Source organism: Mesorhizobium sp. WSM4935 (genome assembly GCF_029625735.1).
Taxonomy (GTDB): domain Bacteria; phylum Pseudomonadota; class Alphaproteobacteria; order Rhizobiales; family Rhizobiaceae; genus Mesorhizobium.
In genome coordinates this window covers 226751-284421 of record NZ_JARTVR010000004.1, presented here as the reverse complement: position 1 = coordinate 284421, position 57671 = coordinate 226751, and the positions used below count along the sequence as shown (strand labels likewise).

At 63.9% G+C, this 57671-nt stretch carries 51 protein-coding genes and 1 tRNA gene (2 of these 52 running past the window's edge); 22 read left to right on the top strand and 30 right to left on the bottom strand.

Annotated features, from left to right (window positions below; genetic code table 11):
* Positions 1-330 carry the beginning of a metallophosphoesterase family protein gene (locus tag P9273_RS12990; protein WP_278049276.1) on the bottom strand. It extends 603 nt beyond the left edge of the window, so 330 of the gene's 933 nt are visible here — the first part of the coding sequence; its start codon is at positions 328-330; its stop codon lies off the left edge, out of view.
* 170 nt (positions 331-500) lie between these two features.
* Here P9273_RS12990 and P9273_RS12985 point away from each other — a divergent pair, with 170 nt between their 5' ends.
* Entirely contained in the window at positions 501-1004 is a 504-nt protein-coding gene (locus P9273_RS12985; protein WP_278049275.1) for an NUDIX domain-containing protein, read from the top strand.
* Here the strand turns inward: P9273_RS12985 and P9273_RS12980 are convergent, their stop codons facing one another.
* Entirely contained in the window at positions 1005-1991 is a 987-nt protein-coding gene (locus tag P9273_RS12980) for a glutathione S-transferase family protein (protein ID WP_278049274.1), read from the bottom strand. It abuts the gene before it with no gap.
* A gap of 312 nt (positions 1992-2303) precedes the next feature.
* Between P9273_RS12980 and P9273_RS12975 the strand changes: the two genes are divergently transcribed.
* The 6 genes from P9273_RS12975 to P9273_RS12950 all read left to right on the top strand — a co-directional run bounded on the left by P9273_RS12975 (position 2304) and on the right by P9273_RS12950 (position 7044).
* Positions 2304-2909: a GNAT family N-acetyltransferase gene (locus tag P9273_RS12975; RefSeq protein ID WP_278049273.1), complete on the top strand. Its 606-nt coding sequence runs from the start codon at positions 2304-2306 to the stop codon at positions 2907-2909.
* Positions 2910-2935: 26 nt separating this feature from the next.
* Positions 2936-3697 (top strand): 3-hydroxyacyl-CoA dehydrogenase, encoded by a 762-nt coding sequence (locus tag P9273_RS12970; RefSeq protein ID WP_278049272.1) that lies wholly within the window; start codon positions 2936-2938, stop codon positions 3695-3697.
* Between the two features lie 5 nt (positions 3698-3702).
* A complete protein-coding gene (locus tag P9273_RS12965) occupies positions 3703-4890 on the top strand; it encodes a CaiB/BaiF CoA transferase family protein (RefSeq protein WP_278049271.1) in 1188 nt (395 codons plus the stop codon).
* 36 nt (positions 4891-4926) lie between these two features.
* The gene (locus P9273_RS12960; protein ID WP_278049270.1) at positions 4927-5697 is read left to right on the top strand and encodes a HugZ family pyridoxamine 5'-phosphate oxidase; all 771 of its coding nucleotides are present in this window, start codon (positions 4927-4929) and stop codon (positions 5695-5697) included.
* A gap of 158 nt (positions 5698-5855) precedes the next feature.
* A complete protein-coding gene (locus P9273_RS12955; protein ID WP_278049269.1) occupies positions 5856-6194 on the top strand; it encodes an ArsR/SmtB family transcription factor in 339 nt (112 codons plus the stop codon).
* A gap of 52 nt (positions 6195-6246) precedes the next feature.
* Positions 6247-7044 carry a TrmH family RNA methyltransferase gene (locus P9273_RS12950; RefSeq protein ID WP_278049268.1) on the top strand — a complete coding sequence of 266 codons (798 nt, stop codon included), beginning with the start codon at positions 6247-6249 and terminating at the stop codon, positions 7042-7044.
* A 39-nt stretch (positions 7045-7083) separates the two neighbouring features.
* Here P9273_RS12950 and P9273_RS12945 read toward each other — a convergent pair whose 3' ends face one another.
* Positions 7084-8226 (bottom strand): hypothetical protein, encoded by a 1143-nt coding sequence (locus P9273_RS12945; protein ID WP_278049267.1) that lies wholly within the window; start codon positions 8224-8226, stop codon positions 7084-7086.
* A 130-nt stretch (positions 8227-8356) separates the two neighbouring features.
* On the bottom strand, positions 8357-8893 hold the full coding sequence (locus P9273_RS12940; protein WP_278049521.1) for a DUF1134 domain-containing protein: 537 nt from the start codon (positions 8891-8893) through the stop codon (positions 8357-8359).
* Between the two features lie 384 nt (positions 8894-9277).
* On the opposite strand from P9273_RS12940, the gene chpT reads away from it, so the two are divergent.
* Complete coding sequence (chpT, locus tag P9273_RS12935) at positions 9278-9907, top strand: histidine phosphotransferase ChpT (protein WP_278049266.1); 630 nt, start codon at positions 9278-9280, stop codon at positions 9905-9907.
* A gap of 222 nt (positions 9908-10129) precedes the next feature.
* Positions 10130-10498 (top strand): response regulator, encoded by a 369-nt coding sequence (locus tag P9273_RS12930; RefSeq protein ID WP_040997008.1) that lies wholly within the window; start codon positions 10130-10132, stop codon positions 10496-10498.
* 67 nt (positions 10499-10565) lie between these two features.
* Here the strand turns inward: P9273_RS12930 and ctrA are convergent, their stop codons facing one another.
* The gene (gene ctrA, locus P9273_RS12925) at positions 10566-11261 is read right to left on the bottom strand and encodes a response regulator transcription factor CtrA (protein ID WP_006203583.1); all 696 of its coding nucleotides are present in this window, start codon (positions 11259-11261) and stop codon (positions 10566-10568) included.
* Positions 11262-11708: 447 nt separating this feature from the next.
* Here ctrA and P9273_RS12920 point away from each other — a divergent pair, with 447 nt between their 5' ends.
* On the top strand, positions 11709-12086 hold the full coding sequence (locus P9273_RS12920; protein WP_040997010.1) for a flagellar export protein FliJ: 378 nt from the start codon (positions 11709-11711) through the stop codon (positions 12084-12086).
* A gap of 110 nt (positions 12087-12196) precedes the next feature.
* On the top strand, positions 12197-12430 hold the full coding sequence (locus P9273_RS12915; RefSeq protein WP_278049262.1) for a zinc-binding dehydrogenase: 234 nt from the start codon (positions 12197-12199) through the stop codon (positions 12428-12430).
* A 62-nt stretch (positions 12431-12492) separates the two neighbouring features.
* On the opposite strand, the gene sciP is transcribed toward P9273_RS12915, so the two are convergent.
* Positions 12493-12768 carry a CtrA inhibitor SciP gene (gene sciP / locus P9273_RS12910; protein WP_006203587.1) on the bottom strand — a complete coding sequence of 92 codons (276 nt, stop codon included), beginning with the start codon at positions 12766-12768 and terminating at the stop codon, positions 12493-12495.
* Between the two features lie 254 nt (positions 12769-13022).
* Between sciP and mnmA the strand changes: the two genes are divergently transcribed.
* The gene (gene mnmA, locus P9273_RS12905) at positions 13023-14213 is read left to right on the top strand and encodes a tRNA 2-thiouridine(34) synthase MnmA (protein WP_278049253.1); all 1191 of its coding nucleotides are present in this window, start codon (positions 13023-13025) and stop codon (positions 14211-14213) included.
* Between the two features lie 17 nt (positions 14214-14230).
* On the opposite strand, the gene P9273_RS12900 is transcribed toward mnmA, so the two are convergent.
* A complete protein-coding gene (locus P9273_RS12900; RefSeq protein ID WP_278049252.1) occupies positions 14231-15196 on the bottom strand; it encodes a Gfo/Idh/MocA family protein in 966 nt (321 codons plus the stop codon).
* Positions 15197-15447: 251 nt separating this feature from the next.
* On the opposite strand from P9273_RS12900, the gene P9273_RS12895 reads away from it, so the two are divergent.
* Positions 15448-15524, top strand: a tRNA-Met gene (locus P9273_RS12895).
* A gap of 166 nt (positions 15525-15690) precedes the next feature.
* Positions 15691-17694 (top strand): YgiQ family radical SAM protein, encoded by a 2004-nt coding sequence (locus tag P9273_RS12890; protein WP_442920218.1) that lies wholly within the window; start codon positions 15691-15693, stop codon positions 17692-17694.
* Between the two features lie 263 nt (positions 17695-17957).
* Here P9273_RS12890 and P9273_RS12885 read toward each other — a convergent pair whose 3' ends face one another.
* From P9273_RS12885 to P9273_RS12865, 5 genes are all read right to left on the bottom strand, one after another.
* Entirely contained in the window at positions 17958-19514 is a 1557-nt protein-coding gene (locus P9273_RS12885) for an argonaute/piwi family protein (RefSeq protein WP_278049250.1), read from the bottom strand.
* A complete protein-coding gene (locus P9273_RS12880; RefSeq protein WP_278049249.1) occupies positions 19511-21439 on the bottom strand; it encodes a toll/interleukin-1 receptor domain-containing protein in 1929 nt (642 codons plus the stop codon). Before P9273_RS12880 ends, P9273_RS12885 begins: the two co-directional genes overlap by 4 nt.
* Positions 21440-21773: 334 nt before the next feature.
* Positions 21774-23081, bottom strand: a complete 1308-nt coding sequence (locus P9273_RS12875; protein ID WP_278049248.1) for an RsmB/NOP family class I SAM-dependent RNA methyltransferase — start codon at positions 23079-23081, stop codon at positions 21774-21776.
* 116 nt (positions 23082-23197) lie between these two features.
* Positions 23198-23953, bottom strand: coding sequence for an SDR family NAD(P)-dependent oxidoreductase (locus tag P9273_RS12870; RefSeq protein WP_278049247.1), 756 nt, complete (start codon positions 23951-23953; stop codon positions 23198-23200).
* 77 nt (positions 23954-24030) lie between these two features.
* Positions 24031-24801: an SDR family NAD(P)-dependent oxidoreductase gene (locus P9273_RS12865; RefSeq protein ID WP_278049245.1), complete on the bottom strand. Its 771-nt coding sequence runs from the start codon at positions 24799-24801 to the stop codon at positions 24031-24033.
* A gap of 493 nt (positions 24802-25294) precedes the next feature.
* On the opposite strand from P9273_RS12865, the gene P9273_RS12860 reads away from it, so the two are divergent.
* Positions 25295-26161 (top strand): hypothetical protein, encoded by an 867-nt coding sequence (locus P9273_RS12860; RefSeq protein ID WP_278049244.1) that lies wholly within the window; start codon positions 25295-25297, stop codon positions 26159-26161.
* Between the two features lie 148 nt (positions 26162-26309).
* Here P9273_RS12860 and P9273_RS12855 read toward each other — a convergent pair whose 3' ends face one another.
* Positions 26310-27512, bottom strand: a complete 1203-nt coding sequence (locus P9273_RS12855) for an ROK family transcriptional regulator (protein WP_278049242.1) — start codon at positions 27510-27512, stop codon at positions 26310-26312.
* Between the two features lie 213 nt (positions 27513-27725).
* Here P9273_RS12855 and P9273_RS12850 point away from each other — a divergent pair, with 213 nt between their 5' ends.
* The 6 genes from P9273_RS12850 to P9273_RS12825 all read left to right on the top strand — a co-directional run bounded on the left by P9273_RS12850 (position 27726) and on the right by P9273_RS12825 (position 33798).
* Complete coding sequence (locus P9273_RS12850) at positions 27726-28964, top strand: extracellular solute-binding protein (RefSeq protein ID WP_278049240.1); 1239 nt, start codon at positions 27726-27728, stop codon at positions 28962-28964.
* An 84-nt stretch (positions 28965-29048) separates the two neighbouring features.
* Entirely contained in the window at positions 29049-29933 is an 885-nt protein-coding gene (locus P9273_RS12845; RefSeq protein ID WP_040997031.1) for a carbohydrate ABC transporter permease, read from the top strand.
* On the top strand, positions 29933-30778 hold the full coding sequence (locus tag P9273_RS12840) for a carbohydrate ABC transporter permease (RefSeq protein ID WP_278049239.1): 846 nt from the start codon (positions 29933-29935) through the stop codon (positions 30776-30778). The genes P9273_RS12845 and P9273_RS12840 overlap by 1 nt, the downstream gene beginning before the upstream one ends.
* 2 nt (positions 30779-30780) lie before the next feature.
* Positions 30781-31797: an SIS domain-containing protein gene (locus P9273_RS12835; protein ID WP_278049238.1), complete on the top strand. Its 1017-nt coding sequence runs from the start codon at positions 30781-30783 to the stop codon at positions 31795-31797.
* Positions 31797-32735 (top strand): PfkB family carbohydrate kinase, encoded by a 939-nt coding sequence (locus P9273_RS12830; RefSeq protein WP_278049236.1) that lies wholly within the window; start codon positions 31797-31799, stop codon positions 32733-32735. The genes P9273_RS12835 and P9273_RS12830 overlap by 1 nt, the downstream gene beginning before the upstream one ends.
* On the top strand, positions 32722-33798 hold the full coding sequence (locus P9273_RS12825; protein ID WP_278049235.1) for an ABC transporter ATP-binding protein: 1077 nt from the start codon (positions 32722-32724) through the stop codon (positions 33796-33798). Before P9273_RS12830 ends, P9273_RS12825 begins: the two co-directional genes overlap by 14 nt.
* A 213-nt stretch (positions 33799-34011) precedes the next feature.
* On the opposite strand, the gene amaB is transcribed toward P9273_RS12825, so the two are convergent.
* The 11 genes from amaB to P9273_RS12770 form a co-directional block, all read right to left on the bottom strand.
* On the bottom strand, positions 34012-35526 hold the full coding sequence (amaB, locus tag P9273_RS12820) for an L-piperidine-6-carboxylate dehydrogenase (protein ID WP_278049234.1): 1515 nt from the start codon (positions 35524-35526) through the stop codon (positions 34012-34014).
* Positions 35527-35725: 199 nt separating this feature from the next.
* Entirely contained in the window at positions 35726-37000 is a 1275-nt protein-coding gene (locus P9273_RS12815) for an RNA polymerase sigma factor (protein ID WP_278049233.1), read from the bottom strand.
* Positions 36997-37371 (bottom strand): YciI family protein, encoded by a 375-nt coding sequence (locus P9273_RS12810; protein ID WP_040997043.1) that lies wholly within the window; start codon positions 37369-37371, stop codon positions 36997-36999. The genes P9273_RS12815 and P9273_RS12810 overlap by 4 nt, the downstream gene beginning before the upstream one ends.
* Before the next feature lie 111 nt (positions 37372-37482).
* Positions 37483-38574, bottom strand: a complete 1092-nt coding sequence (locus tag P9273_RS12805) for a DNA topoisomerase IB (RefSeq protein WP_278049232.1) — start codon at positions 38572-38574, stop codon at positions 37483-37485.
* 63 nt (positions 38575-38637) lie between these two features.
* A complete protein-coding gene (locus P9273_RS12800) occupies positions 38638-39381 on the bottom strand; it encodes a hypothetical protein (RefSeq protein WP_278049231.1) in 744 nt (247 codons plus the stop codon).
* The gene (locus P9273_RS12795; RefSeq protein WP_278049230.1) at positions 39378-40250 is read right to left on the bottom strand and encodes a glycosyltransferase family 2 protein; all 873 of its coding nucleotides are present in this window, start codon (positions 40248-40250) and stop codon (positions 39378-39380) included. The genes P9273_RS12800 and P9273_RS12795 overlap by 4 nt, the downstream gene beginning before the upstream one ends.
* On the bottom strand, positions 40250-41185 hold the full coding sequence (locus P9273_RS12790; protein ID WP_278049229.1) for a glycosyltransferase family 2 protein: 936 nt from the start codon (positions 41183-41185) through the stop codon (positions 40250-40252). The genes P9273_RS12795 and P9273_RS12790 overlap by 1 nt, the downstream gene beginning before the upstream one ends.
* A 101-nt stretch (positions 41186-41286) precedes the next feature.
* Positions 41287-42174, bottom strand: coding sequence for a transglutaminase family protein (locus P9273_RS12785; protein ID WP_278049228.1), 888 nt, complete (start codon positions 42172-42174; stop codon positions 41287-41289).
* A gap of 100 nt (positions 42175-42274) precedes the next feature.
* Positions 42275-44686: a circularly permuted type 2 ATP-grasp protein gene (locus tag P9273_RS12780; protein WP_278049227.1), complete on the bottom strand. Its 2412-nt coding sequence runs from the start codon at positions 44684-44686 to the stop codon at positions 42275-42277.
* A 6-nt stretch (positions 44687-44692) separates the two neighbouring features.
* Positions 44693-48046 (bottom strand): transglutaminase family protein, encoded by a 3354-nt coding sequence (locus P9273_RS12775; protein WP_278049226.1) that lies wholly within the window; start codon positions 48044-48046, stop codon positions 44693-44695.
* A gap of 104 nt (positions 48047-48150) precedes the next feature.
* Entirely contained in the window at positions 48151-49341 is a 1191-nt protein-coding gene (locus P9273_RS12770) for an acyl-CoA dehydrogenase (RefSeq protein ID WP_278049225.1), read from the bottom strand.
* Positions 49342-49444: 103 nt separating this feature from the next.
* Between P9273_RS12770 and P9273_RS12765 the strand changes: the two genes are divergently transcribed.
* Complete coding sequence (locus P9273_RS12765; protein WP_278049224.1) at positions 49445-50356, top strand: LysR family transcriptional regulator; 912 nt, start codon at positions 49445-49447, stop codon at positions 50354-50356.
* Here P9273_RS12765 and P9273_RS12760 read toward each other — a convergent pair whose 3' ends face one another.
* The 6 genes from P9273_RS12760 to P9273_RS12735 all read right to left on the bottom strand — a co-directional run.
* Positions 50357-52678: a Tex family protein gene (locus P9273_RS12760; protein WP_278049223.1), complete on the bottom strand. Its 2322-nt coding sequence runs from the start codon at positions 52676-52678 to the stop codon at positions 50357-50359. It lies immediately after the preceding gene.
* Between the two features lie 122 nt (positions 52679-52800).
* Positions 52801-53979, bottom strand: coding sequence for a serine hydrolase domain-containing protein (locus tag P9273_RS12755; protein ID WP_278049222.1), 1179 nt, complete (start codon positions 53977-53979; stop codon positions 52801-52803).
* A 28-nt stretch (positions 53980-54007) separates the two neighbouring features.
* Positions 54008-55204: a serine hydrolase domain-containing protein gene (locus P9273_RS12750; protein WP_278049221.1), complete on the bottom strand. Its 1197-nt coding sequence runs from the start codon at positions 55202-55204 to the stop codon at positions 54008-54010.
* 111 nt (positions 55205-55315) lie between these two features.
* On the bottom strand, positions 55316-56344 hold the full coding sequence (locus P9273_RS12745; protein ID WP_040997071.1) for an extracellular solute-binding protein: 1029 nt from the start codon (positions 56342-56344) through the stop codon (positions 55316-55318).
* Between the two features lie 44 nt (positions 56345-56388).
* Positions 56389-57201, bottom strand: coding sequence for an ABC transporter permease (locus P9273_RS12740; RefSeq protein WP_278049220.1), 813 nt, complete (start codon positions 57199-57201; stop codon positions 56389-56391).
* Positions 57194-57671 carry the 3' portion of an ABC transporter permease gene (locus tag P9273_RS12735; RefSeq protein WP_278049219.1) on the bottom strand. 470 nt of this gene lie beyond the right edge of the window, so only the last 478 of its 948 coding nucleotides appear in the window; its start codon lies beyond the right edge, outside the window; it ends in the stop codon at positions 57194-57196. Before P9273_RS12735 ends, P9273_RS12740 begins: the two co-directional genes overlap by 8 nt.

Here is a 57671-nt window from a genome sequence, read left to right as displayed (position 1 = left end):
CTTGTCGAAGGCGCCTGGCACATAGGCGTCATGATTGCCTGGCACCACGGAAACGTCATGCGGCGATCCAAGCGTCTCCAGCCAGTGTTTCGCCATCTCGATCTCGCCGTCGAGCGCCAGGTTGACGAGGTCTCCGGTGACGGCGAGATGGTCCGGCGCGTTCGCCTTTATGTCGGCGACGAGAGTGTCGATGACGGCGTCATGCATGTGGCGGCGCCGGTTGCGCTGCCAGTTGACATAGCCCAGCACCCGCTTGGACGCGAGGTCGCGATAGGTTACATCGGGCAGCGGTCCCAGATGAGCGTCGGAAATATGCGCGAGCCTGAACATGGTCTCTTCTTAAGCGACGCTGGCAGAGCTTTCCACTCACCCTTTGCTGTTCGCCCAAGTGGGTTCCGAAAAAGTGTCCCACGGTCTTGCGGCCAGAACCTGCGAAAAACACGGAAAGCCAAGCAGATGTTCGTGGGACGACCCACGAACATCTGCTTCGGGATCGTGGAATGAACCGCCGCGCCGATCCGGAAGAGACATTCCGGCAGACCGGTTGGCCGGGATTGCGGGCAAGGCTGTTCCATTTTTACTTCCTGCTGCGCCGGCCCATGACGCTTGGCGTGCGCGGGCTGGTTTACGATCGCGCCTCCAACTCCGTCTTCCTGATCCGTCACACCTATGTTCCAGGATGGCAGCTCCCGGGCGGCGGCGTCGAGATCGGAGAGACGCTCGAGGAAGCGCTGGCGCGCGAGCTGGCCGAGGAAGGCAACATCGCCCTGACGGCTCCGCCGGTGCTGAAGTCGATGCATTTCAATCGCCGCGCCAGCAAGCGCGACCATGTCGGCCTTTATCTGATCGAAGCTTTCAGCCAGACGGCGCCGAAACGGCCGGACCATGAGATCGCCGAAGCAGGCTTCTTCCCGATCGACCGCTTGCCCGAGGGCACGACGCCGGCGACGCTCCGGCGGATAAAAGAGATTTTCGGCGGCGAGCGTATCTCGGCTTACTGGTAGTCACGCCGCCTTCCTGAACCTGTTCCGGTCATGCGGCGCGGCGTAGTCGAGTTCCGGCCCCGCCGGGACGATCCCCGTCGGGTTGATCGATTTGTGGCTGCCGTAATAATGCGCCTTGATGTGATTCAGGTTGACCGTGCTCGAGACGCCGGGCACCTGATAGAGATCGCGCAGATAGTTCGACAGGTTCGGATAGTCGGCGATGCGGCGCAAATTGCATTTGAAGTGGCCGACATAGACCGGATCGAAACGGACCAGCGTCGTGAACAGCCGCCAGTCGGCCTCGGTGATCTGCTCGCCGGTCAGATAGCGCTGCCTAGAAAGACGCTCCTCGATTGCATCGAGCGCCGAGAACAGTTCGCCGAACGCTTCCTCATAGGCTTTCTGCGTGGTGGCAAAGCCGGCGCGATAGACGCCGTTGTTGATCGCCGGATAGACGAGCGCATTGATCCTGTCGATCTCCGCGCGCCGCGCTGCGGGATAGAAGTCGAGACCCGCATCGCCCCATTCATCGAAGGCGGAATTGAGCATCCGGATGATCTCGGAGGACTCGTTGTTGACGATCGTCTTTTCTTGCTTGTCCCACAGAACCGGCACCGTCACGCGGCCTGAATAGGCCGGATCGGCTTTGGTATAGATCTGGTGCAGGAAATCGAAGCTGTAGAGCGTGTCTCCGGTGGCGCCGTCCTCGGCCTTGAAGGTCCAGCCGTTTTCACCCATGAAATGGTGCACCACCGAGACGGAGATGACGCCCTCCAGTCGCTTCAGGGCACGGAAGATCAGCGTACGGTGCGCCCAGGGGCAGGCGAGCGACACATAGAGATGATAGCGGCCGGGTTCCGCCTTGAAGCCGCGCGGGCGCCCTTCCGCCGGCCTGCCGTCGCGTGTGATCCAGTCGCGCCATTGCGACTCCGTCCGCACGAACCGCCCATCGCTGCCGGTCCTGGGCGAGCGATCCTGCCATTTGCCTTCGATCAGCAGTCCCATGCGAAAAATCTCCCTGTAGCTCAGCCATATCTAGACCGATAACCCGACTGGCGAAGCCTTCGGGCACTGAACAGTTCGTCAAACGACGAACTGTTCGTTAAACAACGAACCGGATCGCCAACTGGAGCAGAGAAAGGCAAAGGGCACCGATTGCAGCGACACCAAATTGATGCTAGCGGAGGCGCCCATGTTCGACTTTGCCTCGATCCGGTTCGACCGACGACGAAAGGGCGTCCGCGCTTAAGAAGCGCTGACTGGCGAATGCTGCCGCTTTTGCAGCAAACCTTCCTCGTATACCGGAACGCAAAGACCATGAGCCTTGCCGACGTGAAATACCTGCCGGAAACCCCGGCGCATGATGCCGAAATCGAAGCCATCAACGACGAGGCCTTCGGCCCCGGTCGTTTCGTTCTTGCCGCCTACAAAATCCGCGAGGCCGGCGGGCACGACCGCTCGATGTCCTTTGTCGCCGTCAAGGACGATACGGTGATCGCTTCGGTGCGCATGACGCGCGTGGCCGCGGGCGCCGGTCGCGCCATGATGCTCGGCCCGCTTGCGGTGCGGCCCGCCTTCAAGAATCTCGGCATCGGCCGCAAGCTGGTCGCGATCGCGCTGGAAGCGGCCAGGAAGGCCGGCGCGCCTGCCGTCATTCTGGTCGGCGACGAACCCTACTATGGACCGCTCGGCTTCAAGCGCTTTCCGCGCGGACAGATCACCATGCCGCGCCCGGTCGATCTCGACCGGCTGCTGCATCACGAGATCAAGCCGGGCGCAATCGCCCGTTTTGCCGGCGATGTCTGTCACGCCAACACGGCAAGGGTTGCGGAATTTGCCCCGGCCGCGGCGCGTTCGGCCGCCAGTGCGCAGCCGTCGATCGACCCACCTATCGCGGTTGCGCCTCCTTTGCGCGCTTCGTAGCATAATCGGAATCCTGGGAGGCTTGCATGAACCCGAACGGCCAGATCGCGATCGTCACCGGCGGCGGGTCGGGCCTTGGCGAGGCAACCGCGCGCGCCTTGGCGGCCAAGGGCGCCTGCGTTGCCATCCTCGACGTCGGCATCGAGCGCGCCGCGAAAGTCGCGGCCGACATCGGCGGCATCACCGTCCAATGCGATGTCAGCAGCGGCGACAGCGCCACGGCCGCAATCGCCGAAGTCGCTGAAAAGCTTGGGCCGCCGCGCATTCTGATCAATTGCGCGGGCATCGCCATCGGCGTGAAGACGATCGGCAAGGACGGACCGCATCCGCTCGACCAGTATCGCAGGGTGATCGAGATCAACCTGATCGGCACCTTCAACATGATCCGCCTCGTCGCCGACCGGGCGGCGAAACTCGACCCGCTCGCCGGCGGCGAGCGCGGCGTCATCGTCAACACCGCCTCCGTCGCCGCTTATGACGGCCAGATCGGGCAGGCCGCCTACGCGGCATCCAAGGGCGGCGTCGTCGGCATGACCCTGCCTGTGGCGCGCGACCTGGCGCGGTCCGGCATCCGCGTCTGCACCATCGCGCCCGGCATCTTCAAGACGCCGATGATGGCCGGCATGCCGCAGGAGGTGCAGGATTCGCTCGGCGCCTCCGTCCCGTTCCCGCCCCGGCTCGGCGAGCCGTCTGAATATGCGGCGCTTGCCCTCCACATCGTCGAGAACCAGATGCTGAACGGCGAGACCATCCGCCTCGATGGCGCTATCCGCATGGCGCCGAAATAAGCGGGATGGTTGGCTCGCCGACACGCGCCGGTGCCTCTCCCGAAAAGACCGGCCCGCTCGCCGGCCTGAAAGTGATCGAGATGGCCGGGCTTGGTCCGGTGCCGTTTGCCGCCCTGATGCTGTCCGAGATGGGCGCCGGGGTTCTGCGCATCGAACGCGCCGACTCCGGCCAGCCGCTACTGAGCCTGCCGGAAGAATACGATCTCGACCGCCACGGCCGCTCCATCCTCAAGCTCGACCTGAAGCGTCCGGCGGACGCGGAACTGCTGCTGCGCCTTGTGGCAAAGGCCGACATCCTCGTCGAAGGCTTCCGCCCCGGCGTGATGGAGCGGCTCGGCCTCGGGCCCGATGTCGTTCTCCGGCGCAATCCGGCGCTGATCTATGGCCGCTTGACCGGTTTCGGTCAGGACGGTCCGCTATCCGCGCGAGCCGGGCACGACATCACCTATCTCGCCTATGCGGGCCTCTTGCATGCTCTCGGCAGGCAGGGCGCGCCACCGGTGCCGCCGCTCAACCTCATCGCGGATCAAGGCGGCGGCGCCATGATGCTGATTGCAGGCGTGCTCGCCGCCCTGTTTCAGCGTTCCGTGACGGGCAAGGGCCAGGTAATCGACGCCTCGATGATCGAGGGAGCCTCGATGCTCGCAGCACCCATCCACGCCTATATGGCGGCGGGTCTGTGGAGCGACAGGCGCGGCGAGAACCTGCTCGATTCCGGAGCGCCGTTCTACGATACCTATGAGACGGCGGACGCAAGGCACATTGCCGTCGGCTGCCTCGAACCGCGCTTCTTCGCCGAATTCGCCAGGCTGCTGCCGCTCGACAATCATTTCGTCGGCAGCCAGTATGACAAGTCGTCCTGGCCCGTGATGCGCGCCGCCATTGCCGGTCGGATCAAGACGAGGACGCGCGACGAATGGGCCGCGCTTTTCGCCGCGACCGACGCCTGCGTGGCGCCCGTGCTGTCCCTGGCCGAAGCCAGGGACCACCCGCACAATCGCGCCAGGCAAAGCTTCGTGACGTCGGGTAGACTCGAGCGCCCGGCACCCGCGCCGCGTTTTTCGCAAAACCCGCAGACGCTTGCCACAGCGCCGGCAGCCGCCGATCGCCAGCCCGCGGGCATATTGGCCGGTTTCGGTTTGAGCGAGGAGGAGATCGGAGCCCTTGCAAAGACGGGTGTACTCGGCCGATAACCGGAGAATAGAGATCAACTTATCTCGGGTGAGCTTGTGACTGAATCGAAGAAAGACGTCATCCGCGAGACCGACGCCGAGGCGGTCAGGCTGGCGAAAACCCTGATCCGCTCGGCGCGTTTCGGCGCGCTCGCCGCGATCGAGCCTGGCACCGGCGCGCCGCTGGCGAGCAGGGTTGGCGTTGCAACCGATATCGACGGCGCGCCGCTGATCCTGATTTCGATGCTGTCCGCGCACACCGGTGCGTTGCTCGCCGATCCGCGCTGTTCGCTGCTGCTTGGCGAGCCCGGCAGGGGCGATCCGCTGGCGCATCCGCGCATCAGCTTGGCGTGCCGCGCCTTGCGACTGGAGCGGGGATCGGCCGATCAGATCCGAGCCGAACGGCGCTACCTCAACCGCAATCCGAAGGCGAAGCTTTACGCCGGGCTCGGCGATTTCTCGTTCTTCCGGCTCGAGCCCAAGCGCGCGAGCCTGAACGGCGGCTTCGGCAAGGCCTTTCTTCTCGACCGCGACGATTTCATCACCGGCGCCGCCCTTGCCGAGGAGTTCGCCGGCAGCGAGCAGGCGGCACTCGATCACATGAACGCCGATCATCGCGACGCGCTTGCCCTTTATGCCCGCCATTTCGGCCGTGCCGAGGGCGACGGCTGGATCGCCACCGGCTTCGACCCTGACGGCATGGACCTCGCCGCCCCGGACGCGACCTGCAGGATTTTCTTTCCCCAGCCTCTGCAAAGCGCGCGCGAATTGCGTTCGGCGCTTGTCGAGATGGCAAAGGCGGGGCGCGCGGCGGAGCAAGAGCGATAGTTGATCGCGAGCCGGCGAAAGCAACGCTTGAGATTTAGATAAAATGATCTACCCTCGTTGTGACGCTGATTCAGCAGCGCCCATCGACATCTGAACATTGTGGATTCAGGCGCCATTGCCCCCTGGCGCCAGGATGATCCAGGACCCTTGGGGGATCTATGATCTCAAATAAGCTAATCGCCAATGCGGAATCGGCGGCCGCCTTTCTCACTCTCATGGGCAACGAAAAGCGCTTGCTGATCGCGGCCCATCTGATCGATAACGAAATGTCGGTCGGCGCCATCGCCGAGAAGGTGCAACTCAGCCAATCCGCGCTGTCGCAGCATCTCGCCAAGCTGAGGGCACTCGATCTCGTCGAGACCCGGCGCGACCGCCAGATGATCTACTATTCCTGCAAATCCGAAGCGGTGCGCGAATTGCTGCGCATGCTGGAAGGAATTTTCGGCGAAGGCGATCTTTCACAGATGGCCTACCGGTTACGCCGCGCCGGGGCTTGACCCGCGGTTCCAGTCGCTCATACCTCGCCGACCACTCCTCGGCGAGGCATGCATGAACCTCATCCCCATCGACGATCCTCGGGATCCACGCGTCGCCGCCTATCTCGACATCCGCGAGCGCGATCTCGTCGGCCGGCAGGGGCGCTTCATCGCCGAAGGCAAGGTGGTGCTGGACCTCCTGTTGTCGACCGGGCGCTTCGCCGCCGAGTCTGCCCTTATCCTCGAAAACAGGCTGGCTGGCGTCCAGGAGATCCTGCACAAGGCGCCGCCGGATTTTCCGGTCTATGTTGCCGCCGGTGAGGTCATGGACCGGATCGCCGGCTTCCACATGCACCGCGGCATCCTGGCGATCGGCATGCGCGGCGCGCCGGCGCCCGCCGAAATTCTGGTGGAAACCTTGCCTCGGCGGGCGTTGGCCGTCATCCTGGTCGGCATATCCAACCACGACAATATCGGGGCGATCTTCCGCAATGCCGCGGCCTTCGGCGCGGACGCCGTCCTGCTTGACCAGACCTGCTGCGATCCGCTCTACCGTAAGGCAATCCGTGTTTCGGTCGGCGCGGCGCTGAAGGTTCCCTTCGGCTCCTTCGGCGATAGCGGAGCCTTCATCGCAACCCTCGATCGGCTTGGCTTCAGCCAGTTCGCCCTGTCGCCGCACGGCGCAACCGACATCCGCGCCGCGCCACGTTCGGCCAGGCTGGCGCTCTATCTTGGCACCGAGGGCGAAGGCCTGCCGCGGGACCTGCTTACCCGGCTGCACACGGTCAGGATCGGCATGGCGGAAGGTTTCGACAGCCTGAACGTCGCCGCCGCGTCGGCAATAGCGCTGCATCACTTTTCCGACCGGTAGCCGCAGAACGACCTGGGGGCGCCCTGCGATCGTCTTTTCTCAGTTGGACGTGCCGGCCTTTTGCAAAGCCCTCACGCGGTCGGCAAGGCTGATGCCGCGCCCATTCTGCTGCCCCTCGCCCGCCAGCGCCTTGGCGATAGGGGAATCCGGCCCGTCGAGCTTCATCGTCAGGTTGACGACCTCGGCCGCCAGTTCGTTCATCTGTTCGCGAAGACCGGCGCTCGAGCGTGCGTCGCCCGCTGATTCCGGCATTGCCGTCCCCGAGGCGGCAAGATCGGTTTTCAGCCGCTTGTTCTCACGCGCCAGCGCCGTCAGTCTTGCCTCCAGCCGTTCCCGGTCGCCCTCGAGCTTGGCGATTGCCTTATCGACGTCGTCATTTTTCGCATCCGAGCCGGCAGCCAGTTGGGCGACGCCGTTCGCGGCGGCGGTTTGCTTCGAACGTTCCCGCATTCGAGCAAGGTCCTTCTCGCGCCGGTCGAGCTTTTCCTCGCGGTCGGCAAGTGTGGCGAGCAGCCGCTCCACCTTCTTCTCGAGCTCGGCCGTTTTCTTCTTCTCGACCTTCAACGCTTCGCGCGCGGCCTTGCTTTCCGAGGCGATCTCCTGGTTGCGCCGGTCCGCCTCCCTGCGCTGGCCTTTGAGCAGCGCGATGTCGCTGGCGAGCTTTTCCAGCTCCGATTCGCGCGCGACCAGCTCGATCTGGCGGTTCGAGGACGAGAAGCTGGCGTCGTCATACATCTGTTCGAGCTTCTGCAGCTCCAGCGCGCGCTTCTCCAATGCCCGCTCCGTCTGTGCGAGCTTTTCCGACAGGCGGTGCAATTCTTCCTCGCGCTGCCGGAGCTCCGCATTTTTGGCCTGCAGATCGGAGAGGGCCTGGTTCTTGTCCTTCGTTTCGACCGCGAGCCCCTTCAAGGCCTCTCGCCCGCGACCGATCTGGACCATCTGTTCGGCCACCTTCTCCTGCAGGTTCTTGACGGTTATCTCCAGCCGGCGCGTCGTCATGGCATATTCCGCACGGACCCGGTCCTTGTCCGCCTGGATCTCGGCGGGCGTCAGCGGCAACGAAGCCTCGATACGCCTGCGCGTCAGGACAACGGCCCGCCGCCAGACCGCCGGCGCGATCAGCGACACCAGAAAAACGGCGCAGAGAAAACCAAGTACGAAGAATAGGACCGACTGGACCAAGGCGTGCTATCCACTTTACGGGCGGCGATCGTGGCGTTGTGCCATCTTGGCATGGCGGAAATTCAACGCCGCGGCAAGAGCTTGCCGCGGCGCGACCAGCACTGTCCGAGCGATTGTAGCCAGCGCAAGATCAGAACGGGTTCCAGGTCGGCCTTTCGGTAAGCTTCAGGTAGCCAAGATTGACCCCGAGACGGGCACCGACACCGGTGCGGATCGGCACGATCAGCACCCGGTTGGACTGCAACACGTTGAAGCCGACGCCCGCAATGACATAGGCGGAACCGGCAACGCCGCCGAACCGGTTATAGAGGCTGCTGATGTCGTCGAGATTGTAGACCAGCATCATCACTCGCGATCCCGCGCCGCCGAAATCCCAGCCGAGCGACGGACCTTGCCAGAACACCTTATGGTCGCCGGCGTTCTTGGTGTAGAGCGTCCCCTCGCCATAGGTCAGGCCGCCAATCAGGGCGCCGGATCCTTCTTCGCCGAGCAGGTAGCCGTTGGGCAGGCCGTAGGAGGCAAAGATCTTCTCGACGACGGTGGCCAGGCCGCCGGACGTCTCGCCGAAGAATTTATGACCGGAATCGACGATTTCCTGAGCGGTGTACTGCTGAGCCCGCGACGCTGAGGTCGAAAGGACCAAAGCCGCCAGGAGTGTGATGGTCATGGTGAGGACACGGACGAACGTCCGGTCATAGTATCGGGAAAACATGCTTCCAAATCTCCGTCAGGGAGCACTTTCGCCGACGCCTCGCACCCCTACGGCTCTTGCCGGCCGTTCAGGGTGGCTATCACAGGCAAATTATGCCGTAATCCTTTTTCAACCATTAAGCTCCCACACGAAGATGGCGGTTCGAAGGCTGCGCCTGCGCCTGTGCGTCGGGGTTTCCCCCGCGAACACACCATTTTCACCGCCGACAATTTTGGATTTGTTGATGCGCGCTCGGGCCCTGTGTATTCAGAAAGCCTTGGAAAAGAGCGTGATTCGTGTGGGCAGGCGCGAAAACTGTCTCTCGGCCATGAACAAGTGACTTAAGCAGGGATTTCGCCGATGGCCGAGCTTTTCACCCTTTCCGCGCCTGATCTCGCCGCGCTGCTTTGCAGCCGCGTCTGCCACGACATTATTTCGCCGGTCGGCGCAATCAACAACGGCCTCGAATTGCTCGACGAAGGCGGCGCCGACGAAGACGCCATGAAGCTTATCCGCCAGAGCGCCAAGAATGCCTCGGCGCGGCTGCAGTTTGCCCGCATCGCCTTCGGCGCCGCGGGTTCCGCCGGCATGATGATCGACACCGGCGATGCCGAGGCCGTGGCCATCGCCTTCTTGAGGAACGAAAAGCCGGAACTGGTTTGGAACGGCTCCCGGGCGCTGCTGCCCAAGAACAAGGTCAAGCTGCTGCTCAACCTCATTCTCGTCGCCAACGCGGCCATACCGCGCGGCGGCAAGCTGGTGATCACGCTGGAGAATCTCGAAACCGAGCCGCGTTTTTCGCTGTCCGCCAGCGGCCCGATGTTGCGCGTGCCGCCGAAATTCCTCGAACTGCATTCCGGCCATAAGCCGGAGGAGCCGATCGACGCCCATTCGGTCCAGCCTTACTACACGCTGCTTCTGGCGCGTGAGGCGAATATGACGATCTCGATCCATGCGACGGCCGACGAGATCGTGCTGACGGCCGCATAAGAAAAGCCGAAGTATTTTTGCCGCTAGTATTTGTGCTGGCAATGCAGGTCGAGCATGCCTGCCGCAATTCATTTGTAACGTCGCCGCGGGCCAAACCGCGCGGTATGTCTGTTTGGAAAAACTTTACCCAACGGCTTTTCGGCTTCTTTACCAGATTGGGCCTATGGTTCTTTCGGTTGCCCGGAGGTTGCCGGTTCGGCAGATGGCAAAGAGGACCCGGATATGAAGCGCTGCCTGTTCGTCGATGATTCGAGCGTCATCAGGAAGGTCGCAAAACGCATCCTTGGCGGCTCGGACATGATTGTCGTCGAGGCGTCGACCGGGGTCGAGGCTGCCGACATCTGCGCCGACGACATGCCGGATGTGATTGTCATCGATGGCGGGCTGACCGACATCCAGGCGGTCGACCTCATTCGCCGCATTCGCGCCATCGAAGCTCCCGTCAAGCCGCAGATCCTGGTCTCGCTGGTCGAGGTGGACGTCGCAGCGATCATGCGCGCCAAGCGCGCCGGCGCTCAAGGCTATCTGCTGAAGCCCTTCAACCGCGCGCAACTGCTCGAAAGCTTCCGTTTCCTCAAGATCGCCGCCTGATTCGCGGCAATCGATCCAACAAAAAACCCGGCCGGAGCCGGGTTTCTCGTTTAAATCCCTGGGTCGCCTACGCGCTGACGCGGATATCTTCCGGCTCGCGCAGCACATAGCCGCGGCCCCAAACCGTCTCGATGTAGTTCTGGCCTCCGGACGCCGCGTCGAGCTTCTTGCGCAGCTTGCAAATGAAGACGTCGATGATCTTCAGCTCCGGCTCGTCCATGCCGCCATAGAGATGGTTGAGGAACATTTCCTTGGTAAGCGTGGTGCCCTTGCGCAGCGAGAGCAGCTCCAGCATTTGATATTCCTTACCGGTCAGGTGCACGCGCTGGCCACCGACCTCGACCGTCTTGGCGTCGAGATTGACCACCAGGTCGCCGGTGGTGATGACCGACTGGGCATGGCCCTTGGAGCGGCGCACGATCGCATGGATGCGCGCCACCAGCTCGTCCTTGTGGAAGGGCTTGGTCATGTAGTCGTCGGCGCCGAAACCGAGGCCGCGCACCTTGTCCTCGATGCCGGCCATGCCGGAGAGGATCAGGATCGGCGTCTTGACCTTGGAGAGGCGCAGCGTGCGCAGGACTTCATAGCCCGACATGTCGGGAAGATTGAGATCCAGAAGGATGATGTCGTAATCGTAGAGCTTGCCGAGATCGACACCTTCTTCGCCGAGATCGGTCGTATAGACGTTGAAGCTCTCCGATTTGAGCATCAACTCGATGCTTTGTGCGGTTGCACTGTCATCTTCAATCAGCAGAACACGCATTTCATTCCCCTTTTCTGCTGCCGGACCATCTCACGACCCGTCCGGGACCCGGAGCAGTGATTGCCTGAACAGAAGGTGCCACCGACTGGTTAACAAATCCTAATTTCGTGTCATCCACGATACCAGATTTTTTAACCCCTTTCTACACCCACTTGAATCTAATAACGAATCACAGACCCAAACCGCTAATGCACCACATTAATAAGTCAGCCTAAGTGACTCTAGAGACTCGTCGGCCCGGGCTTCCGCCGCAGCCGGAATTTTTACCCGGCCTTAAGTCCTCGCCCGTATGATTAACAATGCCCGTAAACGAATGGTTACCGCCGGCAAAAATCTTTAGGGCTTTGTTTCCCATAGCCCAGGGAAAGCCGGGGGAAACGGGCGGCGCTTGGGTCGTTCCGGGCGGACTGGACGGTATGCAGGTGTGCGTTTGCGGAGTATCGAGTCATGAAGTCACGTGAAAACCTCGTTCGGCTGAAGCAGTTTCAGGTGAATGAGAAGCGGCGGCAGCTCTTGCAACTGGACATGATGATCGCCGAGTTCGAGCGCATGGCCGTCGAGTTGGAAGCGCAGATCATCGCCGAAGAGAAAAAAGCCGGCATCACCGACATCAACCATTTCGCCTATCCGACCTTCGCCAAAGCGGCGCGCCTGCGCCGGGACAACCTCAGGAACTCACAAAACGACCTCGCCCAACAGCGAAGCACCGCCGAATCATTACTCGGCGAAGCTGAAGCGGAGCTGTCCAAGGCGGAGATGCTGGAATCGCGCGACACCAAGATCCGCGAGGCCGAAACAGGCGGCCGCAGCGCCATGATCGGCTGATCGCCGGGCATTTCGCACTTATGCCGGAGATCTGCCGGCATCTTTAGAACCGGCGATCGGCAGCAGGCGGCGGCGCCGGGCAATTCCAGGAAATGTGAACGGTTGGCCTGGTGTCGCTGCTCGCAGTCCCCGACGCCGTGAAGGCAAAGGCCAAGGAACGGAACGTCCGGGTCGAGCGTGTGTCGGTCGTGCCCGACCGGGAAGGCCTTGTCGAGCTTGCCGGGCTCGTCGATGCCGGAAAGCTCGCGCCCCATGTGGCGAAAGCCTTTCCGCTCGACCAGGCGGGGGCTGCGCACGCTTTGCTCGCCACATGGCCGATCGGCAAGGTCGTGCTGACGGTCTGAGGCTTTTGCATAAAACGAAAGGGCGCGGTGTTCCCGCGCCCCTTCGTTTTAAGTCTTCAGGCCTAGTGCCGGTATTGCTGGATTCGCGTGGTGCGCAGCCCGGCAAGGCCGTATTCGTCGATCGATGCCTGCCAGGAGAGAAATTCTTCGGTGGTGAGCTTGTAGCGCTGGCAGGCTTCCTCGAGGCTGAGCAGGCCGCCGCGCACCGCCGCGACCACTTCTGCCTTGCGCCGGATAACCCAGCGCCGCGTGTTCGTCGGTGGCAGATCGGCGATCGTAAGAGGGCTGCCGTCGGGCCCGATAACATACTTGACTCTAGGTCTAACCAGATCGGTCATCGTACTCTCTACTAAAAACTCAAAGACCCAATCCCCGCCACAGTACCGCCACAGCTTTAAAAATTGCCTAAGCGAACCCTAATCACTAGGTAAGGATCATGAACGCCCGGTTAGGATTTCGTTTAGAATTTGAAACACCGGCCTCCAGGCCCTGAAATTGCCGGTAATCTCGTCTTGGGCCGCAAGCTGGCGCGGACGTGGCGCTTGACCTATATTCCGGCCATTGGCATTGAGCGCCGCACAGTGAAAGCATCATGAACAGCCTCGATCTCCCTCGCCGCCCAGAAGAAACCCGCATCGTCGTCGCGATGTCGGGCGGTGTCGATTCGTCTGTCGTCGCAGGCATCCTGAAGCGCGAAGGCTATGACGTCGTCGGCGTGACGCTGCAGCTTTACGACCATGGCGCGGCCACCCACCGCGCGGGCTCCTGCTGCGCCGGCCAGGATATCGACGACGCCCGCCGCGTCTCCGAGACGCTCGGCATTCCGCATTACGTGCTCGACTATGAGGAGCGCTTCCGCAAGGCGGTCATCGATCCCTTCGCCGAGAGCTATGTCGCCGGCGAAACGCCCATCCCTTGCGTATCCTGCAACCAGACCGTGAAGTTCGCCGATCTTCTGGCGACGGCGCAGGATCTCGGCGCCGACGCCCTTGCCACCGGCCACTATATCCGCTCGCGAGCCAATGGCGCGCATCGCGCGCTCTACCGGCCGGTCGACGCCGACCGCGACCAGAGCTATTTCCTGTTCGCCACCACGCAGGCGCAGATCGATTACCTGCGCTTTCCCCTCGGCGGCCTGTCGAAGCCGCAGGTCCGCGCCATCGCCGAGGAGATGGGGCTCACCGTCGCCGCCAAGCAGGACAGCCAGGACATCTGCTTCGTGCCCCAGGGCAAGTATTCCGACATCATCGCCAAGCTGAAGCCGGCCGCGGCCAATCCCGGCGACATCGTCCATATCGACGGCCGCGTGCTCGGCCGCCATGAAGGCATCCTGCGCTATACGATCGGCCAGCGCCGCGGCATCGGCATCGCCTCCGGCGAGCCGCTCTATGTCGTTCACCTCGACGCCGACCGCGCGCGCGTCATCGTTGGCCCGCGCGAGGCGCTGGAGACGCACAAGATCTATCTGCGCAACATGAACTGGCTGGGCGACGGACCCCTGTCGGATGTTCCGGTCGGCGGGATCGAGCTTTTCGCCAAGGTCCGCTCCACCAGGCCGCCGCGTCCGGCCGTGCTGCATCACCGCGACGGCGTGACTTCCGTCGAGCTGGCCGACGGCGAATCGGGCATCGCCCCGGGGCAGGCCTGCGTGCTCTATTCCGACGACGGCAACGAGGCGCGGGTGTTCGGCGGGGGGTTCATCGAGCGCTCCGAGCGCGGCGCGGAAGCCGAGGCGATGCTGTCCAGGCTTGCCGCCAGGCCGGCGCAGATTCCCGCCGAATAATTCTCAGTCTGATTGCTTCACGCGGATGAGCCGGTGTGGACCACCGTGCCGGCGGTCAGGATGCGCAGCACCCGGATCGCTTCCTCGCCGTCGGTGCGCGGCTCGGCGCGCGTCTCGATGCATTGCATGAAATGGGCAAGCTCGCGCGTCAGCGGCATGCCCTCGCCGACGGCCACATAGGAAGGCTCGTTGGCGGTGAAGGCCCACTGGCCGCTGTCCTGCCACACCGCGTGGCGGTAGACGGCAAGCTTACGCTCCCAGGGCTCGACGTCGTCGAACACCGCCATCGCCTTGGTGCCGACGACCGTCAGCCGTCGCTCGCGATAGGGATTGAGGCGCGAGGCGAAGAGATGGCTGCGCAGGCCGTTCGGAAAACGCATATGCAGGTGCGCGAAGTCGCTGAGATTGTCGAGGAGTGCAGCCCCCTCGCCCCTCACCTCGATCGGCTCCGTGCCGGTGATGGCGAGGATCATCGACAAATCGTGCGGCGCAAGGTCCCAGAGCGCGTCGTTTTCGGTGTGGAACTTGCCGAGGCCGAGCCGGTGCGAGTGGATGTATCGCACCTCGCCGAGTTCGCCATTGTCGATCAGCGCCTTCAGCGTCTCGAAGGCGGGATGGAAGCGCAGCACATGGCCGACCATGAAAATGCGGCCATTGTCCTTTGCCGCCTTCACCGCGCGCTCGGCGTCGGCGACCGTGAGCGCGATCGGCTTTTCGACCAGCACGTCCTTGCCGCTTTCGACGGCGCGCACCGCTGTATCGGCATGGAATTGCGGCGGCAGCGCCATGACGATGGCGTCGACGTCGGTCCGCTCGAATAGCCTGTCCGGCTCGATCGCCAGGCAGTCCTGTTCGCTGGCGAAACCTTCGGCGCGGGCGCGGTTGACGTCGGAAACGGCATGCAGCGCGCCAAGCGCCTTGAGGGTGCGGATATGGTTGCTGCCCCAGTATCCGCAACCGAGGACGGCGATGCGCGGCTTCATTCGTTCAAACTCTAGAATTTTATGGCCGAGACATAGCGACGTGCCCCGCCGAACTCAACCCCGGGACATGCCCTGAGTGTCTGTCCGGCAAAGCTTTTCTGGGATGAGATTAGGCCGGCCGGATTATGCCGGCATGTCGGCCTTATCCAAGCTTGACAGCCTCACCCTCGCAACCTTATATCCGCGCGACCTCGGCGAACGCCTCGCGACGCCCGTCCATTCAGGACGGTTTTCCGGGCCGTTGCCACCCTGGCGGGGTAGCTCAGTTGGTTAGAGCACGGGAATCATAATCCTGGGGTCGGGGGTTCAAGTCCCTCCCCCGCTACCAGCCCTTGAGGGCATCCAAAACTCAATGAAATGATAGGCGGCTAGGCGTCGTGCCCCGACACGGCCCAATGCATCCCTTCCGGAGCCAAAGCGAGCTTAATTGAATTCGCTTTGGCGGCGGCCTATACGTCGCGGCCATGGAAACCATAGCCAACGCCCAGAAAAACATGATCCCGCTGTCCGCCAGCAAGCCTCATGCCGGACGGGCGGCGCCGTTCCTGCCGATGAGCCGCGCCGAAATGACGGCGCTCGGTTGGAACGAATGCGACATCGTGCTTGTCACCGGCGATGCCTATGTGGATCATCCGAGCTTCGGCATGGCGATCATCGGCCGCCTGCTCGAATCGCAAGGCTTCCGGGTCGGCATCATCTCGCAGCCCGATTGGCACTCGGCGGAGCCGTTCAAGGCGCTGGGCAGGCCCAGGCTGTTCTTCGGCGTCACCGGCGGCAACCTCGATTCCATGGTCAACCGCTATACCTCGGACCGCAAGCTGCGCCATGACGACGCCTATACGGCGGGCGGCGAGGGCGGCAAGCGGCCGGACCGCTGCACCATCGTCTATACGCAGCGCTGCCGCGAGGCTTACAAGGACGTGCCGGTGGTGCTGGGCGGCATCGAAGCCTCGCTGCGCCGCATCGCCCATTACGACTACTGGTCCGACAAGGTGCGCCGCTCGATCCTGGCCGATGCGAAGGCCGACCTTTTGATCTACGGCAATGCCGAGCGCGCCGTCGTCGAGGTGGCCAATCGGCTTGCCGCCGGCGAGACGCCACGCCAGCTCGACGCCATCAGAGGCGTCGCCCTGTTCCGGCGCGTGCCCGAACACTTCACGGAACTCAATGCCGACGATCTCGATTCCGCCGACGAGGGCGCGAGCCGCAAACCCGGCGACATCGTGATCCGGCTGCCGTCCTTCGAACAGGTCGAGAACGATCGCGATGCCTATGCCCGCGCCTCACGCGTGCTGCATCGCGAGGCCAACCCCGGCAATGCCCGCCCGCTCGTCCAGCGCCATGGCGACCGCGACCTGTGGCTCAATCCGCCGCCGATCCCGCTGACCTCCGAAGAGATGGACGCCGTCTACGACCTGCCCTATGCGCGCGCCCCGCACCCATCCTATGGCAATGCCAAGATCCCCGCCTGGGACATGATCAAGTTTTCGGTGACGGTGATGCGCGGCTGCTTCGGCGGCTGCACCTTCTGCTCGATCACCGAGCACGAAGGCCGCATCATCCAGAACCGCTCCGAGGGTTCGATCCTGCGCGAGATCGAGAAGATCCGCGACAAGACCCCGGGCTTTACCGGCGTGATCTCCGATATCGGCGGGCCGACCGCCAACATGTACCGGATGGCCTGCAAGGATCCCAAGATCGAGGCGGCCTGCCGCCTGCCGTCCTGCGTGTTTCCCGACATCTGCCCCAATCTCAACACCTCGCATGACGACCTGATCCGGCTCTACCGCAAGGTCCGCGAGGTCAAGGGCGTCAAGAAGGTCATGGTCGCCTCCGGCGTGCGTTACGACCTCGCCGTCAAGAGCCCCGAATATGTCAAGGAACTGGTGACCCACCATGTCGGCGGCTACCTCAAGATCGCGCCCGAGCACACCGAGCGCGGACCGCTCGACAAGATGATGAAGCCCGGCATCGGCACCTATGACCGCTTCAAGGAGATGTTCGACGCCGCGGCCAAGGAGGCCGGCAAGAAATACTATCTCATTCCGTATTTCATCGCCGCCCATCCCGGCACGACCGACGAGGACATGATGAACCTCGCGCTCTGGCTGAAGAAGAACCGCTACCGTGCCGACCAGGTGCAAACCTTCCTGCCTTCGCCCATGGCCACGGCGACGGCCATGTATCATACCGGCGTCAACACGCTGAAGGGCGTGCGGCGCGGTGCGACGGATAAGGTCGAGACCGTTCGCGGCGGGCGTCAGCGCCGGCTGCACAAGGCATTCCTGCGCTACCATGATCCCGACAATTGGCCGCTGCTGCGCGATGCGTTGAAGGAAATGGGGCGCGCCGACCTTATCGGCCCTCGCCCCGACCAGCTTGTGCCCGCCCACCAGCCGCCCGGAACCGGCAAGGCTGCCGCGACGAAGCGCCCCGTGCGGCCTATCGGCAGGGGGCAGAGGTTCACCACGAAGGGCGTGCCGTTTCCAAAGAAGTGAGCCGATAGGAGCTCGGGTCTCTCTGTAGCGCACCGTCAGCGGATTTGACTTGCAGGGTGGCGACCTGCGCCACAAGCAGATCCGAATCCGCCGGAAGCTTGGTGCCTCATTTCAGCCGTTGAGCTGAACGCAGACGCAGTCTGAAAGCAGACATAGCCGGAAGAGATGATGCGACACAGGCGGCAGCCAAGCAATTTCTTGGAAACATTCCTGCACCTGCTCGACGCCCGAGCGCTTGCGGCTTTTCGAACTTCAGCTCATGTTTAGACATAGAACTTGAACGGCTGGCGTTTCTCGCCCTTGGCCGACCCCATTGTCAGGACATCGCCCACCATCTTCGCAAAGCGAACCGTGACGGGCAGCCCGTCGTTGAAGTTGCAAGAGTTGTAGTTGATCTTGGTGAGACCCATGATGTCTTCCAGGACCGTGCCGATTTTCGGTTTGGATTTCTTGGACCGCATCACCGTGACGTGCAACGGATTGGGCGTCTCGTGCCCAATATAGGTGTCGAGTTGCGGCACGTAGCCTGTCGTCCACAGGTACGCCGTCTGATCGTCGAGTAAGAGCGCCGTGCCCCTCAGCACCGGATAGTCACCGTCGCGAAAGAGCTTCGTCTCGCCACCCGTGGGTCGGATCCTCACGCCAACGACATTTGTCTCCTTTGGCGCAGCCGCGACGAAGGCATTCCACTCTTCATCGTTGAAATAGGTTTGTCCGTGAATGAAGAGCTCCTTCGGGGGTCCGCCATGCTCTTCGCTGTAGGTTTTCAGCACGAGTTCAAGCAAGTCCTTAGCCGCCGGCGCCTTGAGATGATACTCATAGTCGCCGGTCTTCCAAGGACCATTGGCGCCGCGGAAAACGACTCCGTCACCCTCGTTGAGAAACATCTGAGCGGCGCAGCAGGCATGCCCGTCAGGATCGTTCGGCAGGCTCTTGTAGACCATGCCGATGTAGCAAACGCCGGGCCGCACGTCCGCCAACCGCCATGGCGGTTTCGGCTGCGTCTTATAGTAGAGCCCGGTGGCGAGATTCCATGCGACCGTTGCCGCGTCCTGCGTCTTGCGGATTGGGTAGTTTGCCTTGTTGAGGAAGGCGCTGGGCGCGAGCGTAGTCTCGCGCACCAGTTGCGTCGGCGCGATCCTCAGGAACTCGGCCTTGATCCTGCGATGGAAGTCGGGGACATCCTCGAAGATCGCCTCGTCAGACTGATCGATTGCGCCCATCAAGGACAACAGTGGCAGGTTTTCTTTCGTCTTCTGCCGCTTCTTGAAGTCGCCCAACTCCATGGCAAGGCCGGTGCGCTTAGATTGCGGCCGGCAGCGCTCATAGACGATGTCCGGCAGAACAAGTACCCAGACGTCGATTGATCGCTCGTCGTTGCGGCGATGCTGCTCGACACGATCGATATAGAGGCGGGCGACCTTGTCGACCGCCTCATTGAGATTGAAAATGCGAGTGGCGCGCTCAATATCCTTCAGCTGGATCGACAGCGCACTGCATTCATCCGGATCGAACGATATCCCGAAGGCCTCCTCGATCCCGGGGAAATTCGCCAGATGCAGGCGATCGGCCTTCTCACCCCTTCCCGGCGGCGGAACCGGAACGACGGACTTCAGCTTGCGCGCCCACGTGCGAAAATGCGCAATGCCGTCGCTGGTGCCGACCACCCCGACACGGATTTCGCGCGTTCTCTTCGCCTTAGCGTGAGGTCCATACAGGAACAAACCGTCCTTCGGGTGAGGACTGCGCTGTGCGTAGGCGAATTCCAGAAGCGGCTCATTGAAGTGCTCAACCTGGAGCGATTTCTCAGGAAATTTCATTCGTCGGCCTCGTCATCGTTGTCCGGGCGACCCAACGTGCTGATGTCGGCTTCTTCTTCCTCAGCATCAAGAACATCGGGGAGTACTGTGCTCACCGGCGACGTAAACAGCATCGGCGCCGCCTCGATCACCAGCTCGGCGTCTTGAGCAAGCGCCAGGCGGATATTCGCGCTGTCGCCGGACAGTAGCTCAAGGAAAGCAAGCAAGCGGCCGTGCCATTGCTTGTTGCGCCATCCCTTGCAGATGCTGCGTCGCAGGCGATGCAGCTTCTTGGGATCGTCGATATCGAGCCCGGCCGGCGTGTTGTCGTCTAGGGAGAACAACACCCGCGCCTTTATCTTCAGATGCCAGAACGGCCAGAAATAGGGCATCGCGGTGACGCCGAACTGCCAGATATGTCCCTTGGCTGCGTTGCGCAGCATCGAGGACCGCTGATCCCCCTGCCTGCCCCACGGAATGCGTTGGCCGGTCCGCACCTGCGTAGCCGATGCATGGAAGCCGACAGCGTTGGAATAGTGATATTCGACGAAGCCTCGTTCCCTGCAGAACGAGGACCACGCCTGCTTGATCATCGCAATGACCAGGTTCGATGCGACCTGTTGCTCGATGCCAAGCTCTGGGAAACCGCTGTCGACGAACTGCAGCAACGGGATTTTGTGCTTCATCTGAAAACGGCCGGCCGCTGCGAACGCGATGTTGACCTCGGTCTGGTCCGCAAAGGTGATGAAGCCAGCGCCCTGCAGGGTGCATGGATACTTGAACTGCTCAATCGCTCGATCAAGCAACCGGCTGTCGATTGCTCCAGTGCTCTCGTAATAGCGAATGACGTCGGGCGCCTCCGCCGCGCGCAGCCAGTTTGATGTCAAGCGTTCAGCCTCGCCGACGAGCGGCACAGCGCCACGCCGGCGGAAGATTTCCCAGTTCGGATCGATCCCGGCAGGACCGCAGGATCGCGGAACCTTCTGCCTCTGCAGTGCGTCAAGCAGGCTGGCGACGCCTTCCCCCCAACCGCGCACGAAATCAACCGGCATCGCGTCGCCGAGACCTTTGACCTTCTTCCCCTGCTCAAGTCGAAGCGGGATGATGAAGCGCGGATCGTCGATTTCCTTCGCGACTTCCAGCGCAATGTCGAGGTCGTCCTGCACGTTCTGGTCGGCGAGGGTCGCATCGCGCCAGACAAGGAGTACTTTCGCCGCACGGCACTGCAGCGCCTGGTTCATCTGCCGCCGTAATTTGTCGCCCGGCTGCAGCGTCAGGATATCGGCGAAAACGCGATAGCCCTCGGCCTCGAGCTTGGGGCCCAGCCAAAGCGCAAATTCGTCGTCGATCGGCGTGGACTTGAGTAGAAAGATCGTGTCGCGCATCGCTGGTGCGGCACCCGCAGCAGGCCCGGTCCCTGGCACCGGCGGCAGCAGATTGGCGAGGACGGGAGGTACCGGCCCCGGCTTTCCAAGTGCTTCTTCGAATGCTTCCTTGATCACCGACTTCAGAACGGGCGTGCTTTGCGCCCAGAGTTTCTGATGAGCTCTCTCAATCTCCGGATATTTGCGCAGCAGAGCATTGAGATCGCCAGGCCCGAATATGTCGCCGGGACCTTGCAGCGCAGGCCCGACGATCTCCGCCAATGCCGTTTTGTTTTTTGGCGTGAGCGAAGCCGACGTAACGAGGATATAGCGCGAGGATGCCAGACTATCGATGGCCATGCGCTCGCTCTTCATCTTTGATTTCAACGCCGAGAAACCCGATCGGTGATAGTGCTTTGCCTGCAGCACAATATCTCCCTCGGCGAGAGCGTATCGCCCGTCCATCGCGTCGTCCGGTCCCTCGGGAAAGGCCTCGAAACGCTTGCCAATCTCGCGGCCTACGAGGTCGCGGGCCAAGTCTTCAAACTCGTTATGAGACAAACTCGAGAAATCATAAGCCATGCGCCCAGCTTGACTGCCCGTTTCCTGGGCAGTCAAGCAACCGAGAGCACAATTGCGTCGCGCCTAAGCCTTACCAACAAAAAGATAACATGCTTTCTCAGGCAATGCGGTGAAACAGCCAAGCTCACCTCGAAAAACGTTTCTCAACCGAATCATGCGCCTGACTACAGTGCCTGCCTGATGTAGTGGGCAAATCGATATTCGTCTGCAGTCCGGCGATGTAATCAGGGGTCGTCAACGACGTTGATTGGAGCCAATCGTCGATGGTCCGTTGGCGGCGCCTTACGAAACATCTCCCGCCAAGAGTAGCCGCTCCACTCCCGACCCCATTCGGTCATTCAAAAATGGATCGCGGATGGCTATGGGCGGCCTCGCCTGGAGGCGCAGCCTCTCGCTGCATGACGGCGGCAAAGAAGCCGTCGGTATCATTGCGGGCGGGCGTCAGCGACAGATAGTCCAGGTGAGACGAATTCGTCAGTTGCGGCGCGGCCTGGTTGAGCGGCACGGCCCGAAAAGCGGAATGCCTCGCCAGGAAAATGGCCACCTGCTCCTCATTCTCCTCGGGCAGCATGGAGCATGTCGCGTAGACCAGCCGCCCGCCGGGCTTCACCAGACGCGCCGCGCTCGCCAGAATCCGGGCTTGCAACGACATGAGATTGTCCAGACCCTGTTCCTCCGGCGCCCGCCAGCGTGCATCGGGATTACGTCGCCAGGTGCCGGTGCCGCTGCATGGCGCGTCCACCAGAACGCGATCGAAACCGCCCTTGTGGCGCTTGATCCAGCGATCCGTCTCGCTGGTCAGAAGCCGCGTCTCGATATTGTGCAATCCTGCCTGCCGGAAGCGCTCGGCGCCGCGCTTCAAGCGGCCCTCCATGACGTCGCAGGCGACAATGTGGCCCTTGTTGTTCATCTGCGCGGCGATGGCCAGCGTCTTGCCTCCGGCCCCGGCACAGAAATCGACCACGCGCTCGCCCGGCCGGGCATCGACCAGCATGGCGACGAGCTGCGAGCCCTCGTCCTGGATCTCGACCTCACCGGTTCTGAGCATCGGCAGGCTCGCCAGCGAGGGACGTTCATGCACACGAATGCCGTAAGGAGCCATGGCCGAGGCCTCCGCCCGCAAGCCAACGTCTTTCAACGCGCGAAGCATGGCCTCGCGTGTCGACTTGATCGGATTGACGCGCAGATCAAGCGGCGCCGAGGTCAGAAGCGCGGCCATCTCCTGCCTGAACGCTTCCTTGAAACGGCGCCGCAGGGGATCGGCTGCCCAGGACGGGCATTCAAGGCGCACTTCTTCCGGCATGCCGGGATGGTCGATCGTGCCTCCCTGCAATTTGACCAGCAGCGCGTGCTCGTGATCCTTCAGGATGGCGGGCGCGGATTTCGCGCCATTGAACAAGCGCTTGATCTGATCGGGCGCCTTGCTTTCCTTCAGCGTCAACCATGCAAGCAGCCGGTTGCGGGGCCTATCATCGCGCCCGTGCCTCGCCAGCCACCACCCAAGCCGTGCATGATGTCTGAGAAGTGCATAGAGCAAGTCCAGCATCTGACCACGGTCGCTGTCGCCGATATAGCGCCTGGCCCGAAACCAGGCCGAGACGACAGCATCCGCGGGACGCGGAACGCTATCGACTTCATGCATAAGTTCGATTGCGGCTTGCAGGCGGGCGGCAGGGGTCACGGAACGGCGATCAGGCTGAAAACACCCCCCTATAGACGACAGAGCTGCTCCTGACCATTCTTCGCGCGTCCCCGCGCTCAGCCCTTGCGTTCCTGCAGGATGTTGCCGCCGTCCACGACGATGACGGCGCCGTTGACGTAGCTCGCCGCATCAGACGCCAGGAACAGCACGGCGGCCGCGACTTCCTCGGGGCTGCCGGCGCGACCGAGCGGCGTGTTGCGCGCAGCGGCGAGTTCCTCCGGTGTCGAGGCACCCGTCGCGATCCAGCCCGGCGCCACGGCGTTGACCGTGACGCCATCGCGGCCGACCTCCAGGGCGAGCGCATGCGTCAGCCCGATCATGCCGGCCTTGGCCGCGGAATAGGCTGCCTCGCCTTCATTGGATACGTAGGGCCCCGTCACCGAGGCCATGTTGACGACGCGCCCATGGCCGCGTTGCACCATGCCTGACAGAAATCCGCGCGTGCTCAAAAAGGCGGTCTTCAGGCTGACATCGATGCCGCGATCCCAGTCGCTTTCGCTGAGGTCGAGAAACCGTCGCTGCAATGCCGGCTGGGCAACAGTGCCCATCCCGGCATTGTTGACGAGGATGTCGATCTCGCCGGCCTCGGAGCGTAAGCGTTCGACATCGCCGGAAAGCGTCAGGTCGGCCACGACAGCGCTTATATCGAGCCCCTCCCCCCGCAGTTCCTCCGCGCGTTGCTCGATGCGTGCGGACGAAGCGGTGATGACGACAGAAAGACCGGCCTCGCCCAACGCCCGCGCGATCGCGATGCCGATGCCGTCGGCGGCGCCGGCGCCTGTCACCAACGCCTTGCGAGACTTGCGGAACACGATCATTTCCTCTCCACCATTAGAATGCCGGTATGCCGGCGCGGGCACTCATGCCCGCCATGAAACCGTCCACCGGTTCAGTAGCCGGCGCTGACGCCGAAATCGATCGAAAGCGCGGCTCCGGTGATCGGCGCCGCGCTTGGCTGGCAAAGATAGTGGACGAAGGAAGCGATCTCCTCCACCTGGATGAACCTTGCTTTGTCTCGTTGCGGATAGTGTCCCAGCAGCCGGCGCTTGTAACCGTCGGGGTCGTCTCCGCCATAGGTCTTGGCCTGGTATTCGATCATCGGCGTCGCCGTGTCGCCGGGACAGACGGCGTTGACCCTGATGCCTTGCGGGGCGAGTTCCAGGGCGAGAGCCTTGGTCAAAAGCACCAGCCCGCCCTTCGAGGCGCAATAGACGGAAGCCCCGTTGTTGCCGACGATGCCGGCATCGGAGGCGATGTTGATGATCACGCCTTGCGCTGTCGCCAGATGCGGAATGGCCGCCGAGATCAGGAAGAAGGCGCCCTTGAGGTTGACGTCCAGCACCAGGTCCCACTGGTCTTCCTCGACCTCGTTTGCCGGCCCTTCCAGCCAGACGCCGGCGGCATTGACGAGAATGTCGATCGCGCCGCCCCACTCCCTGGCCTTGGCCACTGCGTCGCGGCACGCGGCGACGGAGCGGATATCGAGCGGCAAACCGATCGCGTCCGCCCCTGTCGCGGCAATCGCCGCCACGGCGGCGTCGAGCTTGGGGCCGGCAAGATCGGCAAGCGCGATCCGCTCGCCGTCGGCCGCGAAACGCAGCCCGGTCGCGAGACCCATCCCCCCGGCGCCGCCGGCGATGAGGACCGTCCTGCCAGCCATTCGATAACCTCCGCGAAACGCAGTGCCTGACAGAGGCAACCACGTCACCGGGTCATGTCGCATGGACCAGCCGGGAAAAACAATGATCTCAGCGCGCGTACGGCCCGCGATCATCCCAGCTCGAGCGTCGTGGTACCGAAGACCGTCGACAGGGTGTTGCCGGGCTTGCCGACCTTGTACAGGCGTGTCGGCGCAAAACCCGGAACCATGCCGGCAGGCTGCTCGGCCAACGGCAAGGGTGGACATATCGAAGATCGTCCCGGTGGTCCGGCGGAAACAGCCCATGCCGGTGGCGCGCTCATCGGGACTCGTCAATTCAACGCAGGGCCGCGGGCCAGACTATTATTGGGACGGGTTTCCCGAACCGATGCAAAGAGTTACCAACGGATTCACCCCCTAATCGTCGTTGTTCCAATAGCCAACTGGACAGGACCGGCGAAGATCGGGAATCTTCATTTGTCGTTGCTTGGAATCGCATGGAGTATCGCAGGAAATGCCGCTGAGTGCCGCTGAGATCGCCCGTCATCCGGCAGCGCTTCGCAGCGTCCAGGAACAGGCCAAGGCGCTCATCCATATCTATGAAACAAGCCCGCGGCTGGCTGCCGTCTTTGCCACCCAGCAGCGCTGGCTCCTCGGCCATGTCGGCCTGGCGTTGCATTTCCGGCGCGATCCCAGCGACCGCCGCACCGAGATGACGATGGCGCGTTTCATTGAGGCCGTGCGCCGCAATTCCGTGGCCAGCCGCAACACCGCCGAAGCTTTCGTCAAGGAGATGCTGCACTACAACATCGCCGAATATATCTCGGCCAGCGGTGATGGCCGGGCTCACCCCATGCGGGCCACTGCGAGCACCATCGAGACCTTCACCGGCTGGATCTACGCGCATCTGAGGACGCTTGACCGCATAGACGGCGGGACGCGGCTTGCAGCCTTCCTCGATCGGCCCGAAATGCTGCCCACTCTGCAGCCGCTGATCGCCGACGGGTTGCTCGTCAGCGACGGCGTGCGGGAGCCCGGACCGACTTTCTCGTTGTTTATCTGGCTGAATAACGGCGGCATCGCCATGGACTGGCTGATGTCCGGCATCGATCCGGAGGACGCCCATCTCGACAGGATACCGACCAGCGTCATTTCGGTCAGCGAATTCGCACACTGGCTGAAGCTCTCCCGCACACATCTGGCGCGCAAACTCCATGATGCCGAGGCGCTCGGCAGCATCGGCTGGGTTGGCCAGCGCGGTCATTCCGTGATGTGGGTTTCGCGGCAGTTCTGCGATGAATACATGGCCGTCCAGGCGTCCAAGCTCGCGGTTGTCGACGAAGCTTTCGAAGTCTGTCTCTCGACTCTGAAAGGGCGCTGACCACCGGAACGCCGCAGCCCTGCGCCTGACCGGCCCCCCGCTGGCGGGTGCAGGCCAAAACTGCCATCCGCAACGTGCGAGCACACAGCTCGCCATCATCGACGCGGCTTTCGCCGCCAGCACGACGCGAGCGACGGACTGACCGGTTCTATCCGCCCTTCAGGATGGCGGAAAAACGCGGATCGAAGGCCCGGCTGATCGGCTCGGCCGCGGCGCCCACCGCGATCGCCCAGGGATCGGTGGTGCCGAGCTGCAGCCGTGGCAGGTGCCGGACGGGGCGGTCCGCGATCGAGGGCAGCAGCGGATGCATGGCCTGAAGCAGAAGCCGGGCGAGCGCCTCTGGCGCGCTGCTGGTGAGGATGACGGTTTGCGGATCGAAGATCGTTTCGATCAGATGCACGCTCCAGCGCAGGTCGGACGCGGCTCTTTCGACCCAGCCCATGACCCTCGGGTCTTTAGCAAGCGCCAGCGCGCCGAGCTTTTCGTAAAGCTCCCTCGCGGTGGGGTCGAGGCCGAGATGCTGGTAGAGCGAGGTGAGTGAGGCACGGTGCTCCAACGGCGTCGAGCCCGGGCCGCTTGGCGAAAGCAGCGCCATGCCGACCTCACCCGCATTGCCGTTGCCGCCGCTGTAGAGTTCGCCGTTGAGGATCAGCCCTGCGGCTATGCCGTAACCGACATAAAGGCAGACGGCGTGATCGACGCCATGCGCGGCGCCGACCATCCGCTCCGCCGTCGCGCAGGCCGCCGCATCGTTCTGCAGCCCGACATTGAGCCCGGTGCCGGTTGCCAGCGCCTCCGCCAGCGGAAATTGCTGCCATGCTGGCATCATCCATTTGTTGTCGGGGTTCTTCAGCCCGAACGGCCCCGGCATGGCGATGCCCAATCCGACCAGCCTTCGTTCGGATTGGGAAAACATCCTGGCCAGTTCGCCTCTGACACGATCGACCAAGCCGAGGATGATCGTCACGCCCGCTGAAGGCTCGTCGAGCGGCAGGCCCGCCTCGGCGCGTGCGATCACCTTGCCGACGAGATCGACCACCACCACCCGTGTCAAATGCCGGTCGATCTGCAGCCCGATGGCGAAAGCCCCCTCGGGAACCAGTCGGTAGGGCGTGAAGGGCTGTCCCCTGCCCTTGCGCACCGCATCCAGAGCCATGACCAGGCCGTCCCGCTCGAGATCCTCGACGATGTTGGAAACCGCCTGCTTGGTGAGCTGCGTCGCCCGCGCCAGGTCCGCGCGCGAAAGCGCGCCGTTGAGCCGCAGCGCCTCGATCATGACGCGACGGTTATGCGCGCTGGTACCCTCCTGGTTGGTGCCGCTCTTGGCACGGATCGGGCTGATGTCGTGCACCGTCGCTTCCCTCTTGACTCGATTAAAGGATTGATCGACTAATTAAGTCAAGCGAATTGACTTAATAGGTGAAGTCCCCGCGGTTCTACAAGAAGACGGCAAGGCTTTCGGGCTCCGCCGCACGCCGTTGGAGACGGATCCGATCACACGCGAAGCGAATTCGAGAAGGCGGCTCCCCGCCCCCTCGCAGCTGTCGAAAATGGGAGAAGACAAATGCTGAAATCGATCGGTAAGACACTTCTGGGCGCGGTGTTCGTCGGCGGACTGTTCGTCCCCCACGCCTTTGCCGAAACCACCTTGAACGCGCTCTTCATGGCGCAGGCCGCCTATAGCGAAGCCGACGTGCGCTCCATGACGGAGGCCTTCACCAAGACCAATCCGGACATCAAGGTGAACCTCGAATTCGTCCCCTATGAAGGCCTGCACGACAAGACAGTGCTCGCCCAAGGATCCGGCGGCGGCTATGACGTCGTGCTGTTCGACGTCATCTGGCCGGCCGAATACGCGACCAACAAGGTGCTGGTCGACGTGTCGTCGAAGATCACCGACGACATGAAAAAGGGCGTGCTGCCCGGCGCCTGGACCACCGTCCAGTATGACGGCAAGTATTACGGCATGCCGTGGATCCTCGACACCAAATACCTGTTCTACAACAAGGAAATCCTGGAAAAGGCCGGCATCAAGGCGCCGCCAAAGACCTGGGAGGAGCTCGGCCAGCAGGCCAAAATCATCCAGGACAAGGGGCTGCTGAAGACGCCGATCGCCTGGAGCTGGTCACAGGCCGAAGCAGCGGTCTGCGATTACACCACGCTGGTCAGCGCCTATGGCGGCGACTTCCTCAAAGACGGCAAGCCCGACTTCCAGAACGGCGGCGGCCTCTCGGCGCTGAAATATATGGTCGACAGCTACAAGTCGGGCCTCACCAACCCGAACTCCAAGGAATTCCTGGAAGAGGACGTCCGCAAGGTGTTCGAGAATGGCGATGCCGCTTTCGCCCTGAACTGGACCTACATGTACAACATGGCCAACGATCCGAAGGACTCGAAGGTCGCCGGCAAGGTCGGCGTCGTGCCGGCGCCGGGCGTCGCCGGCACCAGCGAGGTCTCGGCCGTCAACGGCTCGATGGGCCTCGGCATTACGTCGGTGTCGAAGCATCAGGACGAAGCCTGGAAATACATCGAGTTCATGACCTCGCAGGCGACGCAGAACCAGTATGCCAAGCTCTCGCTGCCGATCTGGGCTTCATCCTACGATGATCCGGCCGTCACCAAAGGCCAGGAAGAGCTGATTGCCGCCGCAAAGCTGGGTCTCGCCGCGATGTATCCGCGCCCGACCACGCCGAAATACCAGCAGCTCTCGACGGCGCTGCAGCAGGCGATCCAGGAATCGCTGCTCGGCCAGACGACGCCGGAAGACGCGCTCAAGACCGCCGCCGAAAACAGCGGCCTCTGATCTGGCGTTCCTCAATGCGGGCGGCCTCATCCACGAGCGCCGCCCGTGCTATTTCTGACCGGATGAAGGAGAGAGGCGCCTCTGATGTCGGGCACCTGGATCACTGCTCGCGCGTGGCTGTTGATGCTGCCGCTTCTGGCGATCATGGTCGCCGTAATCGGCTGGCCATTGGTCGATACCGTCAGGCTTTCCTTCACCGACGCCCAGCTTGTCGGCACGGCGGGCAACTATGTCGGCTTCGACAACTACACCAAGATGCTGACGAGCTCGAATTTCACCCGGACCCTGATCACCACCACCTGGTTCGCCGCCATCTCGGTCGCCGCCGAAATGGTGCTCGGCGTGCTTGCGGCTCTCCTGCTCAATCAGGAATTCCGCGGACGCGCCGTCTTGCGTGGGCTGATGATCCTGCCCTGGGCGCTGCCGACCGTCGTCAATGCGACGCTCTGGCGGCTGATTTACAATCCCGAATATGGCGCGCTGAACGCGGCGCTGACCCAACTCCATCTCATCGACGACTATCGCTCCTGGCTGGGTGAGCCCGGAACGGCGCTCGCCGCGCTGATCGTCGCCGACTGCTGGAAGAATTTTCCGCTTGTTGCGCTGATTGCGCTGGCCGCTTTGCAGGCGGTGCCGCGCGACATCACCGCCGCTGCGCTTGTCGACGGCGCCGGGCCGTTCAACCGCTTCCGCTTCGTCATCCTGCCCTATCTTGCAGGCCCGCTGATGGTGGCGCTGGTGCTGCGCACCATCGAGGCGTTCAAGGTCTTCGACATCATCTGGGTGATGACACGCGGCGGCCCGGCCAACAGCACGCGCTCGCTCTCGATCCTGGTCTATCAGGAAGCCTTCTCCTTCCAGCGCGCCGGCTCCGGCGCCTCGCTGGCGCTGATCGTCACCCTGCTCGTCACCGTGCTCGCCGTCGCCTATGCGGCGCTGGTCAAGAAGACTGCCGGGAGCGCGGCCTGATGGAACGCAAGAGCCCGGTCTTCACCGTTTTCGTCTATGTCTGCGCCCTCCTGCTTGCCGTCGTCATCCTGGCGCCGCTTGCCTGGCTCTTCGTCATGAGCATATCGCCGGCGGCCGATCTCGCCGCCAAGCCGCTGCGCTGGTGGCCGCAAGCGGCCGACTTCTCCCGTTACGCGCAGCTTCTGTCGAGGGCCGAGAACAGTGCCGGCGCGGCCTTCACGTCATCGCTGCGCAACAGCATCGAGGTCGCGGGCATGGCGACGCTCGCCGCGATCCTGCTTGCCGTGCCCGCCGGTTGGGCCGTTTCGCGCACGCCTTCGGTCGGCTGGTCGCTGTCGCTGGTGATCGCCACCTACATGCTGCCGCCGGTGGCGCTCTCGGTGCCGCTGTACATGGGTCTGTCCTATCTCGGCCTGCTCAACAACGTCTTCGGCCTGGCGCTGATCTATCTGACCATCCTCGCGCCCTTCACCACCTGGCTGATGAAATCGGGTTTCGATTCCATCCCGCGCGAGATCGAGGCCGCTGCCATGATCGACGGGGCCGGACTGCTCCAGACCTGGCGCATCATCACCTTGCCGCTGGCCGCGCCCGTCGTGGCGACGTCGGCGCTGTTTGCCGTGCTGCTTGCCTGGGACGAGTTCTTCTACGCCCTGCTCTTCACCTCGGACCAGCGGGCAAAGACATTGACGGTCGCCATCGCCGATCTCGCCGGCGGCCGCGTCTCCGACTACGGACTGATCGCCACCGCCGGCGTGCTCGCGGCCTTGCCGCCCGTGCTGATCGGCCTCGTCATGCAACGCGCGCTGATCTCGGGCCTGACCAGCGGCGGAGTGAAAGGATAATCATGACTGCAGAAAAGAAACGCCCGGCCGGGCTTCTCGCGATCGATCGCGAGATGGCGCGCCAGCATGAGGATGCGCTTGCTTCCTTCGAGACCAATCGAGAGGCGGCCGCCAAGGTCGCCGCTTCGATCAGGAAAACCGGCCGGCTCGTCATGCTAGGCATGGGCGCCTCGCATGCCGTCGCCCGCGCGGTCGAGCCGCTCTATCGGGCGCATGGTATCGACGCCATCGCGCTGCCGCTCTCGGAACAGCTTGGACAGCCGCTGCCGCTTGAAGACAGGACGGTGATCGTCACCTCGCAGTCCGGCGAAAGCGCCGAGGTGCTGCGCTGGTTTGGCGGGGCCGGCGATCGCGCCGAAACCTTCGGCCTGACGCTGGAGGCCGGCTCCTTCCTCGGCCGCACAGTGCCTTGTCTCGTCGGTGCCGGCGGCACCGAGCTTGCCTTTGCCGCGACCCGCAGCCTGACCGTGACCTTCGCCCTGCACCTTGCCATACTGGCCGCGCTTGGCGACGATCCGGCCGGCGCGCTCGCCGTGCTCAAGGCGCCTCAGACGGTCGACATCGATGCCGCGCTCGCGGCGCTGAGCACCGTCGCGACCGTCGTCACGTCCGGCCGCAAGCTTCAAGGCTTGGCTGAAGCCCTTGCGCTCGGCTTCACCGAACTGTCGCGCCTGCCTTGTTTCTCACTGGAAGGCGGCCAGTTGCGCCACGGGCCGATGGAGATGCTGGGCCCAAGCATTGGCGTCGTGCTCTTCCGCGGCAATGACCCGACCGCCGAACTCGTCACTGCCATGGCCGTTTCGGTGGTCGAGACCGGCGCGACGCTGATCGTGTTCGACGCTTCGGGCAAACCGCCGGTCGCGGGTGCCGTGACACTGGCCTTCAAACCCGCCACGGGCCTGGCGGCGATCTTCGCCATGCTGCCTGTCGCGCAGCGCCTGATGATCGCCTTCGCCGATTCCCGCGTCGAGAATGCCGGAACGCCGGTGCGTACCACCAAGATCACGCGGAGCGAGTGATGCGGCCGCTCGCGGTGATCGGCAATGTCAATGTCGACCTGATCGTCGGCCCGGTCGCGCCCTGGCCGAAGGCAGGCACCGAGACCGTCGTCGATCACGATGACCTGCGGGTTGGTGGCCAGGCCGGCAACACGGCGCTTGCCTGGCAGGCATTGGGCATCGACTTCGACATTGCCGCCAATCTCGGCGACGACCAGTTCGGGCGCTGGCTGCGCGAAGCCTTCGGACACCGCGCGCAGAAATGGCCCGTTCGTCCGGAGGGCACGACATTGTCGGTCGGCATGACCCATCCCGATGGCGAGCGCACCTTCTTCACCACGCGCGGCCACCTGCCCCGCTTCAGCCTGGGCGACGTGCTCTCGGTGCTGGACGGCAATCGGCTTTCCGGCGGCTATGCGCTGCTCTGCGGTTCGTTCCTCACCGACGACCTGGCGCGCGATTACGACGCCTTCTTCGACTGGGCCGAAGCGCACCGCATCTCCGTTGCGCTCGACACGGGCTGGCCGATCGACGGCTGGACGGAAGCGAACTGCGCCGCTGCGCGCGGCTGGCTGTCGCGCTGCGCACTGGCGCTCTTCAACGAAGTCGAGACGACGACATTGGCCGGTCTCGCAATTCCGGCGGAAGCGGCACGCAAGATCCGCGATGGCATGAGGGACGGCGCGACGGTCGTGGTCAAGCGCGGGCCTGACGGCGCGATCGCCATCGGCGCCGATGGCAAACTCATCGACGTGCCGGCGCCGCGCGTCAGGGTCGTCGACACGATCGGCGCCGGCGACGTCTTCAACGCCGCCTTTCTGGCGGCGCTGGCGGAAGGGCGATCGCTGGAGAACTGCCTGTCAGCCGCCATCCGAGTGGCCTCACGGGCCATCTCAACCCTGCCCCGCGACTATGGCGGGCCGATCCAATTCGAGGATGCCGCCCATGAGCGCGCTTGAAATCCGCGACGTCCGCAAGAATTACGGCAGCGTCGAGACGCTGAAAGGCATCGACATCGCGCTTGAGAACGGCGAGTTCCTGGTGCTGCTCGGCTCCTCGGGCTGCGGCAAGTCCACCTTGCTCAACATCATCGCCGGTCTCGCCGAAGCAACCAGCGGCGACGTGCTGATTGGCGGCCGTTCGGTGCTTGGCGTGCATCCGAAGAACCGCGACATCGCCATGGTCTTCCAGTCCTACGCGCTCTATCCGAACCTGACCGTGAGCCGCAACATCGGCTTCGGCCTGGAGATGCGTAAAGTTCCCGCCGCCGAGCGCGGCAAAGCGGTGCGCGAGGCGGCGAAGCTCCTGCAGATCGAGAACCTGCTCGACCGCAAGCCCGGCCAGCTCTCCGGCGGCCAGCGCCAGCGCGTCGCCATCGGCAGGGCGCTGGTGCGCAAGCCGCAGGTGTTCCTGTTCGACGAGCCGCTCTCCAATCTCGACGCCAAGCTGCGCCTCGAGATGCGCACCGAGCTCAAGCGTCTGCACGAGATGCTGCGCACCACGGTCGTCTACGTCACCCACGACCAGATCGAGGCGATGACGCTGGCGACCCGCATCGCCGTCATGCGCGACGGCCGCATCGAACAGCTGGGCACACCGCAGGAGATCTACAACCAACCCGCGACGCTCTATGTCGCGGGCTTCGTCGGCGCGCCTTCGATGAACATACTGGAAGCGACGGTCGAGGACGGCAAGCTCGCGATCGCCGGCACGGATGCGCGGTTGGCGCTGCCGGTGCGCTACGCCGATACCGCCCGCGATGGTGCTTCGGTCGTCGCCGGGATCAGGCCCGAGGCGCTTCGCCTTGGTCCGGGCGGCGGCGCCGAATTGTCGTTGCCGGTCAAGATCGACGTGGTTGAACTGACGGGACCGGAACAGGTCACCACCGCCCGTGTCGGCGCGCAGAAATTGACCGCAACCTTGCCGCCGCAGGCTCGCGTCGCCAAGGGCCAGCCATGCGCTTTTGCCTTCGACGCGGCCGCGTTGCGCCTTTTCGATCCCGCGACGGGTAAGGCGCTCTGAGGAGCGGCGTTTCCGCACGGGGAGATGCCGTCTTGACGCGGCGGGCGTGGAAACGTCATGTCCGGCGTCACCGCCGTGTGCACGCCTTCCACTTGCGTGGCTTGACCGCCTCAGCGATGGGTATGAACTGGCACAAGCAGTAGAGTGGTTCGCCATTTCCGTGAAACGGCGAACCGCTGTTGACCATACTGAGCCGCTATGGCCGCGGCGCCGTCAATCGATGTCGAAGGACACGCCCTGCGCGAGCGGCAGCGCCTTGGAGAAGTTCACCGTGTTGGTGGCGCGGCGCATATAGGCCTTCCAGGCGTCCGAGCCGCTCTCGCGGCCACCGCCGGTCTCCTTCTCGCCGCCGAACGCCCCACCGATCTCCGCGCCTGAGGTGCCGATATTGACGTTGGCGATGCCGCAATCCGAGCCGTCGACGCCCAGGAAGCGTTCGGATTCCTGCAGGTCGCGCGTGAAGATCGACGACGACAGGCCCGCGCCCACCGCGTTGTGCTGCTCCAGCGCCTCGTCGAAATCGGTGTATCTCATCACATAGAGGATCGGCGCGAAGGTCTCTTCCGTAACGGGCGAGACCTGCTCCGGCATCTCGACCAGCGCCGGATGCACGTAATAGGCATCCGGATGGCCGTTCTCGACGCGCGTACCGCCCGTCACCTTGCCGCCATGCGCTTGCGCTTCCTTCAGCGCCCTCTGCATGTTGTCAAAGGCCGCCTTGTCGATCAGCGGACCGACCAGCGCCTTGCCTTCGAGCGGATTGCCGACCGAGACGGTCTCATAGGCTTTCTTCAGCCGCGGCAACAAAGCGTCATAGACGCTGTCATGCACGAACAGGCGCCTGAGCGTCGTGCAGCGCTGGCCGGCCGTGCCCATGGCGCCGAAAGCGATGGCCCTGAGCGCCATGTCGAGATCGGCGGTCGGGCAGACGATGCCGGCATTGTTGCCGCCGAGCTCGAGCACGGCGCGGGCGAAGCGCTTGGCAAGCCTGGGACCGACCTCGCGGCCCATGCGCGTCGAGCCGGTGGCCGAGACCAGCGGCACTTTCGGATGGTCGACCAGCACCTCACCGACCGCGCGGTCGCCGATCAGCACCTGGAGCAGGCCCTCCGGCGCGTCTGTGCCGAAGCGCTTTGCGGCGCGCCTGAAGATCGCTTCGCAGGCAAGCGCGGTCAGCGGCGTCTTTTCCGACGGCTTCCAGACCACCGCATCGCCGCAGACGAAGGCGAGCGCCGCATTCCACGACCACACCGCGACGGGGAAATTGAAGGCCGAGATGACGCCGACGACGCCCAGCGGATGCCAGGTCTCCATCATGCGGTGCCCGGGGCGCTCGGTGGCGATGGTGAGGCCATAGAGTTGCCGGGAAAGGCCGACGGCGAAATCGCATATGTCGATCATTTCCTGAACTTCGCCAAGGCCCTCGGACGGGATCTTGCCGACCTCGATCGACACCAGCCGGCCGAGTTCGTCCTTATGCGCGCGCAACTCTTCGCCCAGCAGCCGCACCAGTTCGCCGCGCTTCGGCCCCGGCACCAGCCGCCAGGCCTGGAAGGCCTTGTGCGCGGCATCGATGGCTTTGCCGGCGTCCGCCGCCGAGATCGATTCCAGCGCCGCGATCTGCTCGCCCGTCACAGGGCTGCGCACGACGAGGTCGCCTCCAATAAGCGCATCCTTGGCGACGCCGAGCTTTTCCAGAAGTGAGGCCGTTTCCTTCGCTAATGTCATTTTTATCCCTTTCAGATCCCGCCTCTCATCGGGCGGAAATGGAAGCCATGCGCCATGCCGTGACCGTGTCGTCGGGCACAGCCGAGCGCTTTGATGGCGTGGCATTACTCGTTTCGGGGAAAAACCGCCACCCCGGCATGGTCCAAGGCCGGTTTGCGAAATTGGGCCAGACAACAAGGCCGGGCGAAGGCGTCCGTCCTCAGCGCGCCTTTTGCATCGACGACTTCTCGGCGCTTTCCTTGATGAGGCGGTCGATATGCATTCGGATATGCGCCGCCTCGGCGGCGGTGTTGGCCAAAGCGATGGCGCGGTCGAAGGCGACGCGCGCCTCCTCGTTGCGGCCAAGCTGCATAAGCAGCCCGCCCCTTAGCCCGAAGAAGTGGAAATAGCCCGACAGCCGCTCTTCCAGCGGCTCGATCATGGCAAGTGCTGCCTCCGGCCCGCGCACCTTGCTGACCGCGACGGCGCGGTTCAGCGTCACCACCGGTGACGGCTGCATCTGCTCCAACAGGCCGTAGAGCAGGTCGATCTCGGCCCAGTCGGTATCCTCGGCCGTTGCCGCCCGCGCATGCAGCGCCGCGATCGCCGCCTGCACCTGGTAGGGTCCGGGCTTGCGATGGCGCAGCGCCTTGTCGACCAGCGCCAGGCCCTCGTCGATCATCTTGCGGCTCCAGAGGGAGCGGTCCTGGTCCTCGAGCAGCACGATCTCGCCATTCTCGTCGAAGCGCGCCGGCGCGCGCGCATGCTGGAGAAGCAGCAGCGCCGTCAGCCCCATGATTTCCGGTTCCTGCTGGAACAGCCTGAGCAGCAGCCGGGCAAGGCGGATCGCCTCTTCGCAAAGCGGCGCGCGGGCCGGCGCCTCGCCGCCATTGCTGGAATAGCCTTCGTTGAAGATCAGATAGACCATCGCGGCGACCGCGGCGAGCCGCTCCGAGCGCTCGACCGCGCCTGGCGTCTCGAACGGCACGCCGGCGTCGGCAATGCGCGCCTTGGCGCGGGTGATGCGCTGTTCCATGGCGCTCTCGCCGACCAGGAAGGCGCGCGCGATCTGCTTGACGGTGAGTCCGGAGACGATGCGCAGCGCCACCGCGATCTGCTGCGTTGCCGGCAGATCCGGATGGCAGCAGATGAACAGAAGCCGCAGGATGTCGTCGCGGTAATGCGCGCCGTCCAGCCGCTCGGCCATGTCGCTCTCGGCGTCCTCCAGATCCGATACCTGGTCTTCCTCCGGCATCGGCGCCTGCTTGGAGCGCTTGCGCACCGCGTCGATGCCGCTGTTGCGCCCGACGAAGATCAGCCAGGCCGCCGGATCGCGCGGCGGTCCGTTCTTCGGCCAGTTCTTGAGCGCCCTCAGGCATGCGTCCTGGAAAGCCTCTTCCGCGGCGTCGAGGTCGCGGAAGTAGCGCAGCAGCGCGCCCATCGCCTGCGGACGGGCGTTGCTGATTGCGGTGCTTATCCAGGCGAGCTCTGTCATACCGCGACCTTTGTCGGATTGAAGACCGAAACCGGCCGGATCTCATAGGAGCCGCCGCTCGGATTGACCTCGGAGAGCTCGCGCGCGAATTCGACGGCTTCGTCGAGATCGTTGCATTCGAGCGTGTAGAAGCCCAGGAATTGTTCCTTCGTCTCGGCGAACGGACCGTCGAGCACGACCGACTCCCCCTTGACCTTCCGCAGCGTCGTGGCCGCCGTGGTCGGCAAAAGCCGCGCCACGGGGCCTAGCCGGCCGGCCTTGGCGTATTTGTCCTGCACGTTCAGGAGCTTTGCCATGACCTCGTCGTCCTGTTCCTTGCTCCAGGAGCAAACGACGTCTTCGGAGGCATAGCAGAGGATGGCGTAGAGCATGGTCTCGTCCTTTCCATATCAAAGGACGCGACACTAGGATCCTTCCCGACACGAGGTCGATAAAAAAATTCATCGCCCGATCACGGACTTGGCGATCTTTGCGCCTGCCTGTCAGGCGCCATGCGCCTGCAGCCATCTGAGCACCAGCGTTTCTTCCTCGTCCAGCCCGGATATCAGGCGCTTGCGCTTGTTGGCCTCTGCCATCTCGTCAAGCAGGCGCCCTTTGCTCCAGGCCTCGAACACCAGCGGATGGATGTAGCATTTGCGGCAGACCGCCCGCGTATTGCCCAACCGCTCCGCGACCTTGTCGACGACGCTGTTGATCACCCGGTTTTGCTGCCTTTTGCTTTCCGGCAGCTCGGTCGCGGCAAACAGCGACGCCGCATGGATTGTGCCGCCCCAGGTGCGGAAATGCTTTGAGCTGAAGTCGGCACCGGATGCCTCGCGGATATAGCGGTTGACGTCCTCCGAACGCACCGGCCGCCGGTCGCCGTGCTCGTCCAGATATTGGAACAGCTTCTGTCCGGGCAGATCCTGGGCGCCGCGCACCACCTTGGCGATGCGGCGGTCGACCAGCTTCAGCTTCCATTCCTTGCCCGACTTGCCCTTGAAGGCGAAGCGCAGGCTGGAGCCGTTGATCTCCACATGGCGGTCGCGCAGCGTGGTCAGCCCGAAGCTCTTATTGTCGCGCGCATAGGCCGCGTTGCCGATGCGGATCATGGTGTTGTCGAGCAACCAGACCACCGAGGCGACGACACGCTCCAGAGGCAGCCCGTGCCGGCGCAGATCGGCGTCGATCTGCCGCCTGAGAACAGGCAGGCTTTCCGCGAACGCGACGAGGCTTGAATATTTAACGCCGTCGCGTTCCTCGGTCCATTGCGGGTGATAACGGTATTGTTTGCGGCCGCGCTGATCCCGGCCCGTTGCCTGGATATGGCCGTCCGGATCGGGCGATATCCATACGTCCGTCCAGGCCGGCGGAATGACGATCGCCCTGACGCGGGCAAGCGTCGCTTCGTCGACGGTTCTGCCATCGGGTCCCGAATAGGAGAACCCCGTTCCTTTTCGCAATCTGCGGATGCCGGGATCGGCATCGCTGACATAGTTGAGCGACGTGCTCTCCGCCGAGTTGCGAGCGCCGTTCCTTCGGGTTTCCTCGTCCCGCGCCGAGCGGTCCGATGACGATTGTAAATGCTGCAACATGCCGGCTCCGCGAAATGACCCGTAGATAAAGCCGCGCGCCGATGACTGGTTCCGAATGAGATTTCAGTCCCGCCGGTTGACGGACAGATCCGCCATCCAGAGCCCGCCATCATCGGCATGGGCGGGAAAATACTCGCGGCCCTTTGGCACCGCCTCGAGGACCATTCCCGACTCGTCCGCCAGATAGTCGTAGCCGATCTGCTGCAGCCGGCGATCCGGATCGAGGCGATTGTAGAGGTCGCGGCGCGCCATGCGCCGCTTTGGCTCGATCATCTTCAAATGATAGAGATTGAGGCCGCTATCCTCGAGCCTGAAGCCGATATCGTCGGGAAACCAGGCGCCATGCAGATCCTTCGATCTATAGCGCTCAGGAGGGTAGGCGCCAAAAAGCCTGTGCTGCCTCTTCCGGCCCCACGGGCCATCGACCCTGTAACTGGCCGGCGTATACATCTCCCGGCAGCGGAATCCCCAGGCGATGCGCCTGGACCCGCTGGTCAGCCGGCCGATGCGGCCGGCGACGGCATTTTCCAGCCTTTCGTCGGGATCCATGGCCAGAACCCAATCGGCGCCCGCCTCATGGGCCGCGGCGATAAGCGCGCGCCGCCTCTGCGGCTCGCTGCTGAAAAGCCCCTCCGAGGCGCGGTCGTCATAGGCGATCCAGCCGTCGACGACAGGCTCAAGGTTGGCGATGAGGTCGGGCACGAGGTGCTGATCGTAGCGATAGCTGAAGACGGCGACGATTTTGCGCCGCGACCAAAGCCATCGGCCGCGCCGCCGGCGCGGCGGCTTCATCTCGATGGTGATCATCGCCGGCCCTCCGTCTTGCAGCCATGCCGGGCGCCGGCGGACGCCCCCAACGATTTGGCGAACAATGCCAGCCACACGATCGGCAGCGATAGCCTGGCGAAAGCCCGATCCCTGCCGGACAGCCCCTCCTTGATCAGCGCGCCGACATTGCGCCGGTCATGGAACACCTTGCGGAACGGGCGCGCGGGTCTTTCGGCTTCAAGGGACCCGAGATAGGCGCCATAGCGGCGCCCGCGGCGATATTGGTCGGCAAGCAATCCGAACAGACTCGTCTCGTTGCGGTGAATAGTCAGGATCCTCGGTTCCCAGACCGGCTGCAAAGCCTGCGGCAACCTGGCCATGAATTCGGTGTCTTCTCCCGACGTCAGCCGCTCGTCGAACGCTCCGTATCGCTCGAACAGCTTCCGGTCGAACGAAACGCCGTAGCGCTGCGCCTTCTCGGCCGGAAGACCGGGCAGGCGTCGCATGTAGGTGACGAGATGCGCCGCGCAGGCGACCAGATTGCGCGGGTGGCTGTTGAGGACGGCGCTCGCCACAGCCGCCTCGCCTTCCCGGTGACGCTGCAGCCGGATTTCGGCCCATTGTGGACAGGCCAGGCAATCATCCGCGAGAAAAGCGACGAATGGAGCCTGCGTTGCGGCTATGCCACGATTTCGCGCGGCGCCGGCAAACAATCGCTCCTCGACATCGATCACTGTGACGTCGATGCCGCAATCGGCAAGCAGCGCTTTGGCGTTGCCGCCGCCGGAATTCACCACCACGATTTCGAGCGGAACATTCTGATCGAGCACCGACCTTACCGCGGCCGCCAGTACGGCGGGTGCCCGGAAACCAATCACCACAACCGCGAGATCCGGCCTCCCGGCCATCAGGCGCTTTGCAGTTGGGCGGCAGGCGCCGAGAACCGGCGCCGCAGCGCGATCTTCAGCCGATAGCGCATGCAGCGCCAGATATCCGCGCCCGCCCGAGGCGCGGCTTCCGCCACGCTGAGGAATCTTGCCGCCATGTCGAAATCGCCGCGCGCATAATGAACGCGCGCGATCTTCAAAGCGACGAGCCCTTCCCGGGTCTTGAGCGACCGCTCCGCGATGCCGCAGGACCGGAGCCGGCGCAGCGCCAGGCGCCATTGGAGAAAGCCCGTGGCAGGCTTGATCGTGAAACGGTCGTCGGAACGCTCAGCCGACACGAAATAGATGAAGATCGGTCGTGTCAGGACCGCAAGCGAGCCTTTGGCCATCAGGCGCGCCCAAAACAGCGTGTCCTCGTCATAGGCAAGCCCAGTCGGGAACCTCGTGTCACCGATAACCCGCCGCGACACCAGCGCGCTGCCGACCGCGATCGATCGTATCCGCCCTTCGAGATAGGCGCAGGCATTGGCCGGTCCGCTTGCCGCATAGCCGCCTGGCAACTTGATCGACCGCTTCTCCCCATCGACCTGTCGGCGGTAGGCGCCAACCACCATGTCGGCCTCCGATTGCGCCCTTGCCTTGGCCAGCAATGCGCGCAGCCCACCCTCCAGATGAAGATCGTCGGCATCGATCATATAGATCCAGGGAAAGCTGGCCTGTTCCAGCCCCAGATTCCTGGAACCGCCGGCGTCACGGCAGCTCGATTTGATGATGCGCAGCGGCAAGGCAAGCCGCAATGCAGCTTCCGTAGCGACCGCCGTGGTGGCGTCGGAAGACGAATCGTCGACCAGCAGCACCTCGCCGATGACTTCTTTTTCCGGCGCCAGCGAAGCGAGCGTCCGCGCGATCGTCCGAGCCGCATCATGTGCCGGAATGATGACGCTTACCGCTTTCAAATCTGTCCCCACGCCGCCACGCGATCCGAGAGCAACCAATCCCGATATTCAAGATACCGGGTGCCCCTGCCCTTGAGAAGCGTCCGCGGGCGAGCGGTCTGTTATCGCACCTTTTCGACAGCGACCGGAATGACGTCGACCGCCTGTTCGCCGACCTGACCGCCCGTCGTCTTCAGCACGCCGACGATCGGCGCCACGTCGGAATAATCGCGTCCGTACCCGACCGTGATATGGTCGTTGCTTGCCCGCATGCCGTTGGTCGGATCGAACTCCTGCCAGCCGGCATCACGCCCGCACCACGCCTTGACCCAGGCATGCATGGCATCCGCGCCTTCGAGCCGGGGCTTGCCCTTGGGCGGAATCGTGCGCAGGAAGCCGCTGACATAGCCGGCCGGGATGCCAAGCCCGCGTAGGCCGGCGATCATGATATGCGAGAAATCCTGGCAGACGCCGCGCTTCAGCGCAAAGGCGTCGCTCGCCCGCGTCTGAACCGTGGTTGCCTTGCCGTCATAAGTGAAATCGCGATGGATGCGATTGCAGAGCTCGACCGCCGTGCCCACGACAGAACCGGCAAGGGTCTCCCGCGCATAGGCGGTGATCGCCGCATCGATGCCGACATGATCGCTGGCGGCTAGGAAATGATGCGGCGCGGACGGCGACAATGACCGCACCAGATCGAGCTCAGCCCTCAGCCCACTCATTTCGGGGGAGACATCGAGGCCCGGCTCGGGCCGCGAGACCGAAACGCGCGCGCTCATCCGGATGTCGAGGGCCTCATGCGCCTCGCGAAAGGCGATCGAGGTGACGTTGTTGCCGAAGAAATCGGAGAAATCGGCACGCTCGGCCGGCGTCGGCTGAAAGGACAGCGAGGCCGCGATGACGCGCTGCACCCCGGCGATCGTCTGCGGCATCACGCGCACCTGATGCCGCCCGCCGCCGGCGGCGGCGGCATAGTCGTAGTGCAGATGGAGTTTGATGTCGTAGAGCATTAAAGCAATTCCAGCAAAAGTGCGCAGCGGTTTTGCGTTCGGAATTGCGCAAAAACGAAGAAATAGAGCATTGGAAGCGATCCTTTTCGCTGGAAATGCTCTAACCGAAATAGGCTCGGGCAAGGCTGTTGTAGAGATCGCCGATCTGGCCGGCGAGGTCATCGAGCAGTTTGGCGCTCATGTCCGACGGCTCCATGACCGCGATTGCCGTGTTGAGCTGCAGGATTTCCTTGGCGGCGGGCGACATATGCCCCTCGCCGCCGATCGACGGCAGCATGCCGATCTCCGCCTTCAGCCGCTCGAGCTGGAACAGGATAGAGCGCGGATTGAGCGGGTCGAGCGCCAGCAGGTCGATCACCGTGCGCCGCCCAGCCTGCACCGGATATTGCCGGCGATGGGTCATGACGCTGTCGCCGATCTCCAGCATCATGTCGAGCGCGCCTTCCGGCGCCCCGCTCCTAGTCAGCCGGCTGAGCGTACGGGCGATCTGGATGCCGCGTTCCAGCCTGCGGCCGATTTCCAGGAAGCGCCAGCCGGTGAAGCGATACATGTTCTCGTGCAGCAGGCCGGAAAAGCCAGCGAGCTTGCGCAACATCACCGTCATCGCCCGTGTCGCGTCGTCTCCGGGCGCGACCGTCTCCGCGAATTTGTGGATGGTCTTCGACAGATCCTTCAGCGCCAGCCAGCCATCGGGAGAGAAGCGGTCGCGAATTTGCCCCGCGCTGTAGACCGCGCTGTCCAAAGTGCCGATCAGCCCCTGTGGTATCGCCGTTTCCACCTCGATGCCGAACGGCTCCAGATAGTCCCTGATATCGGCAAGCAGCGGCATATCCGGATCGGACGTCTCGGCAAGCCGCACGTGATAGGCGCGCAGCACGCGCACCGTGTCTTCCGAACGCTCGATATAGCGCCCGAGCCAGGTCAGGTTCTCCGCCGCGCGGCTGGGAAGGCTGCCCGGCATGGTGCGGGTGAAGCCGTCATGCTCCTGCGGCAGCAATGTCTCGCGCTCGACCGGCCTGTCGCTGACCACCCAGACATCCGCCGCCTGGCCGCCGCGCTGCATCGCGATCGCCGTCGGGTCGAGCGAAAAGCCGACCCGGGCGAAGCCGCCGGGCATCACCGTCCAGCCTTCCGGCGTGCGCGCCAGATAGACCCGCAGGCTGGCGGGCCGAGGCTCCAGCACGCCGCCGACGAAAACCGGCGTGGTCGACAGCGTGACCGCTTCCTGGCCGACGAAACCGGCGCCGTCCGCCTCGATGCGCGCGACCAGCTCGGCCCGCTCGCCGGCCGAAAGGGACGATCCGAGCCGGGTCGCGCCATCGTCTTCGAAGGCAAGCCGGGTCGACAGCGCCGGGCCGACGACCATGCGGTCGATATTGGCCAGCACATGGGCGCGCTCGGCCTCCTGCCCGCACCACCAGGTGGCGATGCTCGGCAGCTTGAGATCGTCGCCTTGCAGTTCTCGCGCGATCCTGGGTAGGAACGACAGCAAGGCCCGCGTTTCCATCAGCCCTGAGCCAAGCGCATTGACCGCCGAAACGGAGCCGCGCCGGATCGCCTCGACCAGGCCCGGCGTGCCGATCTGCGAGTCCGGCCTGAGCTCCAGCGGATCGGCAAAGGCGGCATCGAGCCGTCGCCACAAGACGCCGATCGGCAGCAGGCCCGAGACGGTGCGCACCATGAGCCCGCCGCCGGAAACGGTCAGATCCTCGCCCTCGAGGAGCATGATGCCGAGATAGCGGGCGATATAGGCGTGCTCGTAATAGGTTTCGTTGAGCGGTCCGGGCGTCAGGATGGCGACGCGGCCGCCCGACTCCTTGGCCATCCCGTTCAGCGCGTCGCGGAAACGGCGGAAGAAGCCGGCGAGCCGATGTACATGCATCTCGCCATAGACGTCCGACAGCGCGCGCGTGGTGGCGACGCGGTTCTCCAGCGCGAAGCCCGCGCCCGACGGCGCCTGCGCGCGATCGCCCAGCACCCACCAGCGCCCGTCCGGGCCACGGCCGAGCTCGAAGGCGACCATGTGCAGGAAATGCCCGCTGGCCGGCCTGACGCCCGCGATGGGGCGCAGATATTCGGGGCTCGCGGCGATCAGCCCGGCCGGCAGGATGCCTTTCTCGATCAGCCGGTTCGGCCCGTAGACGTCGGCCAGGATCGCCTCGAACAGGTCGGCGCGCTGGGTAAGGCCCGCGCTGATCTCGGCCCATTCCTTCTCGTCGATCAGCAGCGGGACATGCGCGAGCGGCCATTCGCGCTCATTGGCGCCGGCCTGTTCGTAGACGCGGTAATAGACGCCGGCGTCGCGCAGATACTGGTCGGCGCGGGCAAAGCGCTGTCCAAGCCGATCCGCCCCCAGATCGTCGAGCGCGTCGATAAAGAAGCGCCAGGCCGGACGCGGGCTGCCCGACGCGTCGACCATCTCGTCGGCAACGCCTTCGATCGGCCGATAGCGCTCCAGCAGGCTCTGCGTCCGCAGCCTGCCGCCCGCCCTTCTCTGATTCCCCTTGGCCATTGTCGATCAGAATCTCGCCGGCCGCCTGAGGTCAAGGGTCATGGGAAACTCTTCAGAGGCTTCTTCGTCACGCAGCACATAGCCGCCAGCCGTGTGGCCGCGCGGTTCGAACCGGGCAAGCCGTCGCGCCTCGGCCTCGTTGCCGTTGACCGGGAAGGTGTCGTAATTGCGGCCGCCGGGATGCGCGACATGGTAGACGCAACCGCCGACCGAGCGGCCCGACCAGCGGTCATAAATGTCGAAGACCAGCGGCGTGTTGACCGGCAGGGCCGGATGCAGGCCCGACGCCGGCTGCCAGGCCTTGAAACGCACGCCGGCCACCGCGACCTCGCGATTGTCTGTGACCTTCATCGGCACGATGCGGCCGTTGCAGACGACGGCGTGACGCTCCAGATTGAGCCCTTCGGTCCGTATTTGCAATCGCTCCACAGAAGAATCGACGAAGCGGACCGTGCCGCCGATGGCGCCCTGCTCGCCCATCACATGCCAGGGCTCCAGCGCCTGCCTCAATTCCAGCTTGACGCCGGCATGTTGCACCTCGCCGCAGAATGGAAAGCGGAATTCGAGCTGGGCTGCGAACCATTCGGGGCGAAAGTCGAAACCGCTCAGCTTCAGATCCTCCAGCACGTCGAGGAAATCCGCCCAGACATAATGCGGCAGCATGAAACGGTCGTGCAGCGAGGTGCCCCAGCGCACGAAGCGGCCCTCGAGCGGGTTCTTCCAGGCGCGCGCGATGATCGCGCGGACCAGCAATTGCTGCGCGAGCGACATACGCGCATTGGGCGGCATCTCGAAACCACGGAACTCGACCAGCCCGAGCCGGCCGGTCGGGCCGTCCGGCGAGAACAGTTTGTCGATGCAGATTTCGGAACGATGCGTGTTGCCGGTCACGTCGGTCAACAGATTGCGGAACAGCCGGTCGACCAGCCATGGCAAGGGCGCCTCGCCCTTGTCAGGATGCGGCACCTGCGCCAGCGCGATCTCCAGCTCGTAGAGCGAATCGTGCCTCGCCTCGTCGATGCGCGGCGCTTGGCTGGTCGGACCGATGAACAACCCTGAGAACAGATAGGACAGCGACGGATGCCGCTGCCACTGCAGCACCAGGCTTTTCAGCAGGTCGGGCCGGCGCAGGAACGGGCTGTCATTCGGCGTCGCGCCCCCGACCACGACATGGTTGCCGCCGCCGGTGCCGGTGTGGCGGCCGTCGATCATGAACTTGTCGGTGCCGAGCCGCGACTGTCGCGCCTCTTCATAGATCGTGCTGGTCGTCGCGACGCATTCCTGCCAGTTGGCGGCAGGATGGATGTTCACCTCGATGACACCGGGATCGGGCGCGACGCGGATGACGTTGAGGCGCGGGTCGTGCGGCGGAGCATAGCCCTCGATATGCACCGGCAGGCCGACGGCCTTCGCTGCGTTCTCGGCTGCCGCCACCAGTTCGAGATAATCCTCCAGCGCCTCGACCGGCGGCATGAACACGCAGAGCCGCCCATCGCGCGGCTCGACGGTGAGCGCGGTGCGCACCGCGCCGCCGATCTCGGTCAGTTTCTGCTCGACCCGGTCCTGCCGGGCCGTGGCGGCGGTGAAGGACGCCTCGGCCTGTTGCCGTGCCATTTCGTCGGCGCCGCCGGCCGGCGCTTCCGGCAGGATGGCATCGCGCGCCGGCAGCGTGCCGCGCGGCACGGAGGGATCGACCGGCACGATATAGGGAAATTGCGCCGGCGGCACGTAAGGCAGCGCGCCGAGCGGCAGGCGATAGCCGACCGGTGAATCGCCCGGCACCAGGAACAGCCGGCCCCGCCGCGTCTTCCATTTCTCCGACCGCCAGCGATTGCCCGCGGCGGCCTGGCTGTTCCAGCGCTGCACCGGCAGCACATAGCCGGACGGCTTGGTCAGGCCACGCTCGAAGACGCGGGCCATGCGGCTGCGCTCTTCCGGGTCCTCCAGCTTCGAGTTGGTGGGATCGACATTGTCGGGCAGCTTGCCTTCCTTGAGCAGCCATTCGCCCGGGTCCTCATAGGCCTCGCTGACCATCGCCTTGTCGATGCCGAGCTCACCGGCGATCGCCTTGAGCAGGCGTTCGGCCTGTTCGGGCCCGACCGCGGCATTGCCGTTCTCCCGTGCGGTCAGCGACGGATCGCGCCAGACCGGCTCGCCATCGGTGCGCCAGTAGAGCGAGAAGGTCCAGCGCGGCAGGCTTTCGCCCGGATACCATTTGCCCTGACCGTAATGCAGGAAACCGCCTGGCGCGAAGCGCTCGCGCAGCCGGCGGATGAGCTGGTCGGCCTTGTCGCGCTTGGTCGGACCGACGGCGGCCGTGTTCCATTCGGTGGATTCGAAATCGTCGATCGACACGAAGGTCGGCTCACCGCCCATGGTGAGCCGCACGTCCTCGTCTTTCAGCGCCGCGTCGACTTTTTCGCCCAGTCGATCAAGCTCCTCCCAGCTTTCATCGGAGAACGGCTTGGTGATGCGCGGATGTTCGGCGATGCGCTCGACCCGCATGTCGAAGCCGAAATCCACATTGGCGAAGCTCGCCATGCCGGAGATGGGAGCCGCATTGCGGAAATGCGGCGTCGCGGCCAGCGGCACGTGGCTTTCGCCGGTGAGCAGGCCGGAAGTCGGGTCGAAGCCGATCCAGCCGGCACCGGGAATATAGACCTCGCACCAGGCATGCAGGTCGGTGAAATCGACCGAGGTCCCGGGCGGTCCGTCGAGCGAGACGAGGTCCGGCTTGAGCTGGATCAGATAGCCGGAGACGAAACGCGCGGCGATGCCGAGGTTGCGCAGGATCTGCACCAGCAGCCAGCTTGAATCCCGGCACGAGCCCTTGCCGGCGGAAAGCGTCTCTTCCGGCGAATAGACACCAGTCTCCATGCGCACGATATAGGCGATCTCGCGCTGCAGCCTTGCATTGAGGCCTACGAGGAAGCTGACGGTGTTGGCCGGGCTGCGGTCGATGCTTTCCAGGAATTTGGACAGCAGCGGTCCTGCTGGCTCAGGTTGCCGGTAGATGGCAAGGTCTTCCCTGATCTCTTCCGGGTAATCGAACGGAAAATTCTCGGCGCTCTCCTCGACGAAGAAGTCGAACGGATTATAAACCGTCATATCGGCGACGAGGTCGACCTCGATCTTCAGCTCCGTCACCGGCTTCGGAAAGACGAAACGCGCGAGGAAGTTGCCGTAGGGATCCTGCTGCAGATTGACGAAGTGGTTCTTCGGCTCGACCCTCAGCGAATGGCTGAGCACCTTGGTGCGCGAATGCGGCGCCGGTTGCAGCCTGATCACCTGGGGACCGAGCACCACCGGCCGATCATATTTGTAATGGGTCAGGTGATGGACGGCTGCCAGAACTGCCATGGTGCCGCGGAGAATGGCGTTTTACCGCCAGACCCTGACACAAGTCCTGGGCATTCTCCAAGCAGAGATGTTGCGCTGCACTTAATTTAAGCAGCGTTGCCGGTTCAAAAAAACGCCTGCAGGCCCGTCTGCGCTCTTCCGAGGATCAGCGCATGCACGTCATGCGTGCCCTCATAGGTGTTGACCGTCTCCAGGTTCTGCGCGTGGCGCATCACGTGGTAGCCGATCTGGATGCCGTTGCCGCCATGCATGTCGCGGGCTTGGCGGGCGATGTCGAGCGCCTTGCCGCAATTGTTGCGCTTGACGATCGAGATCATCTCCGGTGCCATCTTGCCTTCGTCCATCAACCGGCCGACGCGCAACGAACCCTGCAGTCCAAGTGCGATCTCGGTCTGCATGTCGGCAAGCTTCTTCTGGAAGAGCTGCGTGCCGGCGAGCGGCTTGCCGAACTGCTTCCTGTCGAGGCCGTATTGCCGCGCCCGGTGCCAGCAATCTTCCGCCGCGCCCATTGCGCCCCAGGAAATGCCGTAACGCGCCCGGTTGAGGCAGCCGAACGGACCTTTCAGGCCCGAGACATTGGGCAGCAGCGCCTCTTCGCCGACCTCGACGCCTTCCATCACCACTTCGCCGGTGATCGAAGCGCGGAGGCTGAGCTTGCCGCCGATCTTCGGCGCCGAAAGCCCCTTCATGCCCTTTTCCAGAATGAAACCACGGATCTGGTTGTCATGCGCTGTCGACTTCGCCCAGACGACGAAGACGTCGGCGATCGGCGCGTTGGAAATCCACATCTTGGAGCCGGAGAGCTTGTAGCCGTTGGTCGTCTTCTCGGCACGCGTCTTCATGCCACCCGGGTCGGAGCCGGCATCCGGCTCGGTGAGGCCGAAGCAGCCGATCCATTCGCCGGAGGCGAGCTTCGGCAGATATTTTTTGCGCTGCTCTTCCGAGCCATAGGCATGGATCGGATACATGACCAGCGACGACTGCACGCTCATCATCGAGCGGTAGCCGGAATCGATGCGCTCGACCTCACGCGCCACCAGCCCGTAGGTGACATATCCGGCGCCAAGCCCGCCATATTCTTCCGGAATGGTGATGCCGAGCAGGCCCGCCTCGCCCATCTCGCGGAAGATCGACGGATCGGTCTTCTCGTCGGCATAGGCTTCCTCGATGCGTGGCGCCAGCTTGTCGGCCGCGAACGCCGCCGCCCCGTCGCGCACCATGCGCTCGTCCTCGGAAAGCTGGTCCTCGATCAGGAAAGGATCGTTCCACACGAAGGCATTCTTCTCAGCGGCCATGGCCCGCTCTCCCGGCAAATTTGAGGTGACCGGCTTATCGGCCTCCGCAGGGGAAAAATCAAACGAAATTGCATCACGGATCAATGAGCGTTAGTAATGGATCATGAACGTCCAGCGCCGTCTTTTGCCCAACACCGCCGCCCTTGCCGCCTTCGAAGCGGTTGCGCGCCTCGGCTCCTTCACCGCCGCCGCGCGCGAGCTCGACCTGACGCAAGGCGCCGTCAGCCGGCAGATTCACCTGCTGGAAGAACAGTTCGGCCGGCGTTTGTTCGAGCGCGACAGCCGCAATGTCAGGCTCTCGACGGCCGGCGAGACCTATGCCGAAGCGGTGCGCTCTGCGCTTGGCCAGTTGCGCGATGCTGCGCTTGGATTGATGAGCAATCGGCATAGCGGTGTTCTCAACCTGGCCATCCTGCCGACCTTCGGCACGCGCTGGCTGATGCCGCTGATCCCGGATTTCGTCGCTCGCCACCCCGATATCACGATCAACTTCGCCACCCGTATCGGCCGCTTCGACTTCACGCGCGAGCGCCTCGATGCCGCGATCCATCACGGCATGCCCGATTGGCCCGAGGCGGATTGCACGCTTCTGATGCGCGAAACCGTTATGCCGGTGGTTTCGCCCGAATTCCTGGCCGATCGCGCGATCGCCGCGCCGGCCGATATCAGTCGCTTGCCATTGCTGCACATGGCGACGCGTCCCGGCGCCTGGAGCGAATGGTTCGAGCATCAGGGGCTGGAGGCGCCGACCGGTCCCGGCATGCAGTTCGAGCAGTTCGGCACCGTCGCCCAGGCCTGCATGGCCGGGCTCGGTGTGGCGCTGCTGCCGGAAATTCTGATTGCGGGTGAATTGCAGCGCGGCCAGTTGGTGCCCGCCCCCGGCCAGCCGATGCAAAGCCGCAGCGCCTATTATCTGGTCGTGCCGTGCGACAAACGCGGCCACCCGCCGGTCGCCAGTTTTCGCGACTGGCTGCTGGGTCAGATCGGCAAGGAGCCTGCAGTGCTCGCGTGGTAGCTACTTCCGTTTCATCGCCTCCGCGAGCGCCGCGCCGAATGCGCCCTGCGAGGGGCGCTCCGGATGGCGATGCGGCGCCTGAGATCGCGGCGCCGGCTTGCCGCCGCCGTGATCGCGCTGGCCGCCACGAGGCGCCCCGCCCTCGCCGCCATCCTTGCGCATCGACAGCCCGATGCGCTTGCGTTTGATGTCGACCTCAACGACCCGCACCTTCACCACGTCGCCCGCCTTCACCACCTCATGCGCGTCCTTCACGAAGCGGTCGGCCAGTTGAGAGACATGCACCAGCCCGTCCTGGTGCACCCCGATATCGACGAAGGCGCCGAAGGCCGCGACATTGGTGACGGTGCCTTCGAGCAGCATGCCTGGTTTCAAATCCTTGATGTCGTCGACGCCCTCGGCAAAGGTCGCGGTCTTGAAGCCGGGGCGCGGGTCGCGTCCGGGCTTTTCCAGCTCGGCGATGATGTCGCGCACCGTCGGCAGGCCAAAGCGCTCATCGACGAAGACGCGTGGATCGAGCGCCTTGAGCACGGCGCTGTCGCCCATCAGCGAACGCACGTCGCGGCCGCAGGCGGCGACGATCTTCTTCGCCACGCCATAGGCTTCCGGGTGTACCGATGACGCATCGAGCGGCTCAGTGCCGTTCGGGATGCGCAGGAAACCGGCGCACTGCTCGAATGCGCGCGGCCCTAGCCGCGCCACCTTGAGCAGGTCCTTGCGGCTGGCAAACGGCCCGGTCGCGTCGCGATGCGCGACGATCGCCTCGGCGAGCGATGGCCCAAGCCCCGACACCCGCGCCAAGAGCGGCGCCGAGGCCGTGTTGAGGTCGACGCCAACCGCGTTCACCGCATCCTCGACCACCGCTTCGAGCGAGCGGCCGAGCCGGTATTGGTCGACATCGTGCTGGTACTGGCCGACACCGATCGATTTCGGCTCGATCTTGACCAGCTCGGCGAGCGGATCCTGCAGTCGCCTGGCGATCGACACCGCGCCGCGCAGCGAGACGTCGAGACCGGGGAATTCTGCCGCTGCCATCGCCGAGGCCGAATAGACCGAGGCGCCGGCCTCGCTGACGATCACCTTGAGCGGCTTCGGTCCGGCGCCGGCCGGCAGCTCCGACAGCATGTCGGCCACCAGCTTTTCGGTCTCGCGGCTGCCCGTGCCGTTGCCGATGGAGATCAGCTCGACCTTGTGCTGGCGGATCAAGGCGGCGAGTTCCGCCTGCGTGCCGCGCACATCGTTTTTCGGCGGGAACGGGTAGACGGTCGTCGTCGCCACCAGCTTGCCGGTGCCGTCGACTACCGCCACCTTGACGCCGGTGCGGATGCCGGGGTCCAGCCCCATGGTCGGCCGCGAGCCGGCGGGAGCGGCCAACAGCAGGTCCTTCAGGTTGCGGGCAAAGACATGGATCGCCTCGTCCTCGGCCCGCTCGCGCAAGTCGCGCATTAGGTCGAGCGTCAAATGCAGCGACAGTTTTATCCGCCAGGTCCAGCCGGCGACTTCCATCAGCCATTTGTCGCCCGGCAGGGTGCCGCCGATCGCATAGGCATTGGCGATCATGCGTTCGACCGGCTTCACCGGTGAGGTATCGTCGGCATCGACCTCGATATCGAGCGACAGCACCTCTTCATTGCGGCCGCGCAGCATGGCCAAAGCACGGTGGCTGGGCACGCCTGCCCAGCGCTCGACATGGTCGAAATAGTCGGAGAATTTCGCGCCGGCTTCCTGCTTGCCGTCCACCGCTTTTGCGCGCAGGAAGGCGCGTTCCTTCATATAGGCACGCAGCTTGCCGACCAGATCGGCATTCTCGGCGAACTGCTCCGACAGAATGTCGCGCGCGCCTTCGAGCGCTGCCTTGGCGTCGGGAACCTCGTCGGTGACATAGGCGAGCGCAAGCTCGCTCGGTACCGCCGACCGGTCGGCCAGGATTGCCTCGGCGAGCGGCCCGAGCCCGCGCTCCTTGGCGATCTCGGCCTTGGTGCGCCGCTTCGGCTTATAGGGCAGGTAGATATCCTCGAGTTCCGCCTTCGTGGTGGCCGCCGCGATCTTGGCTTCCAGCTCCTCGGTCAGCTTGCCCTGCTCGCGGATGGAGCTGACGATCGTCTCCCGCCGGGAATCGAGCTCGCGCAGATAAGCGAGCCGCTCGGAAAGATCGCGCAACTGCGTGTCGTCCAGGCCCCCGGTGACTTCCTTGCGGTAGCGCGCCACGAAGGGGACTGTCGCGCCCTCGTCGAGCAGCCCGATCGCCGCTGCGGCCTGTTCCGGCCGCGCGCCGATCTCGGCCGCGATGATTGCTGCGATGCGCTTGATGTCCGATGCCATGCTGGTCCCTGCAGAAAAGAGCGGCGACCATAAGCCGGCAGAACCGTTACGCCAACCGCAGCGATTCCATCGCGGGCCGAAGGTCCACAGAAAACAGCCCGTGGAACCAGCCTTTGGTCGGCTCAAACCATTTGGCTCAGCGCATCCAGGAACGCCACAATGTCGTCGTCCAGCTTCTCGTCCACCGGCTCCGGCTGCGACGACATCTTGGCAATGATCACTTCCGTCTTCGGATTGACGTAGAGCCACTGGCCGTGAATGCCGATGCCGCAGAAGGCGCCGCTGTCATGGCCGGTCTGGTACCACTTGTTCCGGTAGCGTCCCTTCGGGAACAAAAACGCCATCGTGCCGCGCTGCCAGGCTTCATGGCTGCCGCCGGTGGCGACGGTGTCGCGCACCCAGGCGTCCGGAACGATGCGGCGGCCGTTTGCCGTGCCGCCCCGCCGCATCATCTCGCCGATGCGGGCAAGGTCGCGCGGCGTCATCGACATGCCGCCGGCCGTGCGCGCCGTGCCTTCCATGTCGACCGTCACCGACATGTCGCTTGCGGCCCCCAGCGGCAGCCAAAGCTTCTCGCGGAGCAACTCGCTGACGCGCGTTCCCGACGCCCGCTCGACGACGATGCCGAGCACATCTGAATTGGGCGAGCGGTAGCGATAGGTCTGGCCATGCGGCTCGGCAAGGCGCTGGATGGTCATCAGGAAGGAAGCGAGGCTCTCCGATCCGCCGCCGGGATTCCACAGCGTCGAGCGGCGGTAGCGGGCAAAGGCGCTTTCCGGATCGAGATAGGCCTCCTCGAAATCGAGGCTCACCGTCATGTCGAGCACATTGCGCACGCTCGCATCGGCATAGGCCGAGCCCTTGGCTTCGGGAATGTATTGCGTCACCGGCGCGGTGGGGTCGAACAACCCCTCGCCTTCCAATATGCCTGCGAGGATCGCCGTCACCGACTTGCTGATCGAAAAGATGATGTGGCGGGCTCCGAACGGCATATGCGGCGCCGACCAGTCGCCGACCAGCTTGCCGCTCTTCAGGATCGTCAGCCCGTCCGTGTCGGACCGTTTCAGAAAGCCCTCGACCGTTTCACTGCCGCCGGCGAGTGAGACCTTCTCCTCGAGCAATGCGCCGAGCGATTTCGCCTGCTCCTCGCCGCCGGGCGCCGCCGCGACATGCGCGCTCGGCACCAGTTCGCCGACATTCTGGAAGGACCATCGGTTGAACGGCGAAAGCCGCCAGGTTTCGAGCCGCACATCCTTGCGGGCAAAGCCATATTTGGCCTCGAAGGCGCTCTTGCCAGTCACGACACTCTCCCAGATTCGATTTGCGGTTTCAGGCCAGCGCGGCGGCGATGGCATGCACCGCCTTCTGCGTCGCCACCGAATAGGCGAAGTTGAGGAAATCCGGATAGGTCGAAAGCTTCACCACAACCATCCTGTGTTCCCAGCTGATATGGATCAATTGGCCGAACACGCCGCGGCACATCAGCGAGCATGAGCGCGAATCCTCGATCCAGAACTGGTTGCGGTAGCTGCCGTCCGGCAGGGTCGGGCTGAAATTCGGTCCGTGCCTGCCGGTGCGCGTCGCCTCGATCCAGTCGGCCGGGATGACGCCGCCGCCATGGTCGAGGATCAGCTGCCCGAAGCGGCCGTAGTCGCGCAGCGTCGCGTTGAAGCCGCCATCGGCCAGCGCATAGCCGGCACTGTCGACGGTGAAGCAGGCGCTTTCGTCGGCGCCGAGCTTTTGCCAGAGTTCTTCCGAGACGAGCTGCGCCAGGCGCTTGCCGCTCACGCGCTCCATGATGAAGGCGAGCACGTCGGTCTCGATCGAGCGGTATTCGAAAGCCTCGCCATGCGGGCGCACTTTGTCCTTCAGCCGCAGGATCAGCTCGAACAGATGCGACGGCCACGCAAAATCCGGATCGCTGCCTGGCGGGATCGGCTTCCAGCCGGTCGCGACATCGACCTGGCCGATCTCGGAATAGCGGTCGGTATATTCCTCGGAAAAGCGCACGCCCGTCGTCATGTCGAGCACCTGCTGGACGGTAGCGCCGGCCCAGCCGGTCTCACCGAGTTCCGGCAGATAGTCGGTCACCAACCTGCCCGGATCGATCAGGCCGCGCCCGACCAGTATGCCGCACACCGATCCGGTGACGGACTTGGCCATCGACTGCGACAGATGCAGCGTGCGCTCGTCCATGCCGTTGAAATAGCGCTCATAGGCTATTCTGCCGTCCTTCAGCACCAGGAAGCCGTCGGCATAGGTTTCGTCGAGCAGGCCAGCGAGTGTCGTCGGGCGCCCTTCGCTATCCGCTACGGCGAGGTCGTCGAGATCGACCTCGGCGCGTTCGAGGCGACGGCGATGGCCGTTGCCGCGCCAAACCTCGACCGTTGGCAGAAATTCGCGGATGTGCTGGAAGGCCCAGCGATTCCATGGCGGCCGATCCCAGTCGAGCTTCGGCGGCACCAGCTTCGGCGGCGAGCCCTGCATTATCGGCGGCCGCGGATCGGAGTTGCGATAGGACGACAAGATTTCCTCCTCGAGGCATGCCGCTCAAAAGCCCCTCGTAGAGCGATATGCACAGAACCACTCACAAGGAAGGGAGGCCGTAGCCTCCCCTCCTTTCATGCGTCGCGCTGTTTATTTGCGCAGGTTGGTCCAGATCTTGTTGTAGATCTCCACCACGTCCGGCGGGCAAGGCGGCACGAATTCCGGTGTCGGCGAGCCGGCCGGAGGGCTGATTTCCGGCGAGTTGGCGAACTCCGCAGGAAGGAATTTGTGGCTGCCCGCGATGCCGTTGTCATAGCCGGCGAACTCCGAGATCAGCGCCGCGTTTTCCGGAGCCATGACGAAGTCCTGGAACAGCTTGGCGTTCTCGAGGTTCTTTGCGCCCTTCAGCACCGCGACATTGTCCATCCAGCCTTCGATGCCTTCCTTCGGATAGGCATATTTGATCGCCGGGATCTTTTGCCGCGAACGGTAGCTGGCGCCGTTCCACTGCTCCGAAACGATGACGTCGCCGGACGTGATTTTGGTGATGGTGTCGTAGCTGAAGGTTTTCCACGACGGCTTGGCGGCCATGAGGATGTCGTTGATCTTCTTCAAATTGGCCTTGTCGGCGCCGCAGCGTGGCACACCGGCATAGCGCTCGGCCGCATGCATGACGGTGTTGACGTCGTCGAGCATGTTGATCTGGCCCTTCAGTTCATCGGGCGGATTGAACAGGATGGCCAGCGTGTTGATGTCGCCCTTGAACTTGTCCGTATTGACGGAGAACGCGGTCGTGCCGAATTGCCACGGCGCGGTATAATGGCGCCCGGCGTCCCAATAGACGTCGACGAATCTCGGATCGATGTTCTTGCCGTTCGGCATCGCGTTGGGCTCGGTCTTTTCGAGCAGCCCCTCTTCGACCATGATCTTCACGGTGTAGTCGGACGGCACCACGATGTCGTAGCCGGAATTGCCGGCACGCACTTTGGACAGCATCGTTTCGTTGGAATCGTAGTCGTCCAGCGTCACCTTGACGTTGTACTGCTTCTCGAATTTTTCGATCAGCTTGGGGTTGGTGTAGTCGCCCCAGTTGTAGATATGCAGTTCGCCGTCGGCGAGCGCCGGCACTGCCCACAAAAGAACGGCCGCGGAAACGGCCGCCATCAGTTTTCCAGACATTTTATGTTCTCCTTGCCTTCCCATTGTGTGTTGGAGCTCGTGGATCATTTCGCGCGTCGCCGCGCGATCAGGAACGAGACCGTGACGAACAGGATCGACACCAGGAGCAGGATGGTCGAGATGGCGTTGATCTCCGGCGTCATCGGTCGCCGGATCTGGTTCCAGATGTAGAGGGGCAGCGTCGTCTGGCCGGGGCCGGCGACGAGCTGCGTGATGGTGAAATCGTCGAATGAGACGATGAAGGCGAGCGCCGCGCCCGACATGATGCCGGGCACCAGCAGCGGCAGCGTGATGCGCTTGAAGGCGTTCCACGGCGTCGCGTAGAGGTCCGCCGCCGCATATTCCAGCGTCAGGTCCATGTCCTCGAGCCGCGCCCTGATCGGCATATAGGCAAAGGGGATGCAGAACACGGTGTGGGCGAGGATCAGGTTGCCGATGCCGAAATTCAGCCCGAGCGTGCCGGCAATCAACGCGAAGAAGGAAAGTGTCGCGACCGCCGTGATGATCTCGGGCACCATCAGCGGCAGGTTAATGACCATGAAGGCGGCCGACAAGCCGCGCCAGGGCTTCACGCGCGTCATGCCGATCGCGGCAAGCGTCGCGCAGATCGTCGAAACGATCGTCGCCGTCACCGAGATGATCAGCGTGTTCTTCGCCGCGTTGTGGAACTCCTCGTTGAGGAATGCGCTGCCGTACCAGTTGAGCGTGACGCCTTCCCAATGCGTGACCAGCGACCCGCTGTTGAGCGAGAAGACCATCAGGATCAGCACCGGTGTATAGAGCACCAGCAGGCAGATGACGGCGATCGAGCGGAAGCCCGGCTGGTCCTTGATGTCCATGATGCGGGGCTCAGCCATGCTGCACCTTCCCCGACGTGTTGCGGACATAGAAGAACAGCGCCACCAGCACCGCCGCCATCAGGATCAGCGCCTGCGCGCAGCCGAGCGGCCAGTTGCGCCCCGATCCGAATTGCTGCGCGATGAGATCGCCGATCATCAGGTGGACGCCGCCGCCCAGGATCAGCGGCGTCACATAGGCGCCGAGCGCCGGGATGAAGACGAGCAGGCAGCCGGCGATGATGCCGGGCTTGGACAGCGGGATGATCACCCGCCACAGCACCTGCCGGCGCGTCGCGTAAAGATCGTAAGCTGCCTCGACCAGGCGGAAGTCGAGCTTCTCGAGGCTCGAATAGAGCGGCAGCACCATGAACGGCAGGAAGGCATAGAGCAAGCCGAGCTGGATGGCGAAGTTGGTGTAGAGCATCGTGATCGGCTTATCGATCACGCCGAGCGCAAGGAGCGCGTTGTTGATCAGACCCTCGTCGCGG

What these genes read in the sequence shown, in the direction of transcription:
- P9273_RS12955 (WP_278049269.1), top strand. Translation starts at nt 5,856, where the DNA reads ATGATCTCAAATAAGCTAATCGCCAATGCGGAATCGGCGGCCGCCTTT.
- P9273_RS12760 (WP_278049223.1), bottom strand. Translation starts at nt 52,678, where the DNA reads ATGGCATCGGACATCAAGCGCATCGCAGCAATCATCGCGGCCGAGATC.
- P9273_RS12740 (WP_278049220.1), bottom strand. Translation starts at nt 57,201, where the DNA reads ATGGCTGAGCCCCGCATCATGGACATCAAGGACCAGCCGGGCTTCCGC.
- P9273_RS12850 (WP_278049240.1), top strand. Translation starts at nt 27,726, where the DNA reads ATGCTGAAATCGATCGGTAAGACACTTCTGGGCGCGGTGTTCGTCGGC.
- P9273_RS12985 (WP_278049275.1), top strand. Translation starts at nt 501, where the DNA reads ATGAACCGCCGCGCCGATCCGGAAGAGACATTCCGGCAGACCGGTTGG.
- P9273_RS12800 (WP_278049231.1), bottom strand. Translation starts at nt 39,381, where the DNA reads ATGATCACCATCGAGATGAAGCCGCCGCGCCGGCGGCGCGGCCGATGG.
- P9273_RS12815 (WP_278049233.1), bottom strand. Translation starts at nt 37,000, where the DNA reads ATGACAGAGCTCGCCTGGATAAGCACCGCAATCAGCAACGCCCGTCCG.
- amaB (WP_278049234.1), bottom strand. Translation starts at nt 35,526, where the DNA reads ATGACATTAGCGAAGGAAACGGCCTCACTTCTGGAAAAGCTCGGCGTC.
- chpT (WP_278049266.1), top strand. Translation starts at nt 9,278, where the DNA reads ATGGCCGAGCTTTTCACCCTTTCCGCGCCTGATCTCGCCGCGCTGCTT.
- P9273_RS12930 (WP_040997008.1), top strand. Translation starts at nt 10,130, where the DNA reads ATGAAGCGCTGCCTGTTCGTCGATGATTCGAGCGTCATCAGGAAGGTC.
- P9273_RS12845 (WP_040997031.1), top strand. Translation starts at nt 29,049, where the DNA reads ATGTCGGGCACCTGGATCACTGCTCGCGCGTGGCTGTTGATGCTGCCG.
- P9273_RS12880 (WP_278049249.1), bottom strand. Translation starts at nt 21,439, where the DNA reads ATGGCTTATGATTTCTCGAGTTTGTCTCATAACGAGTTTGAAGACTTG.
- P9273_RS12860 (WP_278049244.1), top strand. Translation starts at nt 25,295, where the DNA reads ATGCCGCTGAGTGCCGCTGAGATCGCCCGTCATCCGGCAGCGCTTCGC.
- P9273_RS12765 (WP_278049224.1), top strand. Translation starts at nt 49,445, where the DNA reads ATGAACGTCCAGCGCCGTCTTTTGCCCAACACCGCCGCCCTTGCCGCC.
- P9273_RS12920 (WP_040997010.1), top strand. Translation starts at nt 11,709, where the DNA reads ATGAAGTCACGTGAAAACCTCGTTCGGCTGAAGCAGTTTCAGGTGAAT.
- P9273_RS12950 (WP_278049268.1), top strand. Translation starts at nt 6,247, where the DNA reads ATGAACCTCATCCCCATCGACGATCCTCGGGATCCACGCGTCGCCGCC.
- P9273_RS12835 (WP_278049238.1), top strand. Translation starts at nt 30,781, where the DNA reads ATGACTGCAGAAAAGAAACGCCCGGCCGGGCTTCTCGCGATCGATCGC.
- P9273_RS12805 (WP_278049232.1), bottom strand. Translation starts at nt 38,574, where the DNA reads ATGTTGCAGCATTTACAATCGTCATCGGACCGCTCGGCGCGGGACGAG.
- P9273_RS12780 (WP_278049227.1), bottom strand. Translation starts at nt 44,686, where the DNA reads ATGGCCAAGGGGAATCAGAGAAGGGCGGGCGGCAGGCTGCGGACGCAG.
- P9273_RS12745 (WP_040997071.1), bottom strand. Translation starts at nt 56,344, where the DNA reads ATGTCTGGAAAACTGATGGCGGCCGTTTCCGCGGCCGTTCTTTTGTGG.
- P9273_RS12775 (WP_278049226.1), bottom strand. Translation starts at nt 48,046, where the DNA reads ATGGCAGTTCTGGCAGCCGTCCATCACCTGACCCATTACAAATATGAT.
- P9273_RS12865 (WP_278049245.1), bottom strand. Translation starts at nt 24,801, where the DNA reads ATGGCTGGCAGGACGGTCCTCATCGCCGGCGGCGCCGGGGGGATGGGT.
- P9273_RS12825 (WP_278049235.1), top strand. Translation starts at nt 32,722, where the DNA reads ATGAGCGCGCTTGAAATCCGCGACGTCCGCAAGAATTACGGCAGCGTC.
- P9273_RS12900 (WP_278049252.1), bottom strand. Translation starts at nt 15,196, where the DNA reads ATGAAGCCGCGCATCGCCGTCCTCGGTTGCGGATACTGGGGCAGCAAC.
- mnmA (WP_278049253.1), top strand. Translation starts at nt 13,023, where the DNA reads ATGAACAGCCTCGATCTCCCTCGCCGCCCAGAAGAAACCCGCATCGTC.
- P9273_RS12785 (WP_278049228.1), bottom strand. Translation starts at nt 42,174, where the DNA reads ATGCTCTACGACATCAAACTCCATCTGCACTACGACTATGCCGCCGCC.
- P9273_RS12840 (WP_278049239.1), top strand. Translation starts at nt 29,933, where the DNA reads ATGGAACGCAAGAGCCCGGTCTTCACCGTTTTCGTCTATGTCTGCGCC.
- P9273_RS12940 (WP_278049521.1), bottom strand. Translation starts at nt 8,893, where the DNA reads ATGACCATCACACTCCTGGCGGCTTTGGTCCTTTCGACCTCAGCGTCG.
- P9273_RS12975 (WP_278049273.1), top strand. Translation starts at nt 2,304, where the DNA reads ATGAGCCTTGCCGACGTGAAATACCTGCCGGAAACCCCGGCGCATGAT.
- P9273_RS12965 (WP_278049271.1), top strand. Translation starts at nt 3,703, where the DNA reads ATGGTTGGCTCGCCGACACGCGCCGGTGCCTCTCCCGAAAAGACCGGC.
- P9273_RS12830 (WP_278049236.1), top strand. Translation starts at nt 31,797, where the DNA reads ATGCGGCCGCTCGCGGTGATCGGCAATGTCAATGTCGACCTGATCGTC.
- P9273_RS12875 (WP_278049248.1), bottom strand. Translation starts at nt 23,081, where the DNA reads ATGCATGAAGTCGATAGCGTTCCGCGTCCCGCGGATGCTGTCGTCTCG.
- P9273_RS12885 (WP_278049250.1), bottom strand. Translation starts at nt 19,514, where the DNA reads ATGAAATTTCCTGAGAAATCGCTCCAGGTTGAGCACTTCAATGAGCCG.
- ctrA (WP_006203583.1), bottom strand. Translation starts at nt 11,261, where the DNA reads ATGCGTGTTCTGCTGATTGAAGATGACAGTGCAACCGCACAAAGCATC.
- P9273_RS12970 (WP_278049272.1), top strand. Translation starts at nt 2,936, where the DNA reads ATGAACCCGAACGGCCAGATCGCGATCGTCACCGGCGGCGGGTCGGGC.
- P9273_RS12810 (WP_040997043.1), bottom strand. Translation starts at nt 37,371, where the DNA reads ATGCTCTACGCCATCCTCTGCTATGCCTCCGAAGACGTCGTTTGCTCC.
- P9273_RS12795 (WP_278049230.1), bottom strand. Translation starts at nt 40,250, where the DNA reads ATGGCCGGGAGGCCGGATCTCGCGGTTGTGGTGATTGGTTTCCGGGCA.
- P9273_RS12890 (WP_442920218.1), top strand. Translation starts at nt 15,691, where the DNA reads ATGATCCCGCTGTCCGCCAGCAAGCCTCATGCCGGACGGGCGGCGCCG.
- P9273_RS12770 (WP_278049225.1), bottom strand. Translation starts at nt 49,341, where the DNA reads ATGGCCGCTGAGAAGAATGCCTTCGTGTGGAACGATCCTTTCCTGATC.
- P9273_RS12980 (WP_278049274.1), bottom strand. Translation starts at nt 1,991, where the DNA reads ATGGGACTGCTGATCGAAGGCAAATGGCAGGATCGCTCGCCCAGGACC.
- sciP (WP_006203587.1), bottom strand. Translation starts at nt 12,768, where the DNA reads ATGACCGATCTGGTTAGACCTAGAGTCAAGTATGTTATCGGGCCCGAC.